Source organism: Saccharibacillus sp. O23 (genome assembly GCF_002205895.1).
In the GTDB taxonomy this organism is placed as follows: Bacteria; Bacillota; Bacilli; order Paenibacillales; family Paenibacillaceae; genus Saccharibacillus.
This window is the reverse complement of sequence record NZ_NJDE01000010.1, coordinates 57,672-115,342: the sequence shown is the minus strand read 5'-3', so window position 1 is coordinate 115,342 and position 57,671 is coordinate 57,672. Positions and strand designations below refer to the sequence as shown.

Here is a 57,671-nt window from a genome sequence, read left to right as displayed (position 1 = left end):
CGCGCCAAAAGGCTGGGCGGATACGCGAAGAGTTCAAGAACTCCCGCCGATGCCGCGAAGAAAATCCGGCCGATTGACGAAGCGTGCCGAATTCTACATAATGTTCCCGTATACCCGTGTTTGACGTTCGAATGGAGGCCGTTTCGTGACCGCTGCATTTTTTTCGTCGTCCGTATCCGAGCCGTTCGTCGCTTTTGCTCCGGCTCATCTCGCCGCGCTCGCGCTGTTTGCGATCGCCGCCGTTTTGCTGTTCGCGTTCCGCCGCGCCATACGCGCTCGGCCGAAATGCGCTTTCGCTCTGCGCATGACGCTGCTGGGCGCGCTGGCGGCGTCGGAAGCGGCGCTGAATATCTGGTACGCGGCTCGCGGCGTGTGGAACGCCCGCTTCACGCTGCCGCTCGAACTGTGCAGCCTGATGCTGCTGGCCGCCGTTTTGATGTTGATCACGCGCAGCCGCTTTCTGGCGGGACTCGTTTTCTTCGCCGGGATCGGAGGCGCGCTGCAAGCTTTGATCACGCCCAACTTGGCTTACGCTTACCCGCATTTCCGCTTTGTTCAGTTCTTCGTCGCCCATGCGGCGATCATCTTGTCCGCTCTGTACATGGTCTGGATCGAACGGTTCCGGCCGACTTGGCGCACCGTGCCGACCGTCATGCTGTCGCTGAACGTCATCGCGCTCGCCGTCTATCTGCTAGACCGGCTGCTGGACGCCAATTACATGTTCCTGCGCGGCAAGCCCGATACGCCGTCCGTGCTCGACCTGTTCGGCGATTATCCGTGGTACATCTTGGCGGAGGAAGCGCTTGCACTTTTGACGTTCGCTCTGCTTCACGTGCTCTTCTTCGTCCTGCCGGACGCGCTGCGCCGACTTCGCGACCGATAAGCGTTAGAGCAGCGATTCCGCGCCGTCGACGTAAATTTTGGTGCCGCTGACATGAGAAGCTTCGTCCGAAGCGAGGAAAAAGACCAGCTTCGCCACTTCCGCCGCCTGCCCCGGTTCTCCTTTGAGCGGGTGGCTGCCTTCCGGGTATTCGACCGGAATCGAGATTTCTTCCAAGTCGTCGCTCGGGAACGTGTTTTTGTCGATATTCGTCTCGATCGCGCCCGGACAGATCACGTTGACGCGGATCTTATAGCGGGCCAGTTCCAGCGCCGCCATCTTGGCGAACGCGACCTGCCCGGCTTTGGAAGACGAATACGCCGAGAAGCCCGTGCCCGAAAAAATGCGGTTGCCGTTGATCGAGCTGGTCACGATCACGCTGCCGCCTTCTTTTTTGAGATAAGGGATCGAATACTTCAGCGTCAAAAAGGTGCCGCGAAGATTCGTTTGGATCGTTTTGTCCCATTCTTCGACGTCCATCGTTTCGATCGGAGCCATTGTACCGTTGATGCCCGCATTGGCGAAAACGATGTCGATCCGTTCCCAACTTTGCCCGACCGCGTCGATCGCCTGCTCCACCGACTTCGGCTGGGATACGTCGCATTCGACGACCAACGCTTCGCCGCCGGCTTGCTCGATCGCCCGCTTCGTCTCCTGCGCGGTATCCGACGTCAATTCCAGCAGCGCGACTCTGGCGCCTTCCTGCGCCAACCGGATCGCGCTGGCTTTGCCGATGCCCGAACCCGCCCCCGTTACTACAGCTACTTTTCCGTTCAATGCTCCTGTTGTCATGATGTGCTCCTCCTTCGTCGATTGGCGTTCTGCTGCGTGGGCTTGTCGTCCATCACAAGTATCGGTAACCCCGCCCGCTTCCCGATGAAACCCGAGACGCAAAGATTAGGAAAAAAAAGGTTTTGCGCCTCGGCGGCGTTTTTGCGCGAAGAAGAATCGTTTAAACGCCTGCGGACAAGCGATAGACCACGGATTGATAAGGCAGCAATCGCAGCCGCGGTTCGCCTTCGAACGTCCGGAACGGCGTTTCTTCCGAAGACGCGGAACCCGGATGCGACGGTCGGCTTTCGAGCAGCTTCTCGCCGGCTTCCGCCTCCCGTTTCCATCGTTCGTCGATCGGACATTCGCGGGTTTCGTCGGCAAAGTTGATCAAGATCAACCAACGTTCCTTTTCCGCTTCCCGCACGTAAGCCGCCACCCACTCTTCTTCCAGCGGAAGCATCGTCAAATCGCCGCGGGCCGGCACCGGAGATTCTTTGCGCAGCGCGATCAAGCGGCGATAATGATGGAACACCGACGAAGGGTCTTTCCGCTCGTCTTCGGCATTCGCTTCCTTACCCGAGGGACTCATCGGAATCCACGGCTCGCCTTCCGTGAATCCGGCATTCTTCCCGCTTGTCCAGTGCATCGGCGAACGCGCGCCGTCGCGGCTGCGCGCATGCAGGCTCGCGAGCACGTCTTCCGCTTTTTGCCCTTGCGAGATGCGCCGCCGCGCCGCCGCTACGGTCCCTTTGTCCCGATAATCGTCCGGCGAGCGGTAATTCGCGTTCCGCATGCCCAACTCTTCGCCTTGATAAACGAGCGGCGTGCCCGGAAGCGTATGCAGGAACGTGCCGACCGCTTTGGCCGCCGCGTCGTTCAACGAATCGGCTTCCTCTCCTTCGCCGGAACTGCCCAGCAGCGTGCCGATCATGCGCGGATGGTCGTGCGTGCTTAAGTACAGCGCGTAAGCGCCGCGGCCGAACACTTCGTCATGCCAGCGGACGACGCTTTCTTTGAGCATGGCCGGCGACCAGTCGGGATCGGTTTTCCACGGATCGCCGAAGTCTTTGCCCATGCGGATCAATTCCATCTGCAGCACCATGTCCATCTCGCGCCGCTCGGGCGCGGTGTAGCGCACCACTTCGTCCATCGTCACGGTCGGCGCTTCGCCGAGCGTGAGCGTGCCCGGATAACGGCCGAACGTCTCTTCATGAAGTTCGCGCAGCAGTTCGTGAATCCGCGGGCCGTTTTTGTAGAACTGCTGGCCGCGCGGATGCCGGGCGTCTTCGGGCGCGTCCGGAAAAGCGGGATCTTTGGAGATCATGTTGATCGCGTCCAAGCGGAAGCCGTCCACGCCTTTGTCCAACCAGAACCGGATCATCTTGTACAGATCGCGGCGCATGCTTTCGCTTTCCCAATTGAGATCGGGCTGCTTTTTATCGAAAATATGCAGGTAATATTCGCCGGTCCGTTCGTCGAATTCCCAAGCCGATTCTTCGGAAAAAGAACGCCAGTTGTTCGGAGGACCTCCGTCTTCGGCCGGCGCTTTCCAGATGTAATACTCGCGGTACGGATTGTCTTTGGACGCCCGCGAAGCCTCGAACCACGGATGCTCGTCCGACGTATGGTTGATGACCAGATCCATGACGAGCTTGATGTCGCGTTCGTGCAAGGTCGCGATCAGCCGCTCCAATTGTTCCATCGTGCCGTACGCGTCGTGAATCTTATAGTAATCGCGAATATCGTAACCGTTATCTTCCATCGGCGAATCGCATACCGGACCGATCCATACGGCGCTCACGCCGAGCTCGGCGAGATAATCCGCTTTTTCGAGCATGCCGCCGAGATCGCCCCAACCGTCTCCGTCGCTGTCTTTGAAGCTCGGCGGATACAGTTGATACAATACGCCTTCTTTCCAATAAGCTTGTGCTTCTTCGCCTCGTTTCCGGTCCATGCTTCTCCTCCTCGTGTTTCGCCGCGGCTCGTTCCCTGCCGAAATTCGCCCGGACGCCGCTTTCTGTTTAGGGGATAACCGCAAATCGGCAAAGCTAAACAGCGGGCGGCGAACGTCCGTGAAACAATCGGCCGCTTCTTGTATATTTTCAGAAATCCACTTTTTGTCATGTCGTGATATTGAACTTCAAATGTCGCATCGTTTTAGTGAACTTCCCTGATCCATATGCTATTTTAAGTAGGGTAATGTCAGAATTTTGGATACCTTCAAAGGAGGTTTAACCTTGACCATTCGTATAGGCAAAGCCAGTCTGTGGCATGTGCACGCTTGGGACTACATCGGTCAGGCGCAGCAGCATCCGGACACCGAAATCACCGCCGTATGGGACGAAGTCCCGCAGCGCGGACGCGAAGCGGCGGAGAAGCTCGGCGTTCCTTATTACGAGACGCTGGACGAGATGCTAAGCGCGGGAGACGTAGACGCGGTGATCGTGGACGCGCCGACCAACCGCCATCGGGAAGTCATGATCGCGGCGGCCCGTGCAGGCAAACATATCTTCACGGAAAAAGTGATCGCGCCGACGGAAGCGGAAGTATCGGATATTCTCGCCGAGGTGCGCGAAGCCGGCGTGAAATTGACCGTTTCGCTGCCGCGTCTGAACGACGGGTACACGCTCGCGATTCAAGATATTCTGGACCGCGGACTGCTCGGCCGAGTGACGTACGTGCGGGCCCGGTTGTCGCATGACGGCGCTCTGGCGAACTGGCTGCCGGAACACTTCTACAATGCCGAACAATGCGGCGGCGGCGCTCTGATCGATCTGGGCTGCCATCCGATGTATCTGTCCGCGCTCTTCCTCGGCGAACCGGTCACCGGCGTGGGCGCGAACTTCGGGTACATAACCGGCAAAGAAGTGGAAGACAATGCTCTCGCCACGCTGCATACGGCTTCCGGCGCGATCGCTTCGGTCGAAGCGGGCTTCGTCAATCCTTATTCGCCGTTCGCCGTCGAAGTGCACGGTACGGAAGGCACCGTTCTTTACGGCACGCCGGACAGCAAACTGCTGCTTCGCACCAAAAAAGACGCAAACGCTTCCGAATGGACCGAGCAGCCGCTGCCGGGCAACCGCGAGAGTGCTTTCGATCAGTGGGTCCGCCATATTCAAGAAGGAACCGAAGCTTCCGAGAACATCGCGGCGGCCGAACGGTTGACCCGCTTGATGGAAGCCGCCAACCGTTCGGCCAAAGAAGGACGGGTCGTCCCGCTCGAGCAGCGGAACGGTTAATATGACGAATCGTTTCGCGCGCAGTCCTTTTCCTTACGAAGTCATGTTCGAAAAATGGGATCTGCTGGAGCGCTTGGACATCGCCGTCGCTTGGGGACATTACGAGATCCGCGTGCTGCGCTTCCATCTGACCTCTTTCGAACCGGGACGCATCATCAACTTTCATAACCATTCGACCTACGAATTCCATTTCATTCCGCGCGGGGCGGGACGGGTCATTCTCGGCGATCAGCCTTTCCCTCTGTCCGAAGGACTGCTGTATCTGACCGGTCCGGGCGTCATGCATTATCAGGAAGCCGATCCGCAGCGCGCGATGGACGAGCTGTGCCTGCATGTCGATATCGTGCCTCGGCATAATCCGGCCGCCGATCCGTGGGAAGCGGCGGAAGCCGAAGAATGCATGCAGAAGCTGAACGCGCTGCCGCTCCGGCCTGCTCAAGACGTGCACGAAGCGATGCCTTGTTTTCTGGAAGCTTATCAAGCCGGCGAGAGCAAGAAGATCGGCTATTACACGGATATCAAACGGCAGGTCGTCGGCATTCTGCTGAAAACGATTCAAGCGTACGATGCCGGCGATATGAGCACGGAAGCGCCGAACCGCGACATGCTCGCTTACCGTTACGAATACGCGGTCCGTTATATGGAAGCCAATTATACCGCGGGCCTGCGGCTGGAAGACGTCGCGGAGAAGCTGGATCTCAGTTCGAGGCAGCTTCAGCGGATCTTCCGCGACGTCGATCCGGACCGCCCGTTCAGCCGCGTATTGGAAGATATCCGGCTGCGCGCGGTCTGCGACAGGCTCCGTACCGGGAGCTTGTCCATCGAGCGGATCGCCGAGCTGGAAGGCTTCTCGACCGCCGCTTATCTGCACACGGTGTTTCGCAAACGCATGGGTATCTCGCCTTCCGTCTACCGGCGGACCAAACAGTCCGAACTGCGGCGCGATCCGGCGGAAATTTCCGAATGACATGATCTTATCCTATCGACGAGGTGACCTTTAATGAGCAAAACGTACAAGATCGGAATCGTGGGCTGCGGCGGCATCGCCAACGGCAAACACCTGCCCAGCCTGAGCAAACTCGACAGCGTCGAATTGGTCGCGTTCTGCGACATCATCCCGGAACGCGCGGAAGAAGCGGCGGCCAAATACGGCGTCGAAGGCGCGAAAGTATACAGCGACTTCAATCAACTGCTGCAGGACGAGTCGATCGACATCGTGCACGTCTTGACGCCGAACGAATCGCATGCCCGCATCTCGATCGCCGCGCTGGAAGCCGACAAACACGTCATGTGCGAAAAGCCGATGGCGAAGACGGCCGCGGAAGCGCGCCGAATGGTCGAAGCGGCCAAAGCCAGCGGAAAAAAACTGACGATCGGCTACAACAACCGTTTCCGCCGCGACAGCCAGCATTTGAAACAGATTTGCGAAGCGGGCACGCTGGGCGATATCTATTACGCGCGCGCCCATGCGATCCGCCGCAGAGCCGTTCCGACTTGGGGCGTATTCTTGGACGAAGAAAAACAAGGCGGCGGCCCGCTGATCGATATCGGCACGCACGCTCTTGACCTGACGCTCTGGATGATGGACAACTACAAGCCGAAAGTCGTGCTCGGTACCGCTCATCATCAACTGTCGCAGCGCGAGAACGCGGCGAACGCTTGGGGACCGTGGGACCCGAGCAAATTCACGGTCGAAGACTCCGCGTTCGGCATGATCGTGATGGAGAACGGCGCGACCGTCGTGCTCGAATCCAGTTGGGCGCTGAATACGCTGGACATCGACGAAGCCAAATGCAGCCTGAGCGGCAGCGAAGGCGGAGCGGACATGAAAGGCGGACTGCGGATCAACGGCGAAGAATTCGGCCGTCTGTACACGAAGGAAGTCGAACTGTCGTCCGGCGGCGTCGCGTTCTACGAAGGCAAAGCCGAAAACGACGCCGATCTGGAGATGTACCGCTGGATCGAAGCGATCGACAAAGACCTGACTCCGGTCGTGACGCCGGAACAAGCCTGCGTCGTCTCCGAGATTCTCGAAGCGATCTACGAATCCGCCCGCACGGGCAAAGCCGTGTACATGAACGGCGCGGACGCTTAAATCGAAGCGAATAAAAGGTAAGAAGTAATCGGCAAAAAAAGCGTCCCGGAAATTCCGGGACGCTTTTTTCGGTTCGACCGCGCACGAGGCGGACGATCGGTCGGCTTGTTCGAAGGATCGCTCAGGCTTCCCTCTCCTCCGTCAGACCCGGCCACTCCGGCGAGAATACCGCGACCGTCTCGAAAAAGCGGAAACGCCGTTCGTCTTCTTGATTCTCCGGCGGCATCTCCCGATACCACTCCGCTTCGCGGTCTTCTTCGCGAAAGACTCTCGAGCGCCACAGCAGCATCCCGAGCTGCGGGAACAGATAACGGAAACCGAGTTCCGCGTCTTCGTCTCTAACGTAAGGACTGATCGCGTCAAGGCGCGGGACCAGCTCGTCGGCCGGCGTGCCGAACAGATCCATGTCTTCGTAGAGACAGCGGAATTCGACCTGCGCCGATTCGGAAAGTTCGATAAATACGGCTTTGTCTCCGGCAAATTCGTATTGATAATAAAAAGGGCTATCCGGCTCGGCTGCCGCCAGTTCTTCGCGGCTCATGCCCAATTTCGACTTGCCGATCGATTGACCGGGCAGCACCTTCTGTTCTTCGATCATGCGAAACTCGCCTCCACCCGGTTTTATTCCTCTTCGCGTTTCGAAGCTTCGCCGTCGTCTTGAATATGCACGGCTTCGCGATCGGAAGGCGCGGAGCTTTCGTTCGCCGTCCCCTGCTCCGCCTGCGGCTCCCGGGACGTCTCCAACCATACGTCTTCGGCCGCGGCGAGTTCGGCCGCGCCTTCGCTTTCGGCGGATGTCTCCGCTGCCGAATCCGCGGTCTGCGCATCGGTAACAGCGGCTTCTTCGGCGTCCGACGCCTCCTGATGCCGAGCCTTTTCCTCTTCGGCGATGCGCGCCGCTTCTTCCTCGGCGGCGGCACGTTCGGCCGCTTCCTGTTCCAGACGGGCAAAACGCTCTTGCTGCGCCGGTATATCGGCTTCGGCCAACGCTTCCGCCGAGACGCGGAATTCGCCGCTGCGAATCCGGATGCGCACCCAATCGCCGGTAATCGCGCCGAGATCGATATAGCGGTCTGCCGCGATATCTTTTTTCTCCCATTCTTCGTGCCGGACGATAAAGCCCAAGCTGAGAACGTCCGGCGCCACTTCGAGCAGCACGTCGGCGACGCCGTTCGACACGTCCGCGAAATCGACGCGCCGGCTGCCGAAAGCGGCTCCCCAGACCCATAAGTTCCAGCCGGCATAATCGCCGTCTTCGCGTTCGTATTCCAAGATCAACCGGCGAGGCGTATACTCGCGGACTTCCAGCGCCAACTGCGCTTGCACGCCTTCGCCGAATACGGAAATGACCGCGCGGCCGGGCCGCATGCCGGTCACCCGTCCCGCTTGATTGACCGTAGCGATTCCCACGTCGCTGGAACGCCATTCCAGACGGGACGCCGACATCGGATTGCCGAACGGATCTTTCGGTTCGGCGCTCAATTTGAGGCTTCGTCCGACATACAGGCGGCGCACGCCGTCTTCGATCGAAATGCCGATCTGATGGATGGTGCGACGTTCGATCAGCAGCGCCGTGCTGCTGCGCATATCGCCGCATACCGCGGTGATCAGCGCGCGCCCCATTCCGATCGTCCATGCCGAACCGTCGCGCCGGATGATGATCTTCTCCGGATCGGACGAATGGTACGACACTTCGGCTTCCGGCATGCGCCGTCCGCGTTGGTCGCGCACGGTCGCGCGCAGGAACAACTTCTCGCCCGGCTGAACGACGCCCGGCATGTTTTCCCATTCCAGCAGCGCCGCTTCCGGCACGTAATCGTCTTCTTCGTCATACAAGACCATACTGGACAAAGCCGGCACCCGAACGAAATCGGCCGCTTCGCCGAGCGCTCGCGTACCTGCCCGGCGTCCGTCCACGACGATCTTCCACGGACGGCCGCGGGCGGGCAGTTCGATCGTCTGCTCCGATTCCGAAGCGTTATGCACCACGACGATCGTTTTCCACAGATCGCCGCCCGCATGATCGTTCAGCGTGAATCCGACGACCCCGCCGTGCATGCGGAACACGTCCATATGTTTTTCGATATCGTGTCGCGTCTTCAACCGGAACGCGCGATGCGATCGCCTCAGATCGATCAAGCCGCGCATATAATCGTTTACCGCATGGAATCGGTCTTTGTTGGTCCAACGAATCGCGTTGATCAGATCGGGGCTCCGATAGCTGTTATGATCGCCGAATTTGCTGCGCAGCATCTCGTCGCCCGCACTGATGAACGGGACGCCCTGCGCGGTCAACAAGATGGAGTAAGCCAACAACTGCCGCTTGACCAGATCGTGATCCAGCGGATCTTCTCCTTTTAGCATCGCGTATGGCTTGCTGACCTCTACCGCCTGCGCCACGGTCATCCCCTGCGAAGGTTTGCCGTTGTCGAAAGACAAGAAGCCCGTCTGCTCCCAATAACCGCGCGATTTGATCAGTTTGTCCCACAAAATCAAGTTGTCGTGCGCCGTCACGTAATTGATGCTCTCCGCCGGTTCCGCCGCGAAATCATGGACCGATCCGCGCAATCCCTGCGCGATGCTGCCTTCTTTGTCGGGAGCGCCGCTGATGAAGCCCGTGCCCCAACCGTCGCCGTCGCCTTTGATCGCGTTGCGGAAGTTGTCGTTGAATACGGAGAAGCCTCCGCCCTGCTGAGAACCTTTGAGCGTCAATTCGCGCAGCGGCGAATCGAGCGCCGTCCACGGCTCGCCGTAGATCAGGATCGAAGGATCGACTTTCTCGTGCAGCACCGAAGCGATGGTGCGCATCGTCGTCGTATCGATCAGCCCCATCAAGTCGAAGCGGAACCCGTCCACATGGTATTCTTCCGCCCAATACAGCAGCGAGTCCAGAATGTATTTGCGGACCATCGGCCGTTCCGTCGCCAACTCGTTGCCGACGCCGGAGCCGTTGCTGAGCTGGCCGTATTTGTTGAAGCGATAAAAGTACCCCGGCACGACGGGATCGAAGGGGCCGTCTTCCACGGAAAACGTATGGTTGAACACGACGTCCACCACGACGCGGATCCCGTGAGCGTGCAGCGATTGAACCAACTTTTTCAATTCGCGGATACGGGCTTCCGGGTTATGCGGGTTGGACGAATACGAACCTTCCGGCACGTTGTAGTTCTGCGGATCGTACCCCCAGTTGTACGCTTCGGGCGTGACGTCGCATTCGTTGACCGTGCAGAAATCGTAGACGGGCAGCAGATGAACGTGAGTAATGCCCAGTTCCTGCAGGTGGTCGATGCCGACTTTCTGTCCTCCGCGCGTCCGAATCCCTTTTTCCGTAAACGCCAGATATTGACCGGAGTGGTTCATCTTCGCGTCCTGAGAAGCCGAGAAGTCGCGGACATGCAGTTCGTAGAGGACGGAATCGACCGGATGGCGCAGCGGCGGACGCATATCATTCTCCCAACCTTCCGGATCGGTACGCCGCATATTGACGATCGCGCCGCGCTGACCGTTGGCCGACGCCGCTTTGGCGTACGGATCGACCACGTAACGGCTGTTCTCGTGTTCGCCGATCTTGTAGGTGATATGGTACATGTAATAATGGCCTTCCAGATCGCCGGGCACGACGATACTCCACACGCCGTATTCGTCTTCTTCCATCGTCAGTTCGCGGCCGCCGGAATGGTCTTTCACTCGTCCTGCGCTATCGTATTCGCCCTCGTCTTCGTAGATCACGACCCGCACTTTCTCCGCGCCGGGCACCCAGACTTTGAACGTGCAATATTGAGGGGAAAACGTCAGACCCAGGTCGCCGTAAGGATAAGCTTCGAAATCGGGACAGTCCAATGTATCGTTAAAACTCAGCATATCGGCCATATTTCGTTCACCCCTTATTTGAGTTGTTGGCTTTTTGCCAGCTGCTCCGCTTCGAGTGCCCCTCGCTCGTCGCCGGCGGAACGGAACGCGGCGGCCGAGGACGCTAAATTCCGCGCCGCGCGATCGAATTCGCCGCATGCCAGCTCGATCTCCCCTTGTCCGCGATACGCGCAGGCCAGGCAGATTGAATCGCCCGACCATTTGGCAGCTTCGAGCGCCTGCGCCATCGCTTTGGCCGCTTCGACCACGTTTCCCGCTTTGAGCCGGACGTAGCCTTTTTCGTAAGCATTCGCCGATACGTGCGCATTCCACTGCTGCTCATTCTGCGGAGCGGAAGGTTCGTCTAGCGTTTGTCTCCAAGCAATCAGTTTCGCATACTCCGCATCGAAACGAAGCAGCGCCGTCTCGTAACGGCCGGCCAAACGCTCGACCATTCCGATCTGATGCAGCGCGATCGATTCTTGAAAAAGGTCCTGTCCGGCTCTGGCTAAAGCGGCTAACTCTTCGTAAATCGCACGAGCCGAATCGTATTCGCCGAGTCCGCATTTCACGTATCCCAGCCCGTGCATGATGCTTCGATAAGCGCCGCTTTTGCTTCCGTCCAGACGATTCAGGCAAGCCAGATATAAGGCCTCCGCTCCGTCCAAGTCGCCTTCGTCGAATCGGGAAAAAGCTTGATTGATCGCATCGTGCAGGTCATTCATGGCGTTATCCTTCCTTGTTAACCTGTCTTAGTTATATTTGGACGAAAAAAGCACGAGGGACGCAATGTTTTCGCACTTTATACCCATAACCCGTTTGACCGCCTATGAAAAAAGAACGGAGCGCCGACGACGCTCCGTTCCTGCTTTGGCGACGCTTGGATGCGGAAATTCCGTCCCGGTACCGTACGGCTCCTTGTGAAATCGACCTTTTATTGTCCCAGCCGCAAGCCCAAAATGACCAAATCTCTTTCGATGCCGTCCAAAACGGCCACGCGCGGCAGATGCCCCCAAGATTCGAATCCGTATTTGCGAAGCAGTCCCAGACTCGGTTCGTTATGTCCGAACACGAAACCGAGCAGCGTGTTAACGCCGAGAGCCGGACTCTCGGCAATCGCTTTTTCCAGCAACCGGCTGCCCGCCCCGGTTCCCCGAAGCGACTCGTCGACGTAAATGCTTACTTCCGCCGTCGCGTTGTACGCCGGACGGCCGTAGAACGATTGCAGGCTGATCCATGCGGCCACCCGGCCGTCCTTCTTCATGACCCAGAGCGGACGGCGGGACGGTTCGTGTTCTTCGAACCAAGCATGGCGGCTCTCGACGGTAATCGGTTCCAGATCGGCGGTGACCATACGGCCGGCGATGGTCGAATTGTAAATGTCTACGATAGCAGGCAGATCGTTCATCGTCGCCAATTCGATCGTCGGCGCGACTTGCATATCGGGTGTCGTTTCTTTGGATGTCATCATGGTTTCTCCTCTTTATCTGTTCTGTAATGAAATCTAACATTATATCAACTTTTACGGAATCAAGCCGACTTCGCGTTCGCTCCATGCCCATAAACGAGCCGCCGTTTGGTCGTCTTCGGCTTTGCGGTCGAGGCGATGCGGACGGCTGCGGTAGAAGTATTCGCGCGAGATGCCTTCGACTTCCGGGCTATCCGCGAGGTACACGGCCGTCGAGGCGCCTTCTTCCGGCGTCTGAAAAGCCGGAAGCTTGCCCAGCGCGCGGTAAACGCCTTGACCGAAGCCCGTTCCGCGATTGACGCCGAGCTGCGTCAGCACCGCGCCGGGATGCAGAGAGTTGACCGCCACTCCGTCTTCGTAGACGCGCAGCGCCAATTCGCGGGCGAACAGGATATTCGCGAGTTTGGACTGCCCGTACGAGCGGATCACGTTATAACGCTCCCGCAGATGCGGATCGTCGAAATCGATCCGTCCCGCTTTGTACGCGCCGGACGCCACGACCACGATCCGGCCCGCTTCGGATTCCCGAATCAAGTCGAGCAGCAGATTCGTCGCCAAAAAATGTCCCAAATGATTGACGCCGAGCGCCAGTTCGAAACCGTCCCGCGTCTCCTGCCGTTTCGGACTGACGACGCCCGCGTTGTTGATCAGCACGTCCAATCGGCTTGTCCGTCCGTGCACGTCGTCCGCAAAACGCCGGATCGACGAGAGGTCCGCCAGATCGCACAGAACCAGTTCCGCCGAACCCGAACCTCCCGCCGCTTCGACTTGCCGCAGCGCTTCTTCGCCGCGCTGCCGGCTGCGGCAGGCCATCAATACGCGATAACCCCGATCCGCCAGTTCGATCGAAGTCGCCAGACCCATTCCCGAATTCGCGCCTGTCACAAGCGCCGTTTTTGCCGTCAAACCGTTCTCCTCCTTCGGATTGCCCGGATTGTCTGTCGTCCGTACAGGCTTATGCCTGTCTTCTTACTCTCGATTTTAAACTAGCCTCGAGGTCGTGACAATCCGCTATACGAGAAAAAGCCTGCGCATTCGCGCAGGCCGCAGCGGATCTCGCGTTCTCGAACGCGGATCTCAGTCTTGATTTTCGGCTTCGTATTGTTCCGGCGTGAGCAAAGCGGCAAGCAGCCCTTCCGCTTCGCCGTCCGGTTGAATCTCGATCATCCAGCCGTTGCCGTAAGGCGCGCCGTTTACCAGTTCCGGCTCGGCATCCAGCGCTTCGTTGACAGCGACCACCGTGCCGCCCACCGGACAGAACAGTTCCGATACGGTCTTGACCGACTCGATCGAACCGACTTCTTCTTCTGCCGATACGGTTCTTCCTTCCGCAGGCAGCTCGACGAACACGATATCGCCCAGCTGATGCTGCGCGAAATCCGTGATGCCCAGACGCAGATTGCCGTTTTCCAACTTCTCCACCCATTCATGATCCTTGGTATACCACAAGCCCGCTTTCACTTCGCTCATTGTCCGCTTCGCTCCATTTCAATGTATTACCGAATATTCGGCAGGTAAAAACTTTAGTATGTTCGGGATTTTTCCGCGTTTTTAGCTTACGGCAGCCAAATTGGTGTGTCAATGTTCCTCACAATATTTTTCGTAAAATTCAAACTTCTGTTGACAACGACGGGGGCCATCCCTTAATAATTAGGATAAAGCATTTGATCCGCATTTGGCAAAACCATGTTCGACGACATTCGCATAGGCGAGTGAAAGCACAGGGAGAGAGCACCGGAGCGAACGTCGCCCGCGGGTGCCGCCGAAGGAGTAAGCCGAAGCGCCGGAGGCGCAGCGGTGAATCTCTCAGGCAAAAGGACCTTTGCCGGACGCCACTCTGGAGAGCATCCGCGCGAACGGCAGCGACAAGCCGAAGCTCGCAGGCGGATCACCCAAGGGGAAACCTGCCGACGCGGCGGGGTAACTCTCAGGTATCAAGGACAGAGCCTCTAAGATCGGACCTGACGTTTCTTTACACGGAAACGGGGCCGGTCTTTGAGGACCTGTCCTTTTTTGCGCGGCGATGCCGGATATTCGAATACGACGACTGAAAAATCGATTACGAAGGAGACGGTTAAACGATGACTTCCCTTAAGCGAACCCCGCTCTATCCGCTGTACGCGGAGACCGGAGAACCTCGCTGCATCGACTTCGGCGGCTGGGAGCTGCCCGTGCAGTTCTACGGCATCCAGAAAGAACACGAGGCCGTGCGCGAACGCGCCGGACTGTTCGACGTCTCGCATATGGGCGAATTTCTGCTTAGCGGCCCCGGCGTCTGCGACTTCATTTCTTCCTTGACGACCGGAGACATCGCGGCGCTGGAAGACGGACAAGCCGTCTACACGTTCATGTGCTACGAGAACGGCGGCGTGGTCGACGATCTGATCGTGTACCGCTTGGGCGCGGATTCTTACATGCTGGTCGTCAACGCCGGCAATCTGGACAAAGACGCGGAATGGATCAAGTCGCATCTGCCCGAAGGCCTCGAATTCCGCGACGTGTCGAGCGACACCGCGCTGATCGCGCTGCAAGGTCCGGCCGCCGCGCAGATTCTGCGCAAAGTGTCGGATACGGAAGGCCTCGAAGAACTTCAGCCGTTCCGCTTTATCGCGCAGGCTTCGGTCGGCGACGTGCCGGCGCTGATCTCGCGTACCGGTTATACGGGCGAAGACGGCTACGAGCTGTACGTCTCCGCCGCGGGCGCGGCCGAAATCTGGCGTTCCCTGCTCGCCGCCGGCGAAGAATTCGGTCTGCTGCCGTGCGGTCTCGGCGCGCGCGACACGCTGCGCTTCGAAGCGAAGCTGCCGCTGTACGGACAGGAGCTGTCGGCGGACATCACGCCGCTCGAAGCGGGCCTCGGCTACTTCGTGAAGCTCGGCAAAGGCGATTTCGTCGGCCGCGAAGCGCTGGCCGCCCAAAAAGAAGCGGGCGTGCCGCGCAAGCTCGTCGGCCTCGAGATGATCGACCGCGGCATCGCGCGTTCGCACTATCCGGTCTTCGCCGGAGAACGTCGGATCGGCGAAGTCACGACCGGCACCCAGTCGCCGACGCTCAAGCGCAATCTGGCGCTCGCGTTGATCGACGCGGAATTCGCGCCGCTCGGCACGCAGGTCGAAGTCGAGATTCGCGGCAAGAAGCTCAAAGCGGAAGTCGTCAAAGCTCCTTTTTATAAGAACACGCCGGCTCACAAAGCATTGATCGCGGGCGAACAAGCCCAATCCGATAAGGGAGTGAAGACGCCTTGAAGAAACACCGTTATATTCCGATGACCGAACAGAACGAACGCGAGATGCTCGCCGCCGTAGGCGCCGAAAACATCGAAGACCTGTTCGTCGACATTCCGAAAAACGTCCGTTACCAAGGCACGCTGCCGATGTCGTCCGCGCTGGACGAAGCCGGACTGCTGCGCCATATGACGAATCTGGCGGGCAAGAACGCCGACAGCGACCGTTACGCCAGCTTCCTCGGCGCGGGGCTGTACGACCATCAGGTTCCGGTCGTCATCAACCACGTGATCTCCCGTTCCGAATTCTATACGGCTTATACGCCGTATCAACCCGAAGTCAGCCAAGGCGAACTTCAAGCGATCTTCGAGTTCCAATCGTATATCTGCGAACTGACCGGCATGGAAGTCGCCAACGCGAGCATGTACGACGGCGCGACGGCGATGGCCGAAGCCGCGTCGCTGGCCGGCGGCGCGACCCGCCGCAAGAAGATCGTCATCTCCGCTACCGTGCATCCGGAGACCCGCGAAGTCGTGCGCACCTACGCTTACGGCCTGGGCATCGAAGTCGTCGAAGTCGGATTCGACAACGGCGTCACGGATCTGGCCCAGCTCGAAGGCTTGATCGACGGCGATACCGCCGCCGTATTGGTGCAGTCGCCGAACTTCTTCGGCGCCGTCGAGAACGTTCGCGCGATCGGCGATCTGATCCACGCGCACAAAGGCCTGATGGTCGTGAGCGCGAATCCGCTCTCGCTCGGCGCGCTGGAAGCGCCGGGCAAGCTGGGCGCGGACATCACCGTCGGCGACGCGCAGCCGCTCGGCATCTCCGGTTCGTACGGCGGACCGACCTGCGGATATTTCGCCGTCTCCAAAGAGCTGATGCGCAAGATTCCGGGCCGTATCGTCGGCCAGACGACCGACAAGAACGGCAAACGCGGTTTCGTGCTGACGCTGCAAGCCCGCGAACAGCATATTCGCCGCGACAAAGCGACTTCGAACATCTGCTCGAACCAAGCGCTGCTGGCGCTGTCCGCTTCGGTGTATCTGTCGGTCATGGGCCGTCAAGGCATGATCGACGTCTGCGACCTTAATCTGAAGAAATCGCATTACGCGGCCAAGCAGCTCGGCTCGATTCAAGGCGTCCGACTCGCTTTCCAAGCTCCATACTTCAACGAATTCGTATTGTCGCTGCCCGAAGGTACGGATCTCAACGAATTGAACGAAAAACTGCTCGAAGAAGGATTCATCGGCGGTTACGATCTGTCCCGCGATTATCCGGAACTGGGCCCTGCCATGTTGATCGCCGTTACCGAAAGACGTTCCAAGGAAGACATCGACCGCTTCGCGGAAATTTTGGAGGGAAGTCTATGAATACGAGCCTTGATCTGAAACCGGCACTCGATACGGCGGCCAAAGAAGACTGCGCCCTGATCTTCGAACTCAGCCAACCGGGCCGCGTCGCGTATTCCCTGCCGGAATGCGACGTGCCGTTCGACGAAGCGGAAGCCGCGGACTGGCTGCCGGCCGAATTCAAGCGCGCCGATGCCGCCGCTCTGCCGGAAGTGTACGAAGTCGACGTGATCCGTCATTATACGGGACTCTCCCGCCGCAATTTCGGCGTGGATAACGGCTTCTATCCGCTGGGTTCCTGCACGATGAAATACAATCCGAAGATCAACGAAGACGTGGCTCGTTACGCCGGCTTCGCCAAGATCCACCCTTACCAACCGGTATCGAGCGTGCAAGGCGCTCTGGAGCTGATGCATACGCTGCAAAGCGATCTGGCCGCGCTCACCGGCATGGATGCCGTCACGCTTCAACCGGCCGCCGGCGCGCACGGCGAATGGACGGGTCTCATGATGATCCGCAGCTATCACGAAGCGCGCGGCGAACACCGCACCAAAGTCATCGTGCCGGATTCCTCGCACGGTACCAACCCGGCCAGCGCCACCGTCGCCGGATTCGAGACGGTGACCATTCCGTCGACCGCCAAAGGCATGGTCGATCTCGACAAGCTGAGAGCGGCCGTCGGTTCCGATACCGCGGCGCTGATGCTGACCAACCCGAGCACGTTAGGGTTGTTCGAAGAACAAATTCTCGAGATCGCGGAGATCGTGCACGAAGCGGGCGGCCTGCTCTACTATGACGGCGCCAACTCCAACGCGATCATGGGGATCACCCGCCCGGGCGATATGGGCTTCGACGTGGTCCACTTGAATCTGCACAAGACGATGAGCACGCCTCACGGCGGCGGCGGTCCCGGCGCGGGTCCGGTCGGCGTGAAGTCGATTCTGACGCCTTACCTGCCGGCTCCGATCGTCGAGAAGTTCGAAGACGGTTCGTACGGCTTCGCCGCTCCGTCGCCGACTTCGATCGGCCGCGTCAAAGCGTATTACGGCAACTTCGGCATCCTCGTCCGCGCTTATGCTTATATCCGCACCTACGGTCCGGAAGGTCTGCGCCGCGTATCCGAATGCGCCGTGCTGAACGCCAACTACATGATGGCCCGCCTGAAAGACCATTACGAAGTGCCGTTCGCCGGCCCTTGCAAACACGAATTCGTCATGAGCGGCAGCGGCCTCAAAAAGCACGGCGTGCGCACGCTCGACGTCGCCAAACGGCTGCTCGATTTCGGCTACCACCCGCCGACCATCTATTTCCCGCTCAACGTCGAAGAATGCATCATGATCGAACCGACGGAGACGGAAAGCAAAGAAACGCTCGACGGCTTTATCGACACGATGATCCGCATCGCCAAAGAAGCGGAAGAAAATCCGGAGCTGCTGCTCAACGCTCCGTACACGACGCCGGTTACCCGTCTCGACGAGACGAGCGCCGCGCGCAAACCGGTATTGAACTGCGCCTGCAGCTAATATGACGTTTCGTCGGCCGTTTTCCCTTTTTTCAGGGAAAGCGGCTTTTCTTTTGCGGCGGATCGCTTCATAATAGAAGAAGGTCTGTTCGTGCGCGCTCTCGCGCGTCAACGCGAAGACAGCCGTTTGTTTGCCTATAATAATTCAGGAAGCCGAGGTATCCCGCGATCATGCCACTCACCGATAAAAATTACCGCATCACCATGGACGATATTGTGCGCGAAGGTCATCCGATCCTGCGCAGCAAAGTGGCGGAGGTCAAGTTCCCTCTGTCCGACGAAGACCGCAACGCGATGGACAACATGATGCGTTATCTCCACGAAAGCCAAGACGAAGAATTGTCCGAGAAATACGGGCTGCGTCCCGGCGTAGGCATCTCCGCCAATCAGGTCGGTCTCGATCGCCGCATGTTCGCCGTGCTGTTCACGGACGTTATGGAAGAAGAAAATCCGACGCTGTACGAATATAAGCTGTTCAATCCGAAGATCGTCAGCCATTCCGCGGCGATGACGTATCTGCCGGACGGCGAAGGCTGCTTGTCCGTCGACCGCGACGTCGAAGGGATCGTTCCGCGCTACGAGAAGATCAAGCTCAAAGCGCAAGACGAGAACGGCAAAGAACTGCTGCTGAAACTCAAAGGCTATCCGGCGATCGTGATGCAGCACGAGTTGGATCACCTGAACGGCGTGATGTTCTATGACCATATCAACGCGAAAGACCCGCAGCAGGAACCGGCGGGGGTTACGATTCAGAGTTTGTGGTAGAAAAAAAGAACCGGCATTTCCTGCCGGTTCTTTTTTTTATTCGTTTGCGGGAGTGGAAAGGAAAAAGAAAAAAATCCGGCTCCCCAATCGGGGAACCGGACGGACGCAGCTTCGGCGTGCCAAAGGCTCGGCGCGCACGCCGGAGCGACAGAGATCGTACAGCGAAACGGTGATACGAAATGCGTCTAATGAGTTGACCGCTCAAGCGGTCAGCGTCTGAATGTTTATGTCGAGTCTAAGATGCGAAGATCTATAAAAGATCGTTAAAGGATTTAAGCTTGGATGCTTTCGACCAGAGCCACGACTTCTTCGGCTGTCGAGCATTCCAACGCCTTGGCTGCCAGTTCTTGCATGTCCGCGCGGGACAGCTTGGAGATCTGGCTGCGCGCCGGCAGGATGGAAGTGGCGCTCATGCTGAATTCGTCGAGTCCCAGACCGAGCAGCAGCGGGATCGCGACGGAATCGCCCGCCATCTCGCCGCACATGCCGGCCCATTTGCCTTCTTTGTGCGCCGCTTTGATGACCATGTCGACAAGGCGGAGAATCGAAGGGTTATAAGGCTGATACAGGTACGAGACGCGTTCGTTCATGCGGTCCGCGGCCATCGTGTATTGGATCAGGTCGTTGGTGCCGATGCTGAAGAAGTCGACTTCTTTCGCGAATTGATCGGCCAGAACGGCGGTCGAAGGAATTTCGACCATGATGCCGAGCTGGATATCTTCCGCGACGGCTACGCCTTCGTTCTTCAGGTTCTCGCGTTCTTCTTCGAGCAGTGCTTTCGCTTGACGGAACTCGACGAGAGTCGCGATCATCGGGAACATGATGCGCAGATCGCCGTGAACGCTCGCTCTCAGCAGAGCTCTGAGCTGCGTGCGGAAGATGTCCGTGCGATCCAGACACAAACGCACGGCGCGGAAGCCCAAGAACGGGTTCATTTCTTTCGGCAGGTCGAGGTAAGGAAGTTCTTTGTCGCCGCCGATGTCCAGCGTGCGGACAACGACCGGCTTGCCTTCCATTTTCTCGAGTACCGTCTTATAAGCATTGTACTGCACGTCTTCGGAAGGAAGCTTGTCGCGACCCATGTACAGGAACTCGGTCCGGTACAGGCCCACGCCTTCGCCGCCGTTATCGAGAACGCCGGCCACGTCGTTCGGCGTGCCGATGTTGGCTGCCAGTTCGACGTGAACGCCGTCTGTCGTCACGGTCGCTTCTTCGCGCAGCTTGCGCCATTCGGCGCGCTGCTCGTCGTATTTGACCTGCTTGTCGCGGTATTCGGCGATGACTTCTTCGCTCGGGTTCACGATGACGCTGCCTTCGAGGCCGTCCACGATCACCATATCGCCCGGCTGTACTTGATCCAGCACGTTCTTGGTTCCGACGACTGCCGGAATCTCGAGCGAGCGGGCCATGATCGCGGAGTGCGACGTACGGCCGCCGATGTTCGTCGTGAAGCCTTTAACGTACTTGCGGTTCAATTGAGCCGTATCCGAAGGCGTCAGGTCTTCCGCGATCACGATGACCTCTTCGCTGATTTCGGCAGGGTTCTGCACGTTCAAGCCGAGCAGATGTCCCAAAATACGTTTCGTTACGTCTTTCATATCCGCGGCGCGTTCTTGCAGGTAAGCGCTTTTCATGTTCTCGAACATGGAAACGAACTGCTTCGAAGTCTCGTTGAGCGCATAAGCGGCATTGACTTGATCGTTGACGATCATGTCTTTGACCGGGCTGATCAGCTCGGGATCGTTCAGGATCAGCAGATGCGATTCGAAAATCTCGGCTTTTTGCGCGCCCAGCTCTTGCAGCGTGCGTTCCTTGATGCGTTCGAGTTCGGTCTGCGATTTGGCAAGAGCGTCGTCAAGCTTGGCGACTTCGGATTCCGCGTTTTTGACGGTCTCCTGGGTTACGGTATAATCCGGATGCTCCAGGCGAAAAGCTTTGGCAATGGCAATGCCGGCCGAAGCCGCGATTCCGGAAATATTAAGCATTGACTTCTCCCAGTCCTTCTCCGACCATTACGTCTTCCAGAGCTTGCAGAGCCGCTGCTTCTTCTTCGCCTTGCGTGATCAGCGTCAGAGTCGATCCTTTTTCCAGACCCAGGGACAGAACGCCCAGAATGGATTTCAAAGTTACGCGTTTGCCGTTGGCTTCCGCGAAAGATTCGGTCGATTTGAATTTATTTGCCGTATTGACAAGCGCCGTTGCAGGGCGTGCGTGGATGCCGTCTTCGTCTACGATTCTGAATGTTTTTTCCATGATTAAGTTCCTCCAATGTGTTCTTTTTAAAGTAACCATACTTATTATAGCTTACTCGCCTGAAATTTGCACGCTTGCCTTCTATTTTCATTTTTAACTTCTTCTTGAACATTCCGGCGGCGGCGGGTTCAGGCGAGCTTGTTAAGTCTTGCTTGCTTCTTTAAAACGTCGTGCTGCGGAGCGGCAGCCTTTATTTGATCGACACGATGTTTTCTTCGCCGGCTTTGACGGTTCCCGTCTTCAGCAGCGTGACTGTCGCGCCTTCAGGCAGATTCGAGAAGATGACCGGCGTCATGATCGACGGCGCATGTTCTTGCACGTAAGCCAGATCGACTTCGAGAATCGGCTGTCCGGCCATGACGGCATCGCCTTCCGCTACCAATACATTAAACCCTTGACCTTTGAGTTTAACGGTGTTCACGCCGATGTGAACCAGAATTTCTTTGCCGCCTTCCGACATGATGCCGATGGCATGCTTGCTCGGGAAGACGTTGAAGATCGTGCCGTTGACCGGCGATACGATGTTTCCGTCCGAAGGCAGTACCGCGAAACCGTCGCCGGTCATGCGCTGCGAGAACACCGGATCGGGAACGTTCGAGATGTCTTGAAGTTCGCCGTTGGCCGGGGAAACGATCACTTCTTCGTTCAGGACGTCGACCGCTTCCGAAGCGTCGGACACGGCTTCGTTTTTCTCGGGCAGTTCGACCGCCGCGGCCGGAGCCGTTACCGGGGTACGTCCCGCGATGATGTCTTGAATCTGCGATTTGATCGTATCGGAACGCGTGCCGAAGATGGCTTGAATGTTGTTGCCGACTTCGAGTACGCCCGCCGCGCCGAGGTTTTTCAAACGGTCTTTATCGACGTTGCTTACATTGTTGACTTGAACGCGAAGACGCGTGATGCAGGCGTCGAGATTCGAGATGTTCTCGCGTCCGCCGAGCGCCGTCAGAATGTTTTGCGGAAGTTCGCCTGCCGTACCCGCTCCGGCCGAAACGTTCGCCGTTTCTTCCGTAGGGTCTTCGCGGCCCGGCGTTTTCAAGTTGAACTTGCGAATCGCGAAACGGAATCCGAAGTAGTAGATCACGGCCAGAATCAGGCCGACGATGATGACGTTCCACCAAGCGGTGCGGTTCTGCAGAACGCCGAACAACAGGAAGTCGATCAGACCGCCGGAGAAGGTCATGCCGATCTTGACGCCGAGAATCTGCATCGTCATGAACGACAAACCGGCGAAGATGACGTGAATCCCGAACAGAACAGGAGCGACGAACAAGAACGAGAATTCCAGAGGTTCGGTGATCCCCGTCAGGAACGAAGTCAGCGCCGCCGAACCCATGATGCCGGCTACGTATTTCTTGTGTTCCGGACGCGCTTCATGGTAGATCGCCAGAGCGGCAGCCGGGAGACCGAACATCATGAACGGGAATTTACCCGTCATGAACATGCCGGCCGTGAACGGAACGCCGTCGCGCATTTGCGCCATGAAGATCCGCTGGTCGCCGTGGAAGACTTCGCCGGCTTTGTTGACGTATTCCCCGAACTCGTACCAGAACGGCGAGTAGAAGATGTGATGCAGACCGAACGGAATCAGCGAGCGTTCGATGACGCCGAAGATGAAGGCCGACAAGGTCGGATTGCCGTTGGTCATGGCATTGGACAACGCGTTCAATCCATGTTGGATCGGAGGCCAGATAATGACGAGCAGCAGGCCGACCAGAATGGAAGTCGCGGCCGTCATGATCGGAACGAAACGTTTACCCGCGAAGAAGCCCAGATACGAAGGCAGTTCGATTCGGAAAAACTTTTTGTACATCACCGCGGCGAGTATACCGATGATAATCCCGCCGAATACGCCCGTAGAGAGCGTCGGGATGCCCAAGATGCTGGCGTAACCCATTCCGGTCTGAGTGGTCAATTCCGGCGTAACGCCGATGACCACGCCGAGCGTGACGTTCATGATCAGGAAACCGACGATGGCCGCAAGTCCCGCGACCCCTTCGCCGTCGCACAAACCGACGGCTACGCCGACCGCGAATAACAGCGGCAAGTTGGCAAAGACGATGTCGCCCGCTTTCATCAAGACCGTAGCGACGGATTGTACCCACTGCACGTCGAGCGCAGGAGCCAGTTCCAGGAAGTCCGGGCTGACCAGCAGCGTACCGATCGCCAGCAGCAAACCGGCGGCCGGCAGGATCGCGACAGGAAGCATGACTGCCTTACCGACGCGCTGCAGAAGGCCGAATAGTTTTTTGAACATTAGGTGCAACTCCCTCTTGGTGAATGTATAAGGTTCGGTCATCACATTTTAAATCGGATCTTGAACGAAAGCCCTGACGAGAACGCAAAAAAGGCATGAACGTACGAAAAATAAAAGGAATACTCTCAACAAGGGCCCCCGGGTGCAGCTTGGCCTTTGCGAGTATGCGTTTTATTCTCCGCAGCGATTCATGCCTGATCGTATCAGTGACACATCGTTACAAAGATCGTCTTAAATTGCTTACGTCGGTCATCATAGCATAGCTTTTTCGAACTGGCAAGCCCTTTCACGAACAAAAAATCAAACGGCGTCTTTGTCCGCCAAACGCTGAAGATGCACCGTCAAATAGCTGGCTTCGGCCTTGTACACGGGCAGTCCCAGACGCTTCTCCATCACCTTCATCAGCTTCCAGGCCAGCGAATACATCTCGGGGTATTCCCGCGCGAGCAGTTCCGCCAAACGGTCCGTGGCCCGCACTTCTTCGCCGCGGCAGATCCGCTCGATCGCGAACCGCAGATGCGTCAGCAGACGAGAATAATCCAAAGTCGTCCGGTCTAATCCGCCTTCGAGGTTCTGCGCGATCAGATCCACCAGATCGGCAATCAGCTCCGAATGGCCTCTGACTTCGCCGATCGGCCGGTTGGTAATCGCGCTGTGGATATGCAAAGCGACGAATCCGACCTCGTCGGGGCCCAGAGACGTGCCCAGCCGATCCTCGATCAGATTGACCACGTACTCCGCCAATTCGTATTCTTCGGGATAGATCTCTTTGGTTTCGTACAGAAACGGATTCTGGAAGGTAATGCCTTTCTCCATCCGTTTGAGCGCGAACGCGATATGGTCGGTCAACGCGACGTGAATATGCTCGTTAAGCGGCGAGGCGATTCGATTGCCGATGGTCTGGATCGCTTCGTTCATGACCTCGATCAGCTTCTCGTCCACCTGCGGAAGCAGCTGTTTGTACTGTTCCTGTTCGCGCCGGCTGCGCAAAATAAACATTTTTTCGGCCGCTTCGGAATCGATCGGATCGCGCTCGCCGCGCCCGAAGCCGATGCCTTTGCCGATGACGACCACTTCGCCATAATGCGGATCGTCCGCAATAATGACATTGTTGTTCAATACTTTGGACACCAGCATCCGCTTGTTCCCGCTCCTCTTCGCATACAGTTGTTTATCTAGAATAGATTAGCAAAAAAACGCTTCATATTCAATGTTCGAAGATCATTTCGAAATGTCGACAAACCCCTCGCCGAATACGTCGCGCACGTCGTGAATCGTCACGAACGCGTCTTTGTCGGCTTCTTTGACGATCTTCTTGAGCTGCGACACTTCCTGCTTGCTGATCACGATATAGAGCACTTCTTTGGGGTCTTTGGTATAAAAACCGTGACCCGACAGCACGGTAACGCCCCGGTCCATGACCCGGTTCACCTGTTCGGCGATCGTATGCTGATGTTTGGAGATGATCATGACCGCCTTTTTCGGATTCAGGCCTTCGATAATGAAGTCCATCACTTTCGTTCCGACGTAGAGCAGCACGATCGTGAACATGAAGTTCTGCACTTCGATGACCATCAGCGAAGCTACCGCGACGATCACGTCGAAGAACAGAAGGCCGTAGCTGATATTCCAATCCAGATATTTGTTCGCCAGCCGCGCCAAGATTACCGTTCCGGCCGTCGTTCCGCCTACGCGCACGATCATGCCGATCCCTACGCCCGCAAAAATGCCCGCGAAGATCGCGTTTACCGTTTTTTCCGTGGAAGCGATCTCCCAACTCTCCGTCAGATGCAGGAACAGCGAGTTGAACGCAACCGCCAGAATTGTATAAATAATCGTCTTCTTGTCCAGAAAACGATAACCGATCACCAACAAGAACCCGTTGATGATCAAGTTGACGAGGCCCGGAGACCAGCCTAACCAGTAATAGAGAATGATGGTGACGCCCGTGACGCCGCCTTCGCCGAAGTCGTTCGGAATGACGAACAGGTTGACCGCCAGCGCGAAGATGAAGGCGCCGAGCGCGATGAACGCGACGTCGGTAATCGTTTTGGTTACCGTTTTTCTTTTCATGGATTCTTCCCGTCCTTTTCCGGCATTTCGCTGCGGCCACCCTGACAGGCAAGCCTCCGATCGGGTACCGAAGCGCACGCAACCCCCTAATTCTAGCCCATCAAAAAAAGGACCGTCAACCCGCAGTTTTCCTAAGAAAACGCGGGTTTCGGTCCCTTATGCATACTTATTCGAAAACGATGCAAACCGCCGGTTTTCCGCCGCTGCGGTTCGCGTCTTGCGATCAGCTGTCCGTTCGATCGTTCGGTGCCGCCGCCGGGCGTTCCGGCATCACCGCGGTCGCGCTTCTGGAAGATCGCTCCGCTTGAAGATTCGCTTCGATCTGAGCGTCGCTCGGCGCTTTTTTGCCGCCGGTCAGGTTATGGATCATCTGTTCCAGATCCAGCCCCGAGACGCTTTTAAGCATCTCCGGCGCGGTCGCCATCAGCTCGGTCACGTAGCCGCTGACGCGCGAGGCGCCTCCGCCTTCGCCGCGGCCCGTATCGACGACCGTGATTTTGTCGACGGACGCGATCGGTTCCGCGATCTTGCCGGCGAGTTCCGGCAGCATGTTGACGATGATGTCGAGAATGGCCGCTTCGCCGTAGCTCTTGAACGCTTCGGCCAATTTCTCTTTGGCTTCGGCTTCCGCAAGACCGCGCAGACGGATGACTTCGGCTTCCGCCGTACCTTTGGCGCGCTCGGCGTCGGCGATCGCCAGACCGTCAAGACGCTTCTGTTCCGCGGACGCTTTGGCCTGCGTTTCGATCGAATATTGATGAGCGTCGGCTTCGCGCATCCGGCGAGCTTTGTCCGCTTCGGCGGCCTGCTCGACCGAATAACGATCCGCGTCGGCTTTTTTCTTCACTTCGGCATCGTACTGCTTCTGACGAACCTGAATCTCTTTCTCTTGAAGATCGATCTCGCGCTCTTTGCGGACCAATTCGACCTTCATCTGCTCTTCGACGGCCGTCTGCTTCGCACGCGCTTCCTGAATCATATAAGCTTGGTCGGCGTCGGCTTTGGCCGTATCCTGCTCGCGTTTGAACGCCGCGATCTTGAGCTCTTTCTCTTTCTGGCCTTCCGCGATATTCGTATCCCGGATCAGCTCGGCTTTCTGTCCTTCTTCTTCCGCGCGGGCTTTCTGAATCCGGGCATCCCGGATCGCTTCCGCTTCGGCGATCTCCGCGTCCCGCTTCACGGCCGCGATCCGAGGCTTACCGAGAGACTCCAGATAGCCGTGTTTGTCTCTTACGTCTTTGATCGTGAAGGAGACGATCTGAAGACCCATTTTCTTGAGGTCGCGGGCCGCGACGCTCTGCACTTCCTGCGCGAACCGGTCGCGGTTGCGATACATCTCTTCGACGGTCATCGAACCGAGGATGGAACGCAGATGGCCTTCGAGCACTTCCTGCGCTTCCGACTTCAACGCTTCGATCGGCTTGCCCATGAACTGCTCGGCGGCCGTGGCCACGTCTTCGGTGGAGCTGCCGATCTTGATGATCGCGACCCCGTCCGCCAGCACGGGAACGCCTTGTTCGGTGTAGACTTCCGGCGTCGTCACGTCGAGCTTGTGCGACAGCAAGGATAAGTATTCGGCTTTCTGGAACACCGGCAGGATAAAAGCGCCCCCGCCGCGAACGATCTTGATCTTGCGTCCGGCTTCGTCGTCGGCGATATTTTTGCTGCCGAGGAACGAACCGGTCACCACCATCGCCTCGTCGGTGCTGACCGTCTTGTAGCGGGCCCAGAATGCCAGACCCAGTACGAGCAGCACGGCCACGACGATACCCGGAATCAATACGTAATCCGGAACCTGATCGAAAATGCCCATATTACTTCAACCCCTTTTCCGTTTTTTCGAGTTCGCAAACGCCCAACGTCCCGTCTTCGACATCGACGACCACCACTCTTACGCCGGCCGGAATCCCGTCTCCGTCGAAGCTGAATGCCGTATGCAGCGTGTTGCCCGAGCCGCCCATCTGCACCAACACTTCGCCGAACCCTTTTTGCGGGACCGGCACGGTCACTTCGCCGATTCGCCCGGTCAGGTCTTTCATCGAATAGCCGACCGAATTTTCGCTGCCGCGGATCGGTTTGACGTAACCGAAGTACAGCAGCAGGCCCGAAGCGAGCGCGCACAATACCGAAGCCGCGAGGCTCCAAGCGGGCGGCAGTCCGGCATAACGCTCGATCAGAATGCCGGCGCCGCCGAAAACGGTGACCATGCCGGCAAGCACGATCGGCTGCAGGAACTCGAACGACACCGCGTCGAACGCGCCGCCGAGCGCGTCGCCGATCCAATCCCCGAACAGAACGCTGATCAGCGTAAACAAGACGCCGCCCACAAGGCAACCCAGATAGATGGTTTCCATGATCTTGCCCCTCCTTCTTTTTGGAGTTTCCTTTTCAAGTCTTTGCCCGTCCGCGATCGACAACTTACACACACCTCACACAAAATCGCAGTACGCTTTATGTCTCCGAACCCGCAGACCGGACAAAGTTTCCTGAATGGGTATATTGTTACATACGGGCGAAAAGCGTTTCCGTTTCGTTTTTATCCGAATTCGTTCAATTTTTCTCGCCTTTCGAGATTTTCGCCAGTATTCCGAGCCATTCCTCTTCCTCGCGGCCCGAAGCAGAGTTTGTCTCCATCGTATACGTAACGCCGGACGATCTCGCTACCGCATATAGGCTGCCGACTTCCAAGTCTGCTTTCTGAACAGCGGCGCCTTCGATATCGAGTTCTTCGGCTCCCCGAACCTTGGCGGGCAGATCGCTGATCGTCAACGTCATGACGTCATCGCCTTCATACGGTCCGTAAAGCAGCTGCTCGCCGTTAAGCGGTCCGTCCAGACGTGGATCGAGATCTTCCGGCCGTCCTTTTTGATCCGTATAAACGAATACGAAATTATCCTTTGCGACCCCTTCCCCGCTTTCCGCGTTCCCGCCCAATCCACGTTCCGGCGAAAATGCCTTTTCCCGATAAGCGAGCCGCAGCTCCAAGCCTTCGATTCGAGGCACTTGGACCTCCGGATACGATTCGCGAATTTCTTTTCGCGCGCGACTCAGGCCGTCCGCTTTTTCCGACGAAGAACAAGCAGCCGCGGAAAACGCTAAACAAAAGGCAATCAGTAAACGGGCAGCCATTCTCGTTTTTTTCATCCGTTATCCCTCCTCCTATTTTCTGAACGCACCCAGAGAGCATTTCGTTCGGAAAATAAAAAAGCCGCCCGCGGGCGGCGCAAAAAAAGCCCGGGTACGGAACCCGGGCCGGACGACCGCGTAAACGCGGCTTGAAAGTATGCTGTCGAAAACGGCTTACAGCGAAGCTTGGTAGATCGCCACGACGTCTTCGCGCTGAAGTTTGTTGAAATTGCCGAACGGTCCGAACTTCATCGCTTTGTCCGCCATCTCGTCGATGCGGCTTCCGTCGATCTCGTAATCGGCCAGCGTGCTCGGCGCGCCGATCGAGTTCCAGAACGCGCGCAGCGCTTCGATGCCTTCGAGGCCGACTTCTTCGGCGCTCTTGCCCGAAGCGTCGATGCCGAAGACGTTGACCGCCAATTTCTTGAAGCGTTCCGGATCGACTTTGAGGCTGTGCTTCATCCAGTTCGGGAACAAGATCGCCAGACCGCCGCCGTGCGGAATATCGTAGACGGCCGATACGGCGTGCTCGATATTGTGCGTCGCCCAGTCGCCGGTGCTGCCCATGCTCAGCACGCCGTTCAGCGCCATCGTGCCGCTGTACATGACCGTTTCGCGCAGTTCGAAATTCTCGAGGTCGTCGACCAGTTTCGGACCCGCTTCGATCACCGCGCGCAGCACGGACTCGCAGAAGCCGTCTTGAACCGGCGTATTGCCTTCCAGATGGAAGTACGTCTCCAGCACGTGCGACATCATATCGACCATGCCGTAGACCGTCTGATCTTTCGGGAGCGAATACGTGAATTCCGGATCGAGAATCGAGAACGCCGGGAACGAATACGCGCTTCCCCAACCGAGTTTCTCCATCGTCTGCTCGTTGGTGATGACCGAACCGCTGTTCATTTCCGAACCGGTCGCGGCCATCGTCAGCACCACGCCGAGCGGCAGGCCGTCTTTGGCGACCGCTTTGCGCTCCGCGAAGTCCCACATGTCGCCGTCGTATTTGGCGCCGACCGCGATCGCTTTGGCGCAGTCGATCACGCTGCCCCCGCCTACGGCGAGGATCAGGTCGACGTTTTCGCTGCGGCAAAGGTCTACGCCTTTATGCACCGTGGACAGACGCGGGTTCGGTTCGACGCCGGCCAGTTCCGTCACGTTCGCTCCGATGCCTTTCAAGAGTTCGGTCACGCTATCGTAAAGGCCCGAGCGTTTGATGCTGCCTCCGCCGTAGACCAGCAGAACGTTTTTGCCGTATTGCGGGACCAGCGTGTTAAGCTGCTCCAATTGGCCTTTGCCGAAGATCAGACGCGTCGGATTATAGAAAGTAAAAGATTTCATGAGTATAGGTTAACCCCTTCCTTTTGGTCACTTCGTATTTATTATATACCGGAATTCGCAGAAAACAAAAAAGCCGCGCGTCCCTGAGGATACCCGGCTTGGCAAACGGCCGAAAAAGTGCCGCGTCCGCCCGTCGCGGACACGGCACCTTCTAAGTTAAGCTGACCGTTTCGCGGCCGAGGCGTTATTCGGCGTCGCTGCGGCTCCATCCGAGGCTGCCGACGAAACGGAAGAACGCTTCGCGGCCCGCCGCGTCGGTCTTGTATACGCCGGCATGGCCGAGAATCTCCGTGAACTTGGCGCCGACTTCGCGGCGAAGCAGCTCCTGCGCGGCTTCGGCGTCCAGCGAACTTCCGTGCTCCGCGATCAGTTCGCGGGTCCACGGCAGATGCTGCGCGAGCGGATGCGAGGCGTCGCTTTCGACGGTGGCGAGCAGCTCCGAATCGCCGCCGAGAATCCGCGCGATCTGTTCCAGCTCGTCTTTGAGACGGCCCGGAAGAATCGCCAGACCCATGACTTCGATCAATCCGATATTTTCCCGCTTGATATGGTGCATCTCGCGGTGAGGGTGGAAGATGCCTTCCGGATGTTCCGCGTCGGTGCGGTTGTTGCGCAGCACGAGATCCAGCTCGTAAGCGCCGCCCCGGCGGCGGACGATCGGGGTCACCGTGTTATGACGCACGCTTTCGCCGTTTTTGTCGCTGGATGCCAAAACGTTCGCGCTCGGGTCGCTGTACGTTTTCCACGTCTCGTAGATCTCGTCCGCCGCTTCCAGCATTTCGGCTTGATCGCTGCCCGACAACCGGATGACGGACATCGGCCAACGCACGATCTCCAGACGCACCGACGGGTATTTGCCGTTCGCGAACACCGCTTCGGTCACGGCGCGTTCGATCGCGAACGTGTGCTTGCCGCCTTGGAAATGGTCGTGCGTCAGGATCGATCCGCCCACGATCGGCAGATCGGCGTTCGAACCGAGGAAATAATGCGGGAAACGGTCCGTGAACTGAAGCAGGCGGCGAAGGGTGTCCTTCGTCAGCTTCATCGGCACATGCTCGCGATGCAGCACGATGCAGTGTTCGTTGTAATAGACGTACGGCGAGTACTGGAACAACCACGGCTCGTCGTTCAGCTCCAGCGGAATGACGCGCAGGTTCTGACGCGCCGGATGGTTGATCCGGCCCGCGTAACCGACGTTCTCGCGGCAGAGCTGGCATTTCGGATAGACCGGAGGCGGCAGCAGGCGAGCCTGCGCGATCTCTTCCGGCGTCTTCTCCGGCTTGGACAGATTGATCGTGATCTCGATCGGGCCGAATTCGGATTCGTGCAGCCAGAACACGTTCTTGGAGATGCGGTCCATACGAATGTAGTTCGAATCGATGCACCATTTATAGAAGCGATCGGTCGCCGCCGAGATGCCGCCTTGCTCCTCGTTCTCGCGGAATTCGCGCACGACTTCCGACGGACGGGCAAGCAGCAGCCCCATCAGCTTCGCGTCGAGCAGGTCGCGCTGGGTATCGGTATTTTCCGGAATCATGCCGGTCTGCGCCGCGTAGTCGATCAGCGTATCGAGCATCGGCTGCGGCCCGGCCGGCAGTTCTTCCTCAAGCGCGTCGCCGGCCGCGTACGGCTCGTCGAATCCGAACTGCTCCAGCAGGCGGTTGCGTCCGAAATCGCCGTCCGACTCTTCGAGCAGCCGCTCGCGCAGCGCGAACGCCGTCAGCCGATCGACGGCGCGCAGCGCTTCGCCGCGCGTCACCTCGCCGGACCGCGTTTCTTGTTCCCCCGTCATTTCCTGTTTCGATGCTTGTTTCGATTGTTCGCTCATGGACGCTGCCCCCGTTATTGGTTATCGTCGTGCTTGTATGGATTCGCGTTTAGTCGTTATAGCCGCCCGGACGGGATTGATGCCAGTTCCAAGCGCTGCCGATAATCGTCTCGATGTTCTCGCGCGCCGGCGTCCAGCCGAGCACGCTGCGCGCTTTTTGCGAAGAAGCGATCAGTACCGCCGGATCGCCGGCGCGGCGCGGTTCCGTCTTGACCGGGATTTCTTTGCCCGTCACTTTGCGCGCCGTCTCGATGATCTCCTGCACCGAGAAGCCGCTGCCGCTGCCGAGATTGAACACGTCGCTCTCGCCGCCGTTCTTCAGGTAGTCGATCGCCCGCAGATGCGCGTCGGCCAGATCGCTGACATGCAGATAGTCGCGGATGCAGGTGCCGTCGGCCGTCGGGTAATCGTCGCCGAACACGGAGATGTGCGAACGCTGTCCGAGCGCCGTTTGCAGCACGATCGGGATCAGGTGCGTCTCCGGACGGTGGTCTTCGCCGATCTTGCCGCTGTCGTGCGCGCCGGCCGCGTTGAAGTATCTCAGCGCCACGTAGCGCACGTTCAGCACGCGATCGTACCAGCGGATCATGCGTTCCATCATCAGCTTCGTTTCGCCGTAGACGTTGGTCGGCTCCGTACGGTCCGTTTCTTCGATCGGCGTCTTCTCCGGTTCGCCGTAAGTGGCGGCCGTCGACGAGAAGACGATCTTGCGCACGCCCGCTTCGTTCATCGCTTCGAGCAGGCAGAGCGTGCCGTACATGTTATTGTCGTAGTATTTGCCCGGGTTCTGCATGCTTTCGCCGACCAGCGAGTTCGCCGCGAAGTGGATAACGCCTTCGATCTGATTTTCCGCAAAAAGTTTCTTGAGCAGTTCTTTGTCGCGCAGATCGCCTTCGTACAGCTTGCCGCCCAGCAGCGCTTCTTTGTGCCCGGTCTGCAAGTTGTCGATCACCACGACTTCTTCGCCTCGTTCCAGCAGTGCCGCTACAGTATGGGAGCCGATGTAACCGGCGCCTCCGGTAACCAAAATCGCCATTGTCAGTTCCTCCTCGGATTGGGACGACCGCCGCTTCGAGCCGTTTCGACGGCTTCACGCGGTCTGTCGCCTGTTAAGATTTCGTATCTTGACTCGTCGAATCCTGCGTTTTGCGAAAATTGCCCGTCCTCGCCGTCTCGAATTCAGCTGTTCGGAAGTTCTTCCACGCCTTCGCCCACGCCGCAGACGTAGAACTCGCCCGTCAGTCCGGTGCGCGCTTGATAGTTCTCGCCGACCTGCTTCACGAAAGCGTCGACCTCGTCTTCGTGCACCAGCGATACCGTGCAGCCGCCGAAGCCCGCTCCGGTCATGCGCGCGCCGAGCGTACCCGGGATCTTGCGCGCTTCTTCGACCATGATATCCAACTCTTCGCAGCTCACTTCGTAGAGATCGCGCAGCGAGTCGTGGGACAGGTTCATCAGCCGGCCGAATTCTTGCAGATCGTTGTTCGTCAGCGCTTCGACCGAAGCCAGCACGCGCGCGTTCTCTTCGATAACGTGCCGCGCCCGATTAAGGACCGTCTCGTCGGTCAATGCCGACTTGAAATCTTCGAACTGCGAAGGCGTCACCTCGGCCAAGTAGCTCAGGTCCGGCTTGCAGCTTTTCAACCGCTCCAGCGCGGCCGCGCACTGTTCGCGGCGCTCGTTGTATTTGGAATCGACCAGCCCCCGGCGCTTGTTCGTATTGCCGATGACCAGTTTGTAGCTGCCTGTTCGGAAAGGCACGTGTTTGTATTCCAGCGTGTCGCACATCAGCAGGATCGCATGGTCCCGCTTGCCGTTGGCGACCGCGAACTGGTCCATGATGCCGCAGTTGACGCCTACGAAGTTGTTCTCGGCAGCCTGCGAGAGCAGCGCGATTTCTACCGGGTCGCGGTCGTAGCCGCCCATCGACAGCAGGCCGTAACCCGTCACGACTTCGATCGACGCCGAGGAGGACAAGCCCGCCCCGTTCGGAATCTCGCCGTGGTAGAACAGGTCGAAGCCTTTGGATACCGGGAAACCGCGTTCCGCAAGCTCCACCATGACGCCGACCGGGTAATCCGTCCATTCTCCGGTTTTGTTCAAGCCGATCTCGCCGACTTTGATCTCCGCTTCTTCCGGCAGGTTGGTCGAAGACAAGCGGATCACGCCGTCTTCGCGTTCGCGAATCACCAGCGTCGTACCGAATTCCAGAGCGGCCGGAAGCACGTATCCGCCGTTATAGTCGATATGTTCGCCGATCAGATTCACGCGGCCCGGCGCATGGAACACGCGCGGTTCGACAGACGATTCGCCGAATTTCCGCATAAACATTTGCTTGATTTGCTGAGCTTTCATTCCGGGATCACCTCAGGGTTGTTTTGTTTGTCCGTGCTCTCAGTATAAGAGATTGCGCGCTTCTTGATAATGCACCGATGTGCGGACTGCATGGATTCATGTGACTTTCCCTTTTCCCTGATATATACTGTAAAAAAGGAGAATGACCATGAACCGAACTCAACCCGAATTCTCGTATTCCGTCGCTCCCAATCCGGCGTACGACAGCAAAGGCATGCTCTATGTATTGTTCGCCGGCGAAAGCCAAACGCTGCCCGAACACCGGATCGGACCGAAAATCTACGATTATTTCCTGCTGCACGTCGTCGAAGAAGGACGAGGCACGTTTACGCACGAAGGCCAACCGTACGAGCTGGAAGCGGGCGACGCGTTTCTGATCCGTCCGGGGCGGCTGGTCAGTTACGCTTCCGATACGCATCGACCGTGGCGCTACCGCTGGGTCGCGTTTGCCGGTCCGGCCGCCGAAAAAGTCGTCGACGCGGCGGGATTGACGCCGACGCATCCGGTGTTTCGCCCGTCGGCGGAATCGGATATCCCGCGAATGCTGCAAGATACGCTGAACGCGTTCCGCTTGCGCCGCGCCGGCGCGCATTTCTCGTCGCTCGGTTACCTCTACCTGATTCTGGCCGCGGCGGAAGACGTCGTTCGCGGAGAAGACGCCGTGCCCGCCGCCGACACCGCCGGAAGCCTCGCGGTCAAACAGATGATCCGCTACATGACCGATCAATACGCGCATCCCGTTTCGATCGAAGACATGTGTCAGAGTCTCGGATATAACCGGGCCTATCTCTCGCGCGTGTTCAAACAGAAGACCGGCGTCGCGCCCGTCACCTATCTGCTTCGGCTGCGTATCGACAAAGCGCGAGGCCTGCTGCGCGAACGGCCGGACCTGTCCGTTCAACAGATCGCGTCTTCGGTCGGCTTGACCGATCCGCTGTATTTCTCGCGCCAGTTCCAACGGCTGCACGGACAGTCCCCCACCGCTTATCGGGAATCGGTGCTGGGCCGTTAGGATTCGGTTCGAAGCCGGCAAACGGAGCGAAAGAATCGCCCTTCTCTAACTAAACCGCAAACGCGGCTTCCAAACGTCGGCTTGCCCGCTTCACGTTCAAGCGATCGGTTCCAACGTCGAACACGATCCAACGTCGAACGAATCCGCCGCATAGAAATCGCACCGCATCACAAAAAGCCTTCGGTTCCTGCACGCACAGGTTTCCGAAGGCTTTTTGCTTACACAGCTTATCGATCAATCTTGCATATCGACGGAACGGCGTCCGCGTACGTCGCGATCTCTGACGATTGCCGCTCGAAGCGGGAGGACGGTCTCGAACCGGCGCAGGGCCGCGTCTGTCGGAAACGCATTCCGACCGAGCGCGTTGCGCCTTACTGTTCGCTCTCGGTCTTCAGGATTTTCTCGATCCGTTCCAACTCTTCGCCGGAGAACTCCAACTGATTCAGCGTATCGATGTTCTCTTCGATCTGCGAGACGCGGCTTGCGCCGATCAGCACGGAAGTCACGCGTTCGCGGCGCAGGACCCAAGCGAGCGCGAACTGCGCCAAGCTTTGCCCGCGGGCAACGGCCATCTGGTTCAGCGCCCGCACTTTGCGCATCGCTTCCGGCGTGATCTGATTCTGGTTCAAGAACGGAGAATTGCTGGCCGCCCGGGAATCTTCCGGAATGCCGTTCAGATACTTGTTCGTCAGCAGGCCTTGAGCCAGCGGGCTGAACGCGATGCTGCCGACGCCGCTTTCGTCCAGCACGTCCTGAAGGCCGTGTTCGATCCAGCGGTTCATCATCGAATAGCTCGGCTGATGAATCGTCAGCGGCGTGCCGAGATCTTTGAGGATGGCGATCGCTTCGCGGGTCTGTTCCGCCGAATAGTTGGACACGCCTATGTACAGCGCTTTGCCCGAACGCACGATATGGTCGAGCGCCGCCATCGTTTCTTCGAGCGGCGTGTCCGGGTCCGGACGATGGTGATAAAAGATATCCACGTAATCCAGCCCCAGACGCTTAAGGCTCTGATCGAGGCTCGAAACGAGGTATTTGCGCGAACCCCATTCGCCGTAAGGGCCGGGCCACATATAATAGCCGGCTTTGGTCGAGACGATCAGCTCGTCGCGGTAAGCCTTGAGGTCGGTCGCCAGCATCCGCCCGAACATTTCTTCGGCCGAACCGGGCGGCGGACCGTAGTTGTTCGCCAAGTCGAAATGCGTAATGCCGAGATCGAAAGCGCGGCGCACGATGCTTCGACCGTTTTCGTAGGCGTCGACGCCGCCGAAATTATGCCAAAGTCCGAGCGACACCGCCGGAAGTTTCAGTCCCGAGCGGCCGCTGCGGTTGTATTTCATCCGGTCGTAGCGTTCTTCGCTTGCCTTGTATTCCATCGCTGTCTCCATCCTTTCGTTTCAAGCTTGCTTCCATCTTAGCGCCGGGGTTGCCGATTGGCAAGAAAACGATTACATGTTTTTTTGATCCTTCTGCCGCGGATGCGGGCGGAAGAACGCCTCAACTCGGACCCAGCAGACGGCGAACCCGATCGGCGACGGCGCCCATCGGTTCGGTGATCAGCAGATCGGCATGACTGTCGTAAGGCGTCGGCGTACGGTTGAGCAGCGCCAGACGTCCGCCTTCGAACATGCCGACCAGGCTGGCGGCCGGCTGTACGGTGAGCGACGTGCCGCCGACCAACATCAAATCGGCTTCTTCGATCGCGCGCACCGACGCTTCCAGTACGGACGAATCCAGCATCTCGCCGTACAAGACGACGTCGGGCTTGATCGCTCCCCCGCAGACGGGGCAGCGCGGAATGCCTTCGCTGCCGCTTACGATCTCCGGTCCGTACCGGGCTCCGCAATCGGTGCAGGTATTCCGCAGCACCGAACCGTGCACTTCGAGCACGCGGCGGCTGCCCGCTTTCTGATGCAGGCCGTCGATGTTCTGCGTAATGACGGCGTTCAGCTTGCCGCGTTCTTCGAGCTCCGCCAACAGCAGATGCATCGGATTGGGCCGCGCATCGGGGTACAGCATCTTCCGGCGGTAGAACCGATAGAACGTCTCGGGTTTTCGATAGAAAAAGTCCCGGCTCAACATCTCTTCGGGCGGATAAGGAAACTCGTCCTGCCCGCTTTCGTACAGCCCTCCGGCCGAGCGAAAATCGGGAATTCCGCTTTCCGTCGACGTTCCCGCGCCGCCGAAAAACACGATACGGCGGGCTTCTTCGATCCACTCCGCCAACACTTCCGCTTGATCTTTCGCCATGTTTGCTCCTCCTTCGCTTAACAGGCTTGTTCAACCGGCAGAGCCGCCGGGACGTTCCGGCCGGCTTCGCCGCCTGCGTCGTTCGTAATCCCGACGCGTCGAAGTTACGAACCGGCGCCGACTTGCAGCTCTTCGTATCCGCCGATCACGAAGTCGGCGGACTCCAGATGCCCGCGCGGTCCGCCGCCCGCCGCGATGCCGATCGCGAGCGCGGCTCCCGCTCGCCGGGCCATCTCCAGATCGGCGCCGCCGTCGCCGATCACGATCGTTCGCGCCGGCAGGACGCCCAGCCGGCGGCAGGCTTCCAGCGCAAGATCCGGCGCGGGCTTGCCTTCGCGCACGAGATCGCGCCCGCACACGGCCGCGAACAGGCCGTCCAGCCCGGCCGAGCGCAGATGCTTCTCGGCGGACGCCGTCGAGTCCGACGTCGCCACCGCAAGCTTGACGCCTGCGCCGCGCGCCTCTTCCAGCAGGCGCGCCAGACCCGGCAGCGGCCTGATCCGCCGCCCGCCGTTCAACCGCTCCTCCGCGGCGCGCGCCGAGCGGCGCACCGCGTCCACGCTCTCGTGCCAGGGCAGCCTGGCCGCATAGAGCTGCCAGGCGAGAGCGCCCGTCATCTCTTCGACGGTCGCCAGCGCCAGCGGCCCGGCGCGGTCGTAGTCGACGATGCTTCCGTCGACCCCGAGCTTAACGCCCAGCGCAAGCTCGACCCCCGGGGTCCAGCTTGCGCCGATATTCGACAGCTCGGCTTCGATTCGCCGAAGCAGCTCGTCGGCCCAGCCGCCCCACAGCTCCAGAAAATCGAACAAAGTGCCGTCTTTGTCGAACACGATCGCTTCGCAAGCATAAGTGCGGCCTTCGAATATCAGGCCCGGCATGGCGCTCCGCCTCCTTTTTCGATCATGACCGGATTTCGAACCGAACGCTTCATTTCCCGGAAGCTGCCGGGAAAGCATCCAGCCACGCCGAGATCAACGATACCGTCTGCTTGCGCTGCTCGGCGCCCGACAAAGTCGCTTTGCCGTCTTTGCCCTGCTGGCCGTAACTGCCGAATTGGCCGTGGTTGCCGCCTTCGATGACTTCGTATCGCGCGTCTTTCGGCAGATACGCCCGGCCTTTTTCGTAGCTGTCTTTGTTCAAGACCTTATCGTTCGAAGCGGTGATCGACAGCGCGGGAATCTTCGCTCGGCTCAGATCGCCTTTGCTCTCCGCGTAGGAAGCCAAGAAGAAGATCCCCGCGACCTGATCGGGATGAGCAGCGGCGAAGCGCGCCGCGAACGGTCCGCCGAGCGAATGGCCGCCGAGCACGAATGATTCGTCCGGATACTTTTTATACACGTTTTCCGCTTCGTTTTGACCCAAGAACGCGAAATTGAACGGCATCTTGATCACGAATACGTGACGGCCCGTCTCGGCCAAGTCGCGAGCGAAGACCGCGTAAGCCTCCGGTTTCACCCGGCCTCCCGGATAGAAGATCACGCCCGGCTGCTTCGCCGCGTTCGCCGCTCCCGAAGCCGCGAGCGGCTCGAATTCGATCCAATCGTCCGTCTGCGAGACGGCAACGCTCTGATCGCTTTTCATGGCCGCTTCCGCTTCGGCGGACGGTTTATAAGGGGTGCTGACGTAATACACGGCAGCCGCCAGCAGCACGAGCAAAATCGCCGACACGATCAGCAGGATCAGACGGCCCGTGCGGCGCGGTTTTTTTTCGCCGCCTCCGCGCCCTCTTCGCCTTCCGCCCTCGAACGGACGGATCGGCGATCTCGTTCCTGTCAACATAACAACTTCCTCCTCCAAGATAACTTTCCCCGTCTCATTATAAAGAAACGTTCTTCGCCCGGCAAAGCATTCCGGATAACGGCTGCGCTCGCGAAGCCTGCGTTCGGGCCGGATCGGCCTGCAAAGGAAGCTTGATCGGCAAAAATTTACGCAAAACAAAAAAAACCTCAACCCGCGCCGCTGCAAGGATTTGGAAAGAAAACCTATCAAAGCAGGGTTTTTTTGAGCTTGCTCGGCGTTTCATCGGAAAATGGCGGTGGTAAATAGATGGTGCACGCGGCAATAACAACTACTGAGGAGTGATTGAGATGGCAAACAGTCAGTCGGGCAACAAGAAGATGAGTCGCGAAGAAGCCGGTCGTATGGGCGGCGAAGCTACGGCGAAAAAACACAGTCGGGAGTTTTACCAAGAGATCGGACGCAAGGGCGGCAAAGCGACGGCCAAGTCGCACAGCCGAGAGTTCTACCAAGAGATCGGACGCAAAGGCGGAGAAGCGACTTCCAATTCCCACGACAAAGATTTCTATCGGGAAATCGGACGTAAAGGCGGCCAGAAGTAATCCGGCTGCCGTACCGTTTCCTCAATCTGCATTCTTTTCTATCGCGCGCGCCAAGCGAAGGAGCCGAAACGACTTTTCAAGCGTATTCGACTTCTTCGCTTAGGCGCGTTTTTTCGTGCGCTCACCCTTATCGTTAAGGTGCTTGCTTGTGTTTTTGCGACTATGCTAGGCCGCGTACGCAAACTTAACGACGTGCATCTTTAGCCGCCTTTTCGCCCTCCACGACGTCAGTGCCCCTCGACGTGCCCCGGCACGCTTTCGGAACCCTTCCTTGTCGAGAACAAGAATTCGTCTAAATCTGCTTCGTTCGAAGTTTGCGTACACGCCCTAGAAAAAAGTAACGGCTTGTGTTAGACTGTTTAGAAATTTAGTTCCACTCTTTATTTTTGTTCAAATCCTTGCTTTGCTCGTTAACCGCGCTAAAGCAAAACTTTTAAATCATCTGTCCTAGGGGGAAGAGTCATCATGGTGGCACCGAAGAAAATGCGTTCCGATATGATCAAAAAAGGATTCGACCGCGCACCGCACCGCAGCTTGCTGCGCGCAGCCGGAGTCAAAGAAGAAGATTTCGGCAAACCGTTCATCGCGGTCTGCAACTCTTACATCGATATCGTTCCCGGCCATGTTCACTTGCAGGAATTCGGCAAGATCGTCAAAGAAGCGATCCGCGAAGCCGGCGGCGTGCCGTTCGAATTCAACACCATCGGCGTCGACGACGGCATCGCGATGGGCCACATCGGCATGCGTTATTCCCTGCCGAGCCGCGAGATCATCGCCGACTCGCTGGAAACGGTCGTTTCCGCGCACTGGTTCGACGGCATGGTCTGCATCCCGAACTGCGACAAGATCACGCCGGGCATGCTCATGGGCGCGCTCCGCGTCAATATCCCGACCGTGTTCGTCAGCGGCGGACCGATGAAAGCCGGCAAAGACAAGAACGGCCGCTCCATCTCCCTGACTTCCGTCTTCGAAGGCGTAGGCGCGCACCAAGTCGGCAAGATCGACGATCAGACGCTGCTCGAACTCGAACAATTCGGTTGTCCGACCTGCGGTTCGTGTTCCGGCATGTTCACCGCCAACTCGATGAACTGCCTGGCCGAAGCGCTGGGTCTCGCGATGCCGGGCAACGGCACCATCCTCGCGGTCGCTCCGGAACGCCGCGACTTCGTTCGCCAGTCCGCGACGCAGCTGATGGAACTGATCAAGCTCGATCTGAAGCCGCGCGATATCGTGACCGTCGAAGCGATCGACAACGCGTTCGCGCTGGACATGGCGATGGGCGGTTCGACCAATACGGTTCTGCATACCCTCGCTCTGGCTCAAGAAGCGGGCATCGAATATCCGATCGAACGCATCAACGAAGTCGCCAACCGCGTGCCTCACCTCGCGAAGCTGGCTCCGGCGTCCGACTGGCATATCGAAGACGTGCATAACGCGGGCGGCGTCAGCGCCGTGCTGAACGAGCTGCTCAAGAAACCGGGCGCGCTGCACGCCGACCGGATCACGGTAACGGGCAAAACGATCCGCGAGAACGTCGAAGGTCAAGAAATCCAGAATACCGAAGTCATCCATAAGATCGACAACCCGCATTCCGAACGCGGCGGTCTGGCCGTTCTCTTCGGCAACTTGGCTCCGGAAGGCGCGATCATCAAGGTCGGCGCGGTCGATCCTTCGGTCGGCGGCTACCACAGAGGTCCGGCCATCTGCTTCGACTCCCAAGAAGAAGCGCTGGAAGGCATCGCCAAAGGCAAGATCCAAGAAGGCCACGTCGTGGTCATCCGTTACGAAGGACCGAAAGGCGGACCCGGCATGCCGGAAATGCTCGCTCCGACTTCTCAGATCGTCGGCATGGGTCTCGGCGCCAAAGTCGGCTTGATCACCGACGGCCGCTTCTCGGGCGCGTCCCGCGGCATCAGCATCGGCCACATCTCGCCGGAAGCCGCCGAAGGCGGACCGATCGCGTTCGTCGAAGACGGCGACATGATCGAACTCGACTTGAACGAACGCACCATCCAATTGGAGATCAGCGACGAAGAATTCGCAGCTCGCCGCGCGAACTGGAAAGGCTTCGAACCGAAAGTCAAAACCGGTTACCTCGCCCGCTACTCCAAGCTGGTCACCAACGCCAGCATGGGCGGCATCATGAAAATCTGATTCGTCTTATACGCCGCGCATGCTCCGTATACGGCAACAAGCCCGGAGATCGAAATCTCCGGGCTTGTTTTTTTGCTTTCCGGCAGGCAGCGACCAAGCGCACGAAAAAAGGGACGGCGCTCGGCCGTCCCTTGCTGTTCGCGCGGACGCGTTTCGTTTTCGGCGCTTCGAATCGGATTCGGCATCGATCAAGTGACCGCGCCGGCGGCTTCGTTTTCCGTTACCGGCAGATCGGACGACGCGGACGAATTCTCCGAGGCCGTCGATGTCTGCGACTTCGACGCCGAAGCTTCGCCCGCGGTCTTGCGCCGGCGGTTATCGCGTTTATGGTCTTTGAAGTCGCGGTTCAACAGCACGTCCATCGGCATGAACATCACTTTGGGCACCAGCATCTCCGTTTGTTCGCCGAGCCTTGCCGTACCGGAAGGATGCAGCACGCTGAGCAGCACTTTCAAATAGAACCGGGTCATGCGCGCGAACAGGCCTTCCGGCAGATCGAGCACTTGAAATCCGAACTGCTGCGGCCCCCGATTGATCATGCTGACGCCGTACAATCCTTTGGCGGCGCGCAGGCTCGGATCTTGACGCACGTATTCCGCGATCTTGGGCAGGCTTCTCTCCGTCTCGCGGACCATCAAGATCGCCGTCTGCATCGCGGACCGCGAGCGGCTGCTCATCTCGAACAGCATTTTGTTGTCGAAATGCAGCTCGAGCACGGGATCGCCTTTGGTCAACCGTTCGCCGTTTTCGAGCTGCAAAGGCTGCCCGGAATATTTGACCTTACGGAAATGATAAAACGGCGCGTCATGCGCTTCTTGAAGCCGAAACGCGAATTTGAACGCTTTTTCGTACAGCAGCCAACCCTGCACCAGAAGACGTTTCGCCGGAGACAGCTTGCGGCCCGACGATTTCTGCTGCGCTTTGCTTGCTTTCTGCGTAGAATCCATCAGCTTCTCGATCGTCACGCTGCTCAGCCCCTTATCGTAAGCTTCCGTCAAAAAACGTTCCAGCGCGCGCAGCATGTTCTCCGGCGCTTTGTCGTTCGCGCCGAGCGTGGCCCCGCAGTCGTGCAGTACCAGCACCTCGCCGCCGCGCATTTTCCGCCGCATCCGTTTGAGCAGCCGGTCTTCGCCGAGACGTTGGCGCCAGTCGCCGAAAATGCCCGACCAAAGCACCAGCTTCAGCTCGTGCCGTCCCACCAGATCGAACAAATTGACGATGCCCCACGGCGGACGATAATAAACGGCCCTCTGGCCGGTCACGTTCTCGATCACTTCGTTGGTGCGGTTTACCTGTTTGCGAACCGAACCCGGCCACATCAACCAGTTCGCCCGGTGCACGTAATTGTGGATTCCGATCGCATGCCCTTCGGCCTGCATCCGTTTAAGCAGTTCGGGATGCTGCACGGCATGGGAACCCACGACAAAAAAGGTCGCTTTCGCTTCGTAACGTCGGAGCAGATCAAGCAGCTGCGCGGTATAGCGCGGGTCCGGTCCGTCGTCGAACGTGAGAGCAAACTCCGTCTCGCTTTTCCCCTTGCGGAAAGCCCGGAATCCGAAAATTCGGCTGATCAACCCCGGGATGAACGCATAGAAAGAGGATAAGTAAAATAGCCATATCAGCAAGGTCGTTTCCATTTCCGCTCTCCGTTTCTCTATATTGAAGTCCGAGCAAGAGTTTGGAACTTCTATTGCTCGCCGTCATCACTTTATTTTATCATAGGAATGAATCGAATCAATGCAAAAGTGCGGTCTTCCGAAGTCCGACATTCTCCCGAAGGAGCGTATCCATGATCTCGTTATACCGAAAGTACTGGCGCACGGCGTTCGACATCGCGCTGATCGTCTTGACCGTTTATCTGGTCATGCTGGCGTTCAGTTGGCTGTACGGCATCGCCGCCCCGGTTTTCCTCTCGTTGGTCGTCTATCTGATCATCGAACCGTTCGCGCGTTTCCTGCATCGACGCAAACTGCCCAAGCCGCTCGCCGCCGCGATCTCCGTACTGGTCTTCGTGCTGGTCATTCTCGGCGCGCTGTTCGGAGCCGGGCTGATCTTCGTCTCGCAGATCGCGAGATTGACGGACAATCTGCCGGAATACGCCATGATCGTCCAACAGCAGTTCGCCAATCTGACGAAATTTCTACATAACGAATTGAACGCGCTGCCGGCCGGCACGGTCGAGAAAGCCAACGAATATTTCGCCGTGTTCACCGATCAGCTCACCGTCTGGTTGAAATACGCGTTTACGCACGTGCTGTCTTTCCTGACGTCGTTCTCCAGCTTCGTGGTGAACTTTACGATTTCGATCATCTTGGCCTTTTTCCTCAGTTCGGAGATCGTTTGGTGGAAAAAGGTCGCCAGCGACAAAACGCCGAACACGCTCAAACTGGCTTTCGCTTTTTTGAGAAACCATGTATTCCGTTCGATCGGGTCTTATCTGAAAGCTCAGGCGATTCTCGTACTGATCTCGTTCGCTTTGATCTTCGCCGGGCTGCTGATCCTTCGCGTGGACAATGCTTTCGCGATCGCGATCGTCTCGGCGCTGTTCGATATCCTGCCGCTGCTGGGCGTACCCGCCATCTTCATCCCGTGGATCATCTATCTGTTCGTGATCGGCAATACGAGCTTGGCGATCGGGTTGATCGTGCTGCTCGCCGTCGTCATGCTGAGCCGACAGCTGCTCGAACCGAAGATCGCCGGCAACTCGATCGGCATTTCTTCGGCCTATCTGATGCTGTCGTTCGTCTTGATCTCGACTTCGCTGTTCGGCATCGCCGGATTGATCTTGGCGCCGATCCTTCTGATTCTGATCAAAGAGCTGCTGCAGCAGGGCTACCTCCAGCGCTGGATTCGCATGCCGCAAGAAGAGTTTACCGTGCATCCGCTCAGTCCTTCGGGAGCGCCGCAGCCTGCGCCGTCTCCCGTTCCCGCACCGACGCCGGCCGATCCGCCGAGCGCGTCCGGATCGTCGACGCAGGACCCGAATTTGCCGGATTAACAAGTCGAGCTTCGCTTTTCAGCGAAGCTCTTTTTTTATATTTCAGTTTAGTCGGAATCGGTTGGATGAAGGTTGCATGAAGGCGGTCCCTTACGCGTTTTAAGGATCGCTCCGTCGGGTAAAAAATTGCGTATGCCCAAATTCATCCAAGTCAGCAAGTGTACTCCATTATCCGAGCAATGGAAAGGGGACTTCACGTGACCGACGAACAAAAACCGAAAACAGGCAGCGAACCGGAAGAAAACATGACTTTGACGACCCGTCAAGGCCATCCTGTTCGCGACAACCAGAATGTACGTACCGTAGGCAATCGCGGACCCACGACGTTGGAGAATTATCAGTTCTTGGAGAAAATTACCCACTTTGACCGCGAACGCATCCCGGAACGCGTGGTGCATGCTCGCGGCGCGGGCGCGCACGGCGTGTTCACCGCATACGGCAAAGCCGGCGACGAACCGGTATCCAAATACACGCGCGCCAAGCTGTTTCAGGAAGAAGGCAAAGAAACGCCGGTATTCGTCCGTTTCTCCAGCGTAATTCACGGCGGTCATTCGCCGGAAACGCTGCGCGACCCTCGCGGCTTCGCGACGAAATTCTATACGGAAGACGGCAACTGGGACTTGGTCGGCAATAACCTTAAGGTCTTCTTTATCCGCGATCCTCTGAAGTTCCCGGATATGGTACACGCTTTTAAGCCGGACCCGATTACCAACGTGCAGAGCATGGAGCGTTTCTTCGATTTCGTCTCGCTCAGCCCGGAAGCGACGCATATGATCACGTTCCTCTTCTCGCCGTGGGGAATTCCCGCCAACTATCGGCAGATGCAGGGCTCGGGCGTCAATACGTATAAATGGGTCAATACCGAAGGCGAAGCCGTGCTGGTCAAATACCATTGGGAACCGCTCAAGCAGGGCATCAAGAACCTGACTCAAAAAGAAGCCAACGAAGTGCAATCCACCAACTTCAATCACGCCACGTTGGATCTGTACGAAGCGATCGAACGCGGCGATTACCCGGAATGGGAACTGTGCGTGCAAATCATGGAAGACCATGAGCATGCGGAACTCGATTTCGATCCGCTCGACGATACGAAGCTGTGGCCGCCGGAGCAGTTCCCGTTCCTCCCGGTCGGCAAGATGACGCTGAACCGCAATCCGGAAGACTATTTCACGGAAGTGGAACAAGCGGCGTTCGGCACAGGGGTCCTGGTGGACGGTCTGGATTTCTCCGACGACAAAATGCTGCAAGGCCGCACCTTCTCTTATTCCGATACCCAACGCCATCGGGTCGGAGCCAACTACTTGCAGCTCCCGATCAATGCGCCGAAGACCCATGTCGCGACCAATCAGAGCGGCGGACAGATGCAATACAAAGTCGACCGCGCTCCGGGCCAGAACCCGCACGTGAACTACGAACCGTCTTCGATGGGCGGATTGCAGGAAGCGCCGAAACCGGGCAAAGACCATGAACCGGAATACCATGCCAAACTGGTCCGCGCTCCGATCGACCGTCCGAACAATTTCGGTCAGGCCGGCGACACGTACCGTTCGTTCGAAGATTGGGAACGCGACGAATTGATCGCCAACCTCGTCGACGCTTTGTCCCAATGCAAATCAGACATCCAAGAACGCATGATCGATCACTTCACGCAGGCCGACGCCGATTACGGCCGACGCGTATCCGAAGGTTTGGCAGCCGCCAAACCCGAAGACGCAACCAGCGGCCAGTCGAACCCCGACAAAGCCGTCGAACAATCCGAAGAAAAAGGCAAAGAAGCCGGCCCTTATTAAAGGTAGGCGATGCATCAAAAAGAGCTCCGGACCGAAGTCCGAAGCTCTTTTTTGTGCTTTTCCCCTCTCCTACCACAAAAATGAGGAAGGTGAAGGGTAAAATCCGTGAAGAAGCGATAGCGTTCGCCTTTGTAATCGGGAAAATACCGCTAAAAAGTATAATCGATTTTCCCGATTACAACACGCGATCGGAACGGACTTTACCCGGAACCTCAGCACATTTGATCACACCGTAAATTTCGAAATCGACTCTTTCAACTCGTTCGACGCATTGCTGAGCTTCGCCGACAGCTCGACCAGACGCACGCCGACATTCTGCTGCTCGCTGCTGAGCGACGCCACTTCTTCCGAAGTCGCGGACGATTCTTCGGCGACCGCGCTGACGCTGGCTAGCGCTTCGGACATGATCGTCTGCGCCCGGCCCAGTTCGCCGATCGAAGCCGTCACGCCGTCCAGTTTGCCGGAGAACGACTCCATCTGATCTTGAACGGAGTCGAAGATGCCGCTCGTTTGTTTGACGGACACTACCTGTTCTTGGAACATCGGATAGACCGTCGACAGCGTGCGTACCGTCTCGTCCATCTCCGATTGAATATTGTCGGTGATCTCGCCGACCATGTCGATCGATTCGCGCGAACGGCTGGCCAATTGGCGAATCTCTCCGGCCACGACCATAAATCCTTGTCCGGCTGCGCCTGCCCGCGCCGCTTCGATCGTGGCATTGAGCGAGAGAATATTCGTTTGTTTCGTAATATTCTGCATCGCTTCGAGCACCTTCATGACCGAAGCCGTGCTTTCTTTGAGCGCGTCGACCCGAGCAACCAGCGAACGTACCATGTTTTCCGTACTGCCCGTTTGTTCGAGCAGCTTGTCCAGATGCACGGTGCCTTCGCGGCTGGCCGCTTGGACTTGCCGCGCCGACGCGTCCATCTCGCGGTTGGCCGAGACGACTTTGTCCATCCGGTCTCCGATTTGATCCGTCAGTTCGGTGCTCTTCTCCGCTTCCTGCGCCAGACTCGTCGCTCCGTTGGCGATTTCTTCCGTCGCGATCGCGATCTCGCGCGCCGAAGCCGCGGTCTGACGGGAAGCTTCTTCCAACTCGCCCGCCGTATCCAACACCTGCTGCGCGGTATCCGTCGTCTGACGAACCAGATCCGTGATCCGGTCCATCATCCGGTTAAATGCCGTCGACAGCTCGCCGATCTCGTCTTTGGAGCGGTAATCCGTACGTACGCTAAGGTTGCCCGTCGCGCCTTCCTGCATCAGTCCTTTGAGATGACCGAGCGGGCGGGCAATCATGCGGACCATCCAGACGCCCATCGCGATCGCGACGAGAATCGCGACGGCGACGAAGATGACGATCAGGCTTAAGATGCCCGACGCGCCTTCCAGCAGGTAAGCCGTCGGCACGATGCCGATCAGGTTCCAACCCGGAAGGCTCAACGTGCTGTAAGCGGCCAGTACCGGCTGATCGAACTGTTTGGTTTCGAATTTGCCGCTTCCCGTCAGATCGCTGTGCGGGAACACGAAAGTAGACGGTTGACCGGCGGAGCCTTCGATATTGGAAGCGACGTTCGTTCCGTCGGCGGCAACCAATTCGATACGGCTGCCTTCTCCCAGATTGACCGATTTCAGTTGGGCTTCCAGCGTATTGACGTCCATTTGAAGACCGACGATGAACTTGGCGCCGCTTCCGTTGGTCGTCGACATGATCCTTACGATCGAGTAGCTTTGGCGGTTCGCGTCGGTCGCGAGCCAGATTTGCTTGGCGTCTTCCGAATTCAGTTTGGCGTACCAATCGGTTTTTCGAATCTCTTCGGCAGTCGGCAGTTTCAAATTGCCCGCCGAGAAGAAATTGTTCGCGGCTTCGTCCGTTTGCAGGAAATAAACGGCCTGCAAACCGCTGGTCACGTTCATCTGATTGCTTAACGAGTCGTTGATGTCCCGAACGGCTTGGAATCGGTCGAAGTCGGTAGCGGCACGCTGCAAGTTGTTAATGGATTCCTGAATCTCCGGATTGAAAAAGACTTGAGTCGACAAGTCCATGTATCGCTGCAGCACGATATCCAGCTTCTGCGCCGTTTGCATAATCGTTTGTTCGTTAGCCGCCGCCGCATTGTCTTTGATCGTGCTTCGCGCTTTGGCGTACGAGAGAACCCCGAGCGAGGACACGAATACGACCATCCCGATCAAGAAGATCAAGAAGAGTCTCACGCCTACCGATTTGCTCGGATTCAACGCGCGCCAGTTGCGGATCGCGCCGACCAACATGCCGCCCCAACCTTGAGCGAAACGTTTCGATTGATTGACGTTTTTTCCTTTTGTTCCTTTGTTAAACTTCGGAAAGCTCAATTTGGAAGTTTTCGCTTTTTGCACTAAGCCTTCGGACCCATTTAACTCCGTCTCCGGTAGCGATTTCGGTAGCGCTTTCTTTTTTTCGCGTACCTGTTTAGGCTTTTTGTCCTTCTTCAGCAGCTTGAACGAAGGCTTCCCTTTTCCTTCGACTTTGCCGCCGTCCGGCTCGAGTACCGGGTTTTCCCCGTGTTCGCCTTGTTCTTTCATCATACCCATGTCCCCACCCCGCCAGTCTTTAGAATCAGCGCTTTAACACCGGGCGTCGAGAAAGCTTCCCGAAATTATTTATGTACCCACATAGCCATAAAAAAGCCCGAGTTTACAAAATGCTGGATGTCTTTATTATCGGCGCAAGCAAGCGAAATGGAAAGCGATAATGCGCATTTTTTTAAAAAAAGTTAACATTACATGAAAACCCTTCAGCTCCGTGAAGGAATTGAAGGGTTTCGTACGTCTGTGCAAGGTCCTTTCGGACTATGTCTTAAGACTTTTGTTTTTTATTGTTTTTCTTTCGCATCATATCGAAGTAACGCAGCGGTTGATCCACTTTCAACCGGACATGCTGCATCGGATGACGCGCCGCGTCCAACTCGCTGCCTTCTTCGTCCCAGATCGTGCCTACCGTCTGTTTGAAAAAGGTTCCGTCGGGGCCGAAAAATTCGATTTCCGTTCCCGGCTTGAAATGGTTGCGCTGCTGGATCGTCGCGATTTGCGTCTCGGCGTCGTAATCCAGTACCAGACCGGCAAAGTCGTAAGGCACGGCTTTTTCTTCCGGCTCGTAGATATGGTCTTCATGGTCCGGCGTATCGTAGAAGAATCCCGTGTTCAGCGGACGGTTCGCCGCTTTGTTCAGTTCTTCCATCCATTCCGGCTTCAGCACGTAATTTTCGGGATCGGCCATGTACGCGTCGATCGCTTGACGATAGACGTTGACGACGGTCGCCACGTAATGGATCGACTTCATGCGGCCTTCCACTTTGAAGCTGTCGATGCCGACTTCGATCAGATCCGGGATCGAGCCGAGCATGCAGAGGTCTTTGGAACCCATGGTAAACGCGTTGTCTTCCGGCTTGAACAGCGGATTGCCTTCATTGTTTTCCGACTGCTGTTCTTCGGACACCCATTCTCCCGCCGGAGACGGGTTTTCGAACAGATCGTATTTCCAGCGGCACGATTGGCAGCAGCCGCCCCGATTGGAATCGCGGTCGGTAAAATGGTTGGACAGCACGCAGCGGCCCGAATACGACGAGCACATCGCGCCGTGCACGAACGATTCGATTTCGATATCCACGTTCGCTTTGATCTCGGCGATCTCTTCCAGACTGGTCTCGCGGCCGAGCACGACTCGCGGCAGTCCTTCTTCTTTCCAGAATTGCACGGCCTGCCAATTGAGCGTCGACTGCTGCGTGCTCAGATGCACTTCGACTTCGGGGGCTGCCGTTTTGGCCGTTTCCACGATCACCGGATCGGCCGTGATGATCGCGGAGATGCCCGCTTCTTGCAGTTTGCCCAGATACTCGGCGATACCGTCCAAATCTTCTTCGTGCGCGTAAATATTGGTGGCGACGAAGACTTTCGCGCCGTATTTTTTGGCGAATTCCACGCCTTCTTTCATTTCTTCGAAGCTGAAATTGTCCGCGCCCGAGCGCAGACCGTATTTCTGTCCCCCGATATAGACGGCGTCCGCGCCGTAATGCACGGCGAATTTCAGCTTTTCCAGATTGCCGGCCGGCGCCAGCAGTTCGGGTTTGTCGAGCCGATAACGTTTGCCTTTATGCTGCGGCTTGGCTTGAATCGGCGTTTGCGTTGTTTCCACGATGCGATCCCCTTTCCGTTCTCAATACACTTGTTCTTTGTAGAAAAATCCGAAGGACAGTTCCCGGTCGGGGTCCTGCAGATCGCGAATCTCGTCCAGCCAAGCTTCGTCGAACGCATATCCTTGCGGATCGGCGACGAACGCGTCGATCGCTTTGCGGTAAGCGCGAGCCGCCGCGACGTTATAAGCCGGACTTTTCAAAATGCCTTCGATCTTGAAACTCTGCACGCCCGCTTCCATCAACAAATGCAAATCTTCCAAGATGCAGATATCGCCCGAACTCATGATATGCGTACCGTTGGAATCTTCGTAGATCGGGAACCGCTCGTCGCGGCGTTCCGCTTCGATCAGATACAAGCCGCGCGACAAGCCTACGTTGCCGTCTTCGACCGGACGTCCCTGATTCGCCATATAGCTATGCACCAGGCTGCGTTTGGAATGATAAATGTTCGTCATGCCGTGAACCTGCACTTGGGCTTCGACTTCCAGCTCCGGCATCATGTTCGTCACTTCGTCCATGTTCAGTTCGCGCGCGAGCACGACGCGGGTCGCGCCCCGGCGTCCCCAATAATTGGCCGTTCCGTGATTGGTCGAAGTCATCTCCGCGTTCCAATGCAGCGGCAGGCCCGGCAGCAGCTTGCGAGCGTGCATCAGCACGGAAGGATCGCCGAATTCGATGCCGTCCACGCCGATTTCGCCCATCCGCCGCAGATAGTCCGGCAGGTCCGGCAGCTTCGTGTTATCCATCAGATTGTTGACGCAGACATAAATTTTAATGCCGCGCGGGCGCGCGTAAGCGACCGCCTCCGCGATGTCTTCCGGAGCGAATTCGCCCGGCAATCTCATCCCGTATGTTTCTTCCCCCAGCAAAAAAGCATCGCAGCCGGCTTCGGCCAGCGCTTTGAGTTCATCCAGTGTGCCGCACGTTGCCAACAATTCGGGTCTATATCCCAAAACGGCCACTCCCTTCTATTCGCTTAAATCCATGATCGGCATAAGCCGGCGCAATCATTTGCCGCCGGCCTTGCTTTTCTCGATATTTTGTTGATGCTGCTCGTACGTCTCGGCAAACCAATGCGCGCCGGAGCCGTCTTTTTTGGTCACGTAGAAATAGTAATCCGAAGCTTCCGGTTGCAAAGCCGCTTCGATGGACTTGAGACTCGGCGCCGCGATCGGCCCCGGCGGAAGTCCTTCGTGTTTGTACGTGTTATACGGACTGTCGATCTCGAGATCGGAATACAGCAGCCGATCTTTCTGCTTGCCGAGCGCATATTGAACGGTCGCGTCGATTTGCAGCTTCATCGGTTTGTTCAATCGGTTGTAGATGACGCCGGCGATCAGCGGACGTTCGGAATCGACCACCGCTTCGCGCTCCACGAGCGACGCGACGGTCAACAGTTCGTGAACGGTAAGCCCGCGCTCTTTGAGCAAAGCGTCGAAGTCCGGAACGGCTTTCAGCTTGGTCGTCGTTTCTTTGACTAACCGGCGCACCACGTCTTCCGCGGAAGCATCGGTCGAGAACTCGTACGTGTCCGGGAACAGATACCCTTCCAACGCGTAAGTTAAGCCTTCTTCGGAAGGCACGCCGTCCGGCAGGACATCGGCGAATTTCTCCGGTTCCCGGGCCAATTGACGGATGCTTTTGGCGTCCCAACCGCCGGCTTCGCTCAGCCGATCCGCGATCTGCGGGATCGTCAGCCCTTCCGGAATCGTCACTTTGACCGAAGCGGGTTTCGCGCCTTCGCCTTCGTTCAACGCCGCGGTAATGCCCGCGTAATCCAGACCCGGGTACAGTTGGTAAGAGCCCGCTTTGAAGGAGCCGCCTTCCTTCTCCATTTTCAAGTAGACTTTGTATAACAGAGCGCTGCGGATCAAGCCTTCTTTTTGAAGCTTATCGGCGATTCCGGCCGTTCCGGTCCCTTCGGGAATCTCGAACATGACCGCTTCGCTCGACGAAGGCATCGGCCGCATGGAAGCATAAACGAAACTTCCGACCGACCCGATCAACAGCAATAGGATCAATATCAGCACAAGCGGCGCTTTCGATCTTTTTTTCTTTGGCAATACGCTATTTTCCACTACGGCGCACATCCTTTATCGAACGTCCTCGGCCTATCGTTATTTTTACGCATGGCAAAGCGGACCAGGCTGACCGGGTCCGCTTGCTTTACCGATTCCCTTACATTTCTTCCGGGAAAGTGAGTTCGTCGAACAGCTCGGCTACGTTTTCCCACTCGTCATCGTCGTCGATCGTCGACAGCTGCACTTCGCCGGAAGGCGAAGTCTCGATCTTGAGAATCTGCACATCGTCGTCCGCTCCGACCGTTTCGTTCTGAAGAACCGCGTAGGCGCCGCCGCCGACTTCGAATTCTTTGACGATACGATAGGTAACCGACTCCGCGTTCTCGTCGATCAGCTCGACATACAATCCGTACACTTGCTCAAGCTTGTTCGTGTATACGACCTGACTTGCGGAAAATTCCGTCATTGCTCTATTCCTCCCCGTCCAATTCGGCAACCAGCGTATTAAACGTCTCTTCGACGATCTGCCATTCCGCTTCGTCTTCGATCACGTAGAGCTTCAAATCGTCGTCGTCTTCTTCGTAACGGAACGCGTAAACTTCGTCCGCTTCGTCGTCTTCGGAGTCCAGCGGCACGACCATCATGTACTTGCTGTCGGAGCCGTCCACTTCGAATTTCATGATGACTTCAAAGCCTTCTTCCTGGCCTTCTTCGTCAGGAATATAAATAATTTCGGGTTCGTCGCCCAAGAGATGGGAATCGTTTGCCATGCCCGTCACCCTTTCACCTTTTTGATTTGGAATCGAGATAGTTTTGCAAAATCAGGCCAGCCGCGATCTTGTCGACGACCTGCTTGCGTTTCTTGCGGCTGACATCGGCTTCGAGGAGCGTTCGCTCGGCGGAGACCGTCGTCAGACGTTCATCCCAGAGGTGAACGGGCAGACCCAACAATTCCCGCAGCGACTCGGCGAATTCGATGCACAGTTCGCCGCGCGGGCCGATCGTGCCGTTCATGTTTTTCGGGAGACCTACCACCACTTCTTCGACTTCGTGCAGCGCCGCAAGCTCGGCGATTCTCCGCATATGAGAATCGTCTTCGCGGCGCTGAACCACTTCGATCCCTTGAGCGGTCCAGCCGAAGGCGTCGCTTAACGCGACGCCGATCCGCCGGTCTCCGTAATCGAGGCCCAGCAATTTCATTATGCTTATTCTCCTATCGAAGCTTGGACAAATAAGAACGAACCAGCTCTTCGATCAGCTCGTCGCGCTCTTTTTTGCGAATCAGGCTTCGTGCGTTGTTGTGTCTCGGGATGTAAGCCGGATCGCCGGACAGCAGGTAGCCCACAATCTGATTGATCGGATTGTACTCTTTCTCCACAAGCGCGTCGTACACGGTAAGCAGAATCTCCTGTGCGGAAGTCTCTTCGTCGCCTTGTACGTTGAACTTCATAGTCTTGTCCATGGAATCCATAGGGATTACACCTCGCTTCACAAAGCGTCCCCGCGTCGGCGGCGCGCTTTGACGCCTTCGTAGTATTGAATCTTATTTATCATATCACACTTTCCCCCGATCAAGAAACGGGGAATCCGGCAACGATAAACAGCTTCTTCTTAGGCGTTCAGCGATTGTTCGAGGAGCGAAAGAGCCGCGTTCAGCGCTTCTTGAAGCTTCGAAGCGTCTTTGCCGCCGGCCTGCGCCATATCCGGACGTCCGCCGCCGCCTCCGCCGCAGACCGAAGCCGCTTCTTTGACGAGCTTGCCCGCATGCAGGCCGCGCTTGGTCAGTTCCTGAGGAACGGCCACGACGAAGTTGACCTTGTCTTCCACCGGCGCGCCCAGAATCAGCACCGCCTGCGGCAGTTTGACTTTCAGCTCGTCGGCGAGCGAACGCAGACCGTCCATGTCGGATACGGAGACCGCTTCGGCCAACACCTGCACATCGCTTACGTTACGCACGTTATCCGTCAGTTTGCCCGCTTCTATCGCGCCCAGTTTGCCGCGCAGCGATTCGATCTCGCGTTCGGCTTCTTTGAGCTGTTTGCCCATCGCTTCGATGCGCTTCGGCACTTCGGCAACCGGAGTCTTGAGCGCCGCGGCCGACTGCTTGAGCAGATCGAGCTGCTCGTCCAGATACAGATAAGCGCCCCGGCCGGTCAAAGCTTCGATCCGGCGCACGCCCGAACCGATGCCGCTTTCGCCGACCAGTTTGAACAAGCCGATCTCGCTCGTGTTGCGAACGTGGCAGCCGCCGCACAGCTCGAGGCTGTAATCGCCGATTTCCACGACGCGCACGATATCGCCGTATTTTTCGCCGAACAGCGCCATCGCGCCCATCGCTTTGGCTTCCTCGATGCCTTTCAGCTCGATGACGACGTTGACGCCTTTCCAGATCTGCTCGTTGACGCGGCGTTCCACGTCGGCCAACTCTTCCGGCGTGATGCTGCCGAAATGCGAGAAGTCGAAGCGCAGACGCTGCGGCTCGACGAGCGAGCCTGCTTGGTTGACGTGCGTGCCGAGCACTTCTTTGAGCGCTTTGTGCAGCAGGTGCGTCGCCGTATGGTTTTTCTCGATCGCGGCGCGGGAATCGCGTTTCACGCTCGCCCGCACGTCGTCGCCGACATGCAGTTCGCCGGATTCGACCGTCACTTGATGCACGTGTTGGCCGCGCGGCGCTTTGACCAGACCTTCCACGTTCAGCGTGCCGGTAAAGGACGAGATCGTGCCCACGTCGCTGACCTGACCGCCGCTTTCCGCATAGAAAGGCGTTTTGTCGAGCACGACCAGCGCGGAATCGCCTTCGCCGACCGAATCGACGATTTCGCCGTCTTTGATCAGCACGACGATTTTGGCTTCGACGGACGTTTCCGCGTAGCCCACGAATTCGCTGTCGGCTTCCAGTTCGGACAACGCGCCGCCTTGGATATTCATGCCGCCGCCTTTTTTGTGCGCTTCGCGCGCTCTCGTACGTTGTTCCTGCATCGCCGTCTCGAATCCGTCGCGGTCCACGGTCATGCCGTGCTCCAGCGCGAAGTCTTCCGTCAGATCCAGCGGGAAACCGTACGTGTCGTACATCTTGAATGCGTCTTCGCCGCCGATGACGGTTTCTCCGGCCGCTTTGGCGCGTTCGGCCGTCTCGGTCAAGATCGCGAGACCGTCGGACAGCGTCTTATGGAAACGTTCTTCTTCCAGACGGATCACGCGTTCGATCAGTTCGCGGCTGTCCACGACTTGACTGTAGTAGACGCCCATGACGTCGCCTACGGTGCGAACCAGCTCGTACAGGAACGGACGGTCCAATCCGATCACGCGTCCGTAGCGGACCGCGCGGCGTAGCAGACGGCGGATGACGTAACCGCGGCCTTCGTTGGACGGCTGCACGCCGTCGCCGACGGCGAACGTTACCGTGCGCACGTGGTCAGCAATGACTTTGAGCGCGACGTCGTGCTCTTCGCTGACGCCGTATTCGATGCCGGCCAGCTTCGCCGTATGTTGAATCATCGGCTGGAACAAGTCGGTATCGAAGTTGGAGTTCACGTCTTGAAGGATCGAAGAAAGACGCTCCAGACCCGCGCCCGTATCGATGTTCTTGTTTGGAAGCGGCGTGTAGCTGCCGTCTTTGTTATGGTTGAACTGCGAGAATACGAGGTTCCAGACTTCGAGGAAACGCTCGTTCTCTCCGCCCGGATACATTTCCGGATCGTTCGGATCAAGCAGTCCGTAAGCGTCGCCGCGATCGTAGAAGATCTCGCTGCACGGTCCGCAAGGACCTTCGCCGATATCCCAGAAGTTCTCGTCGCCCAGCTTGATGATGCGTTCCGCCGGCAGTCCCACTTTCTCGTTCCAGATCTTGAACGCTTCTTCGTCTTCGGCATAGACCGTGACGCTGATACGGTTCGGATCGAATCCGATCCACTGCGGGCCGGTCAGGAATTCCCATGCCCAAGTGATCGCTTCTTCTTTGAAGTAGTCGCCGATCGAGAAGTTGCCGAGCATTTCGAAGAACGTATGGTGGCGGCGGGTTTTGCCCACGTTTTCGATATCGTTGGTACGGATGCACTTTTGCGAGTTCGCGATTCTCGGATTTTCCGGTTTCACGCGTCCGTCAAAGTAAGGTTTGAGCGGAGCCATGCCGGCGTTGATCCACAATAGCGACGGGTCGTTGTGCGGGACGAGCGGGGCGCTCGGCTCGATATGGTGGCCTTTCCCTTCGAAAAATTCCAGCCATTTGGAGCGGATTTCACTAGCTTTCATCGTTCTCGAACCTCCGTTTTTAAGAAAAATAGGCTGCTGCAACTACGAAAAAAACATAAAAAACGCCCCTGAAAAATTCAGGGACGATTGCTCGCGGTACCACCCTGGTTACCGTCCGGCAATGATGCGGTCCTGCCCGTACGAAGCAGGGAAAGCGCAAAATTGAGAACGATCTCCTCGATTGCGTCCGTTAACGGGGACGAAGCGGCTTCGGCGTCGCGAATCGCGAAGCCCGGCACTCCGGAATTAGCTTTCGGTCCGTCGGCTCTTCAGGCTCTTCCACCCA

At 57.7% G+C, this 57,671-nt stretch carries 46 protein-coding genes, 1 pseudogene and 2 riboswitches; of the genes and pseudogenes, 13 read left to right on the top strand and 34 right to left on the bottom strand.

Features of this window, described 5'->3' with window-relative positions:
• Window positions 1-145 precede the first annotated feature (145 nt).
• Window positions 146-883, top strand: coding sequence for a YwaF family protein (locus CDO73_RS14470; RefSeq protein ID WP_088489236.1), 738 nt, complete (start codon window positions 146-148; stop codon window positions 881-883).
• A 3-nt stretch (window positions 884-886) separates the two neighbouring features.
• Here the strand turns inward: CDO73_RS14470 and CDO73_RS14465 are convergent, their stop codons facing one another.
• A complete protein-coding gene (locus CDO73_RS14465) occupies window positions 887-1,672 on the bottom strand; it encodes an SDR family oxidoreductase (RefSeq protein ID WP_088489235.1) in 786 nt (261 codons plus the stop codon).
• A gap of 160 nt (window positions 1,673-1,832) precedes the next feature.
• Window positions 1,833-3,608 carry an alpha-glucosidase gene (locus CDO73_RS14460; RefSeq protein WP_088489234.1) on the bottom strand — a complete coding sequence of 592 codons (1,776 nt, stop codon included), beginning with the start codon at window positions 3,606-3,608 and terminating at the stop codon, window positions 1,833-1,835.
• Between the two features lie 283 nt (window positions 3,609-3,891).
• Between CDO73_RS14460 and CDO73_RS14455 the strand changes: the two genes are divergently transcribed.
• Genes CDO73_RS14455 through CDO73_RS14445 form a run of 3 tightly spaced genes read left to right on the top strand, consistent with a single transcriptional unit; the run spans window position 3,892 to window position 6,988 of the window.
• Window positions 3,892-4,893, top strand: coding sequence for a Gfo/Idh/MocA family protein (locus CDO73_RS14455; protein WP_088489233.1), 1,002 nt, complete (start codon window positions 3,892-3,894; stop codon window positions 4,891-4,893).
• A gap of 1 nt (window position 4,894) precedes the next feature.
• Window positions 4,895-5,860, top strand: coding sequence for an AraC family transcriptional regulator (locus tag CDO73_RS14450; protein ID WP_088489232.1), 966 nt, complete (start codon window positions 4,895-4,897; stop codon window positions 5,858-5,860).
• Window positions 5,861-5,893: 33 nt separating this feature from the next.
• Complete coding sequence (locus tag CDO73_RS14445; protein ID WP_088489231.1) at window positions 5,894-6,988, top strand: Gfo/Idh/MocA family protein; 1,095 nt, start codon at window positions 5,894-5,896, stop codon at window positions 6,986-6,988.
• Between the two features lie 121 nt (window positions 6,989-7,109).
• Here the strand turns inward: CDO73_RS14445 and CDO73_RS14440 are convergent, their stop codons facing one another.
• The 6 genes from CDO73_RS14440 to gcvH form a co-directional block, all read right to left on the bottom strand.
• Window positions 7,110-7,586 (bottom strand): hypothetical protein, encoded by a 477-nt coding sequence (locus tag CDO73_RS14440; RefSeq protein ID WP_088489230.1) that lies wholly within the window; start codon window positions 7,584-7,586, stop codon window positions 7,110-7,112.
• Between the two features lie 23 nt (window positions 7,587-7,609).
• Window positions 7,610-10,858, bottom strand: coding sequence for a type I pullulanase (gene pulA / locus CDO73_RS14435; protein ID WP_088489229.1), 3,249 nt, complete (start codon window positions 10,856-10,858; stop codon window positions 7,610-7,612).
• A 14-nt stretch (window positions 10,859-10,872) separates the two neighbouring features.
• Entirely contained in the window at window positions 10,873-11,562 is a 690-nt protein-coding gene (locus tag CDO73_RS14430; protein ID WP_088489228.1) for a tetratricopeptide repeat protein, read from the bottom strand.
• Between the two features lie 209 nt (window positions 11,563-11,771).
• Window positions 11,772-12,305 (bottom strand): GNAT family N-acetyltransferase, encoded by a 534-nt coding sequence (locus tag CDO73_RS14425; RefSeq protein WP_373446984.1) that lies wholly within the window; start codon window positions 12,303-12,305, stop codon window positions 11,772-11,774.
• A gap of 54 nt (window positions 12,306-12,359) precedes the next feature.
• Complete coding sequence (locus tag CDO73_RS14420) at window positions 12,360-13,211, bottom strand: SDR family oxidoreductase (RefSeq protein WP_088489227.1); 852 nt, start codon at window positions 13,209-13,211, stop codon at window positions 12,360-12,362.
• Between the two features lie 171 nt (window positions 13,212-13,382).
• Complete coding sequence (gene gcvH, locus CDO73_RS14415; protein WP_088489226.1) at window positions 13,383-13,775, bottom strand: glycine cleavage system protein GcvH; 393 nt, start codon at window positions 13,773-13,775, stop codon at window positions 13,383-13,385.
• Between the two features lie 242 nt (window positions 13,776-14,017).
• Window positions 14,018-14,137, top strand: a riboswitch (glycine riboswitch).
• Between the two features lie 3 nt (window positions 14,138-14,140).
• Window positions 14,141-14,251, top strand: a riboswitch (glycine riboswitch).
• Window positions 14,252-14,386: 135 nt separating this feature from the next.
• On the opposite strand from gcvH, the gene gcvT reads away from it, so the two are divergent.
• The 4 genes from gcvT to def all read left to right on the top strand — a co-directional run bounded on the left by gcvT (window position 14,387) and on the right by def (window position 19,168).
• Window positions 14,387-15,550 (top strand): glycine cleavage system aminomethyltransferase GcvT, encoded by a 1,164-nt coding sequence (gcvT, locus tag CDO73_RS14410; protein ID WP_088489225.1) that lies wholly within the window; start codon window positions 14,387-14,389, stop codon window positions 15,548-15,550.
• The gene (gcvPA, locus tag CDO73_RS14405) at window positions 15,547-16,902 is read left to right on the top strand and encodes an aminomethyl-transferring glycine dehydrogenase subunit GcvPA (RefSeq protein WP_088489224.1); all 1,356 of its coding nucleotides are present in this window, start codon (window positions 15,547-15,549) and stop codon (window positions 16,900-16,902) included. Before gcvT ends, gcvPA begins: the two co-directional genes overlap by 4 nt.
• Window positions 16,899-18,404, top strand: coding sequence for an aminomethyl-transferring glycine dehydrogenase subunit GcvPB (gcvPB, locus tag CDO73_RS14400; RefSeq protein WP_088489223.1), 1,506 nt, complete (start codon window positions 16,899-16,901; stop codon window positions 18,402-18,404). The genes gcvPA and gcvPB overlap by 4 nt, the downstream gene beginning before the upstream one ends.
• 170 nt (window positions 18,405-18,574) lie before the next feature.
• Window positions 18,575-19,168 carry a peptide deformylase gene (def, locus tag CDO73_RS14395; RefSeq protein ID WP_088489222.1) on the top strand — a complete coding sequence of 198 codons (594 nt, stop codon included), beginning with the start codon at window positions 18,575-18,577 and terminating at the stop codon, window positions 19,166-19,168.
• Window positions 19,169-19,440: 272 nt separating this feature from the next.
• Here def and ptsP read toward each other — a convergent pair whose 3' ends face one another.
• The 12 genes from ptsP to CDO73_RS14335 all read right to left on the bottom strand — a co-directional run bounded on the left by ptsP (window position 19,441) and on the right by CDO73_RS14335 (window position 34,398).
• A complete protein-coding gene (gene ptsP, locus CDO73_RS14390; RefSeq protein WP_088489221.1) occupies window positions 19,441-21,153 on the bottom strand; it encodes a phosphoenolpyruvate--protein phosphotransferase in 1,713 nt (570 codons plus the stop codon).
• A complete protein-coding gene (locus CDO73_RS14385) occupies window positions 21,146-21,421 on the bottom strand; it encodes an HPr family phosphocarrier protein (protein WP_088489220.1) in 276 nt (91 codons plus the stop codon). The genes ptsP and CDO73_RS14385 overlap by 8 nt, the downstream gene beginning before the upstream one ends.
• Before the next feature lie 190 nt (window positions 21,422-21,611).
• On the bottom strand, window positions 21,612-23,678 hold the full coding sequence (gene ptsG / locus CDO73_RS14380; RefSeq protein ID WP_088489219.1) for a glucose-specific PTS transporter subunit IIBC: 2,067 nt from the start codon (window positions 23,676-23,678) through the stop codon (window positions 21,612-21,614).
• 300 nt (window positions 23,679-23,978) lie between these two features.
• A complete protein-coding gene (gene glcT, locus CDO73_RS14375) occupies window positions 23,979-24,815 on the bottom strand; it encodes a glucose PTS transporter transcription antiterminator GlcT (protein WP_088489218.1) in 837 nt (278 codons plus the stop codon).
• Between the two features lie 84 nt (window positions 24,816-24,899).
• Window positions 24,900-25,751, bottom strand: a complete 852-nt coding sequence (locus CDO73_RS14370) for a YitT family protein (protein ID WP_088489217.1) — start codon at window positions 25,749-25,751, stop codon at window positions 24,900-24,902.
• A 223-nt stretch (window positions 25,752-25,974) separates the two neighbouring features.
• Window positions 25,975-27,564 carry a flotillin lipid rafts scaffold protein FloT gene (locus CDO73_RS14365; protein WP_088489216.1) on the bottom strand — a complete coding sequence of 530 codons (1,590 nt, stop codon included), beginning with the start codon at window positions 27,562-27,564 and terminating at the stop codon, window positions 25,975-25,977.
• A gap of 1 nt (window position 27,565) precedes the next feature.
• Window positions 27,566-28,105: an NfeD family membrane protein gene (locus CDO73_RS14360; RefSeq protein WP_088489215.1), complete on the bottom strand. Its 540-nt coding sequence runs from the start codon at window positions 28,103-28,105 to the stop codon at window positions 27,566-27,568.
• 196 nt (window positions 28,106-28,301) lie between these two features.
• Window positions 28,302-28,754 carry a hypothetical protein gene (locus CDO73_RS14355; protein ID WP_143536134.1) on the bottom strand — a complete coding sequence of 151 codons (453 nt, stop codon included), beginning with the start codon at window positions 28,752-28,754 and terminating at the stop codon, window positions 28,302-28,304.
• Between the two features lie 297 nt (window positions 28,755-29,051).
• A complete protein-coding gene (locus CDO73_RS14350; RefSeq protein WP_088489213.1) occupies window positions 29,052-30,215 on the bottom strand; it encodes an iron-containing alcohol dehydrogenase in 1,164 nt (387 codons plus the stop codon).
• A 184-nt stretch (window positions 30,216-30,399) separates the two neighbouring features.
• Window positions 30,400-32,043, bottom strand: a complete 1,644-nt coding sequence (locus tag CDO73_RS14345; RefSeq protein WP_088489212.1) for a UDP-glucose--hexose-1-phosphate uridylyltransferase — start codon at window positions 32,041-32,043, stop codon at window positions 30,400-30,402.
• 49 nt (window positions 32,044-32,092) lie between these two features.
• Window positions 32,093-33,079, bottom strand: a complete 987-nt coding sequence (gene galE / locus CDO73_RS14340; protein ID WP_088489211.1) for a UDP-glucose 4-epimerase GalE — start codon at window positions 33,077-33,079, stop codon at window positions 32,093-32,095.
• A 143-nt stretch (window positions 33,080-33,222) separates the two neighbouring features.
• Window positions 33,223-34,398: a galactokinase gene (locus tag CDO73_RS14335; RefSeq protein WP_088489210.1), complete on the bottom strand. Its 1,176-nt coding sequence runs from the start codon at window positions 34,396-34,398 to the stop codon at window positions 33,223-33,225.
• 148 nt (window positions 34,399-34,546) lie between these two features.
• Between CDO73_RS14335 and CDO73_RS14330 the strand changes: the two genes are divergently transcribed.
• Window positions 34,547-35,410, top strand: a complete 864-nt coding sequence (locus CDO73_RS14330) for an AraC family transcriptional regulator (RefSeq protein ID WP_088489209.1) — start codon at window positions 34,547-34,549, stop codon at window positions 35,408-35,410.
• A 371-nt stretch (window positions 35,411-35,781) separates the two neighbouring features.
• Here CDO73_RS14330 and mgrA read toward each other — a convergent pair whose 3' ends face one another.
• The 4 genes from mgrA to CDO73_RS14310 all read right to left on the bottom strand — a co-directional run bounded on the left by mgrA (window position 35,782) and on the right by CDO73_RS14310 (window position 39,439).
• Entirely contained in the window at window positions 35,782-36,786 is a 1,005-nt protein-coding gene (gene mgrA, locus CDO73_RS14325) for an L-glyceraldehyde 3-phosphate reductase (protein WP_088489208.1), read from the bottom strand.
• A gap of 121 nt (window positions 36,787-36,907) precedes the next feature.
• Window positions 36,908-37,660, bottom strand: a complete 753-nt coding sequence (locus tag CDO73_RS14320; RefSeq protein WP_088489207.1) for an NAD-dependent protein deacylase — start codon at window positions 37,658-37,660, stop codon at window positions 36,908-36,910.
• Window positions 37,661-37,764: 104 nt separating this feature from the next.
• The gene (locus CDO73_RS14315; RefSeq protein ID WP_179218709.1) at window positions 37,765-38,538 is read right to left on the bottom strand and encodes an HAD family hydrolase; all 774 of its coding nucleotides are present in this window, start codon (window positions 38,536-38,538) and stop codon (window positions 37,765-37,767) included.
• Window positions 38,539-38,587: 49 nt separating this feature from the next.
• Window positions 38,588-39,439: an alpha/beta fold hydrolase gene (locus CDO73_RS14310; RefSeq protein ID WP_088489205.1), complete on the bottom strand. Its 852-nt coding sequence runs from the start codon at window positions 39,437-39,439 to the stop codon at window positions 38,588-38,590.
• A 308-nt stretch (window positions 39,440-39,747) separates the two neighbouring features.
• On the opposite strand from CDO73_RS14310, the gene CDO73_RS14305 reads away from it, so the two are divergent.
• Together CDO73_RS14305 and ilvD are read left to right on the top strand one after the other, a co-directional pair.
• A complete protein-coding gene (locus CDO73_RS14305) occupies window positions 39,748-39,999 on the top strand; it encodes a KGG domain-containing protein (RefSeq protein ID WP_088489204.1) in 252 nt (83 codons plus the stop codon).
• Window positions 40,000-40,464: 465 nt separating this feature from the next.
• Entirely contained in the window at window positions 40,465-42,153 is a 1,689-nt protein-coding gene (gene ilvD, locus CDO73_RS14300; protein WP_088489203.1) for a dihydroxy-acid dehydratase, read from the top strand.
• 188 nt (window positions 42,154-42,341) lie between these two features.
• Here the strand turns inward: ilvD and CDO73_RS14290 are convergent, their stop codons facing one another.
• A complete protein-coding gene (locus CDO73_RS14290) occupies window positions 42,342-43,790 on the bottom strand; it encodes a polysaccharide deacetylase family protein (RefSeq protein WP_088489201.1) in 1,449 nt (482 codons plus the stop codon).
• A gap of 152 nt (window positions 43,791-43,942) precedes the next feature.
• Here CDO73_RS14290 and CDO73_RS14285 point away from each other — a divergent pair, with 152 nt between their 5' ends.
• Together CDO73_RS14285 and CDO73_RS14280 are read left to right on the top strand one after the other, a co-directional pair.
• A complete protein-coding gene (locus CDO73_RS14285; RefSeq protein WP_088489200.1) occupies window positions 43,943-45,151 on the top strand; it encodes an AI-2E family transporter in 1,209 nt (402 codons plus the stop codon).
• A gap of 245 nt (window positions 45,152-45,396) precedes the next feature.
• Window positions 45,397-46,846: pseudogene (locus tag CDO73_RS14280) on the top strand (catalase); the annotation flags it as partial.
• A 320-nt stretch (window positions 46,847-47,166) separates the two neighbouring features.
• On the opposite strand, the gene CDO73_RS14275 reads toward CDO73_RS14280, so the two are convergent.
• The 9 genes from CDO73_RS14275 to alaS all read right to left on the bottom strand — a co-directional run bounded on the left by CDO73_RS14275 (window position 47,167) and on the right by alaS (window position 57,385).
• Window positions 47,167-49,512, bottom strand: coding sequence for a methyl-accepting chemotaxis protein (locus CDO73_RS14275; protein ID WP_088489198.1), 2,346 nt, complete (start codon window positions 49,510-49,512; stop codon window positions 47,167-47,169).
• Window positions 49,513-49,777: 265 nt separating this feature from the next.
• Window positions 49,778-51,112, bottom strand: a complete 1,335-nt coding sequence (locus tag CDO73_RS14270) for a peptidase U32 family protein (protein ID WP_179218708.1) — start codon at window positions 51,110-51,112, stop codon at window positions 49,778-49,780.
• A 21-nt stretch (window positions 51,113-51,133) separates the two neighbouring features.
• Window positions 51,134-52,066 (bottom strand): peptidase U32 family protein, encoded by a 933-nt coding sequence (locus tag CDO73_RS14265; RefSeq protein WP_088489197.1) that lies wholly within the window; start codon window positions 52,064-52,066, stop codon window positions 51,134-51,136.
• Window positions 52,067-52,120: 54 nt separating this feature from the next.
• Window positions 52,121-53,203, bottom strand: coding sequence for an endolytic transglycosylase MltG (mltG, locus tag CDO73_RS14260; RefSeq protein WP_088489196.1), 1,083 nt, complete (start codon window positions 53,201-53,203; stop codon window positions 52,121-52,123).
• 88 nt (window positions 53,204-53,291) lie between these two features.
• Entirely contained in the window at window positions 53,292-53,600 is a 309-nt protein-coding gene (locus CDO73_RS14255; protein ID WP_087796499.1) for a DUF1292 domain-containing protein, read from the bottom strand.
• Between the two features lie 4 nt (window positions 53,601-53,604).
• The gene (locus CDO73_RS14250; protein ID WP_087796498.1) at window positions 53,605-53,904 is read right to left on the bottom strand and encodes a DUF1292 domain-containing protein; all 300 of its coding nucleotides are present in this window, start codon (window positions 53,902-53,904) and stop codon (window positions 53,605-53,607) included.
• Between the two features lie 13 nt (window positions 53,905-53,917).
• Complete coding sequence (ruvX, locus tag CDO73_RS14245; protein ID WP_088489195.1) at window positions 53,918-54,334, bottom strand: Holliday junction resolvase RuvX; 417 nt, start codon at window positions 54,332-54,334, stop codon at window positions 53,918-53,920.
• A 13-nt stretch (window positions 54,335-54,347) separates the two neighbouring features.
• On the bottom strand, window positions 54,348-54,605 hold the full coding sequence (locus CDO73_RS14240) for an IreB family regulatory phosphoprotein (RefSeq protein WP_018975836.1): 258 nt from the start codon (window positions 54,603-54,605) through the stop codon (window positions 54,348-54,350).
• A gap of 140 nt (window positions 54,606-54,745) precedes the next feature.
• On the bottom strand, window positions 54,746-57,385 hold the full coding sequence (gene alaS, locus CDO73_RS14235; protein WP_088489194.1) for an alanine--tRNA ligase: 2,640 nt from the start codon (window positions 57,383-57,385) through the stop codon (window positions 54,746-54,748).
• Between the last annotated feature and the right edge of the window lie 286 nt (window positions 57,386-57,671).

Coding starts and splice junctions, on each gene's coding strand:
- CDO73_RS14345 (WP_088489212.1), bottom strand. CDS start 32,043: ATGAGCGAACAATCGAAACAAGCATCGAAACAGGAAATGACGGGGGAA.
- ptsG (WP_088489219.1), bottom strand. CDS start 23,678: ATGTTCAAAAAACTATTCGGCCTTCTGCAGCGCGTCGGTAAGGCAGTC.
- CDO73_RS14240 (WP_018975836.1), bottom strand. CDS start 54,605: ATGGATTCCATGGACAAGACTATGAAGTTCAACGTACAAGGCGACGAA.
- CDO73_RS14460 (WP_088489234.1), bottom strand. CDS start 3,608: ATGGACCGGAAACGAGGCGAAGAAGCACAAGCTTATTGGAAAGAAGGC.
- CDO73_RS14285 (WP_088489200.1), top strand. CDS start 43,943: ATGATCTCGTTATACCGAAAGTACTGGCGCACGGCGTTCGACATCGCG.
- CDO73_RS14335 (WP_088489210.1), bottom strand. CDS start 34,398: ATGAAAGCTCAGCAAATCAAGCAAATGTTTATGCGGAAATTCGGCGAA.
- ptsP (WP_088489221.1), bottom strand. CDS start 21,153: ATGCTTAATATTTCCGGAATCGCGGCTTCGGCCGGCATTGCCATTGCC.
- CDO73_RS14290 (WP_088489201.1), bottom strand. CDS start 43,790: ATGGAAACGACCTTGCTGATATGGCTATTTTACTTATCCTCTTTCTAT.
- pulA (WP_088489229.1), bottom strand. CDS start 10,858: ATGGCCGATATGCTGAGTTTTAACGATACATTGGACTGTCCCGATTTC.
- CDO73_RS14385 (WP_088489220.1), bottom strand. CDS start 21,421: ATGGAAAAAACATTCAGAATCGTAGACGAAGACGGCATCCACGCACGC.
- CDO73_RS14305 (WP_088489204.1), top strand. CDS start 39,748: ATGGCAAACAGTCAGTCGGGCAACAAGAAGATGAGTCGCGAAGAAGCC.
- mltG (WP_088489196.1), bottom strand. CDS start 53,203: ATGTGCGCCGTAGTGGAAAATAGCGTATTGCCAAAGAAAAAAAGATCG.
- CDO73_RS14445 (WP_088489231.1), top strand. CDS start 5,894: ATGAGCAAAACGTACAAGATCGGAATCGTGGGCTGCGGCGGCATCGCC.
- CDO73_RS14360 (WP_088489215.1), bottom strand. CDS start 28,105: ATGGAAACCATCTATCTGGGTTGCCTTGTGGGCGGCGTCTTGTTTACG.
- CDO73_RS14315 (WP_179218709.1), bottom strand. CDS start 38,538: ATGCCGGGCCTGATATTCGAAGGCCGCACTTATGCTTGCGAAGCGATC.
- CDO73_RS14275 (WP_088489198.1), bottom strand. CDS start 49,512: ATGGGTATGATGAAAGAACAAGGCGAACACGGGGAAAACCCGGTACTC.
- CDO73_RS14450 (WP_088489232.1), top strand. CDS start 4,895: ATGACGAATCGTTTCGCGCGCAGTCCTTTTCCTTACGAAGTCATGTTC.
- ilvD (WP_088489203.1), top strand. CDS start 40,465: ATGGTGGCACCGAAGAAAATGCGTTCCGATATGATCAAAAAAGGATTC.
- CDO73_RS14365 (WP_088489216.1), bottom strand. CDS start 27,564: ATGGGCATTTTCGATCAGGTTCCGGATTACGTATTGATTCCGGGTATC.
- glcT (WP_088489218.1), bottom strand. CDS start 24,815: ATGCTGGTGTCCAAAGTATTGAACAACAATGTCATTATTGCGGACGAT.
- gcvT (WP_088489225.1), top strand. CDS start 14,387: ATGACTTCCCTTAAGCGAACCCCGCTCTATCCGCTGTACGCGGAGACC.
- CDO73_RS14430 (WP_088489228.1), bottom strand. CDS start 11,562: ATGAATGACCTGCACGATGCGATCAATCAAGCTTTTTCCCGATTCGAC.
- CDO73_RS14350 (WP_088489213.1), bottom strand. CDS start 30,215: ATGAAATCTTTTACTTTCTATAATCCGACGCGTCTGATCTTCGGCAAA.
- CDO73_RS14425 (WP_373446984.1), bottom strand. CDS start 12,305: ATGACATCCAAAGAAACGACACCCGATATGCAAGTCGCGCCGACGATC.
- CDO73_RS14465 (WP_088489235.1), bottom strand. CDS start 1,672: ATGACAACAGGAGCATTGAACGGAAAAGTAGCTGTAGTAACGGGGGCG.
- CDO73_RS14250 (WP_087796498.1), bottom strand. CDS start 53,904: ATGGCAAACGATTCCCATCTCTTGGGCGACGAACCCGAAATTATTTAT.
- gcvH (WP_088489226.1), bottom strand. CDS start 13,775: ATGAGCGAAGTGAAAGCGGGCTTGTGGTATACCAAGGATCATGAATGG.
- ruvX (WP_088489195.1), bottom strand. CDS start 54,334: ATGAAATTGCTGGGCCTCGATTACGGAGACCGGCGGATCGGCGTCGCG.
- CDO73_RS14370 (WP_088489217.1), bottom strand. CDS start 25,751: ATGAAAAGAAAAACGGTAACCAAAACGATTACCGACGTCGCGTTCATC.
- def (WP_088489222.1), top strand. CDS start 18,575: ATGCCACTCACCGATAAAAATTACCGCATCACCATGGACGATATTGTG.
- CDO73_RS14310 (WP_088489205.1), bottom strand. CDS start 39,439: ATGTTGACAGGAACGAGATCGCCGATCCGTCCGTTCGAGGGCGGAAGG.
- mgrA (WP_088489208.1), bottom strand. CDS start 36,786: ATGGAATACAAGGCAAGCGAAGAACGCTACGACCGGATGAAATACAAC.
- CDO73_RS14320 (WP_088489207.1), bottom strand. CDS start 37,660: ATGGCGAAAGATCAAGCGGAAGTGTTGGCGGAGTGGATCGAAGAAGCC.
- CDO73_RS14255 (WP_087796499.1), bottom strand. CDS start 53,600: ATGACGGAATTTTCCGCAAGTCAGGTCGTATACACGAACAAGCTTGAG.
- galE (WP_088489211.1), bottom strand. CDS start 33,079: ATGGCGATTTTGGTTACCGGAGGCGCCGGTTACATCGGCTCCCATACT.
- CDO73_RS14440 (WP_088489230.1), bottom strand. CDS start 7,586: ATGATCGAAGAACAGAAGGTGCTGCCCGGTCAATCGATCGGCAAGTCG.
- alaS (WP_088489194.1), bottom strand. CDS start 57,385: ATGAAAGCTAGTGAAATCCGCTCCAAATGGCTGGAATTTTTCGAAGGG.
- CDO73_RS14330 (WP_088489209.1), top strand. CDS start 34,547: ATGAACCGAACTCAACCCGAATTCTCGTATTCCGTCGCTCCCAATCCG.
- gcvPB (WP_088489223.1), top strand. CDS start 16,899: ATGAATACGAGCCTTGATCTGAAACCGGCACTCGATACGGCGGCCAAA.